The organism is Paraburkholderia tuberum STM678, assembly GCF_902833905.1.
GTDB classification, from domain to species: domain Bacteria; phylum Pseudomonadota; class Gammaproteobacteria; order Burkholderiales; family Burkholderiaceae; genus Paraburkholderia; species Paraburkholderia tuberum.
Genome location: NZ_CADFGP010000028.1, coordinates 57,210 through 103,625 on the forward strand (window position 1 = coordinate 57,210; position 46,416 = coordinate 103,625).

The window sequence follows — 46,416 nt, forward strand, 5'->3', positions numbered from 1 at the left end:
CTGGCGGGCACGCGGCCGGCTCCAGGGGAGTTGGCGCCGCGAGAGGCTGGCCCCCAGTCCGTCGCTGAGCCCGAGGTGTCCGCGAATACGCCCGCTGCCGCGCGCGGCGACGTCGCCGATTTGATCCAGTTGATCCACGACGCGAACCTCAGCGAACTGCGCACGACCTACAACGGCAGCTACGGTGCGAGCCTGTTCTTCCATCCGCCGCGGATGACGTACTACGTCGCGTTGTTTCAGAACAAGCATTTCTGGCGCGTGATCAGGAGCGATTCGGCAGAGCGCGCGGAAGCGATCTACGCCGGTTTCGCGCAGCAGACGCAGCAACTCGCGGACGCCGAGATTCATCGCACGCGGTTGCAGGCGCAGAATGCATATCTGCAGGGCAGCATCGCGATATCGCAGCAGCAGGCGCAACGGCTGCAGACCGATCTCGACGTCGCCCGCACGCAGCAGGCGAAGGTCGACGACCGGCAGCGGCAGACGCGCGACGAGGCGCTCGCGCTGCGCGCGGAGCGCGACAACGCGCAGGCGCAATTGCGTCAGCTTCAGAGCGCGATCACGCGCTTGCAGCAGCAGACGGAAGCGGGTTTGCCTGCGTCGAAGTAACGGCAGCGCTCATTGCGCGAATTGTTCCGGGATTTCGGTGACGCGACGCTGCGATATGTGGTTCATCCACTCGGTGCTATTTGCCGGCAGATTGTTCGACACGGTGGAGCGCGGCAGCGGCGCGACGTCGCGCAAAGACATCATGGCGAACGTCGTTACATCAGCGTATCCGTCTTCGCCGAACCGGGTACGAACGCGCGCTTCATGCGATGGGTCATTCGCGGCATGCCGATTTACCGGAAGCGGATGCGTTTGCACGCGAAGCGCACGACGCGGAGGCGATGAGCGAATCGCGTCACGCGGCGTGGGCGCATGTCGCGTGGCGGTGCGCTGAGGCAAAGCCGCGATGCGCGCGGGTGCGGCGGCGGCCACGTCGGCAGGTAATGGCGGAAGCACAGGAGCCGGTGTGACGGCCTCCGCAATCACCGGTGCCTCGGGACTCGCAACCAGATGCTGCGCACGACGCTTTTCTACCGGCGCCGGCGCATCACGACGGGGCTTCAGAGCTTGCGCCGATTTCAGCATGTCGGAGGCCATATGCCGCGGCGCCAGAGGCTGATCGACGATCCACCACGCCAGCACTGCGACGCAGCCGATTACGCCGGCACTCGCCGCGACCGTTCGCCGATGCCGCACAGTGCGCCGCTGCGCGATTCGCGGCGAGCGGGCCTTGAGCGCGATTCGCATTGGACCCTGAGGCACCTTCCGTTGCATAGCGGGATGCGCCGCCGTCGCGGTATTCGACGGTTCCCCGGCAGGCTGCGTGGCGTCCGCGACGGGCGTCTCTGCCGGCCGCTTCATGTCAGTTAGCACGCCGGTCAGCACGCCGTCGATCGACACCCACTGCCCATACGACAGCAACTGCTGATCTCTGACGCACACGGTGCGCAGCAGCGCGGCATACAGCGAATCGAGCCCGGTTCGCCAGGACAGCAACGCCCAGTCGCGGCCGAACGGTTCGGGCAGGTGGTCGAGCGTACGGAAAGGGGGAAGCGCGAATGCGCCTTCAATCAGGATGAGTGGCGTGCTGGTCATCGGTTTCTTCCGGTATCTCGGACAGGCTCACCGGTGTGGCAGTGACGGAATCTGTAGGGGGCCGATGAAGCCATCGGCAACAGAAAATCATGCCTCGAAACTACGTCGTCCACCGTTCAGATGACTCCGAAAACAGGAATACCGCCGGCGCGCGCCGTCCCCGCGACGCCACGCGCATCACGCACACTCAACCACGGCGTTCAAGCCTTCAACCGGTACACGTAGCGCAACGCGGTGATATCCACGCCGCCCATCTGATCGGGCTCCGCGCCGACCAACTGCCAGCCGTGTCGCTCGTAAAAGCCGATCGCCGCCGTATTGCCCTCGAGCACGTATAGGTACAGCTGTGCCTCGCCTTGCGCGCGCGTCCAGTCTACGGCTGCGTGCATCAGTGTTTTGCCGACGCCGATGCCCTGATAACCGGGCAGCGCATGCAGGTTGTCGAGCAGCACGCCCCACGCGGACTCGGGCTGGCGCTCGACACATACGAAGCCGGCCGGCTCGCCGGCCAGCTCGGCGATCAGCACGATGCGGCGCTCGCCGCCCGGCGCGCCGAGACGTGCTTCCCAATAGGCGGCGCGTTCGCGCGTGACTTCGCCGTCGAGGAACGCGTCGGGCAACAGACCGCGATAGGTCGCCTGCCAACTGGCGCTGTGGATCGACGCAATCAGCGCGGCGTCCTCGAGCGTGGCGGGGCGCAGGGAAAGAGCAGGGGTGGTTCGCATCGGCGTAATCGACTGAATGGCCTCGCGCGGACAGTCTACCGCTGCCCGCGGGTGTCGCGCGTAAGCAAACTGTATGCGTTTCGCGTCGACCCTATCAGCAGTAACATTACGTGGCATCGGCCCGACATCGAGCTCAGCGTTTACCCTCATATCGAATGAGCGCCGTGAGCAGCAAAATGCGGCGCCCCCGGGCGCACTTGCTTATACCTGTGCGTTCGCCTGCAGCATCCGCTTGCCAAGCAGTGGATCGTTTCAACTGCCCGCTCGTCACCGTCCGCGTCGATCCGTCCGACAGGGCGGCGGGCCTATCCGAGAGTGTCATGTCTACAGCGACCCACGCCGCTTCCACCACCGAAGAATCCAAGGTCAAGACAGTGTTCCGCGTTGTCAGCGGCAACTTTCTTGAAATGTACGACTTCATGGTCTATGGCTACTACGCTTCCGCGATCGCCAAGACCTACTTTCCTGGCGGCAGCGATTTCGCGTCGCTGATGCTGTCGCTGTCCGTGTTCGGCGCGGGCTTCCTGATGCGTCCGCTCGGCGCGATCGTGCTCGGCGCCTACATCGACCATCACGGTCGTCGCAAAGGCCTGATCCTCACACTGAGCCTGATGGCGCTCGGCACGCTGACGGTCGCGACGATACCGGGCTACGCGACCATCGGGCTCGTGGCGCCCGTGCTGGTGCTGCTCGGCCGGCTGCTGCAAGGCTTCTCCGCCGGCGCTGAGCTCGGCGGCGTGTCGGTGTATCTGTCGGAGATCGCGACGAAGGGCAACAAGGGCTTCTATTGCTCGTGGCAATCGGGCAGCCAGCAGGTCGCGGTGGTATTCGCCGCGCTGATCGGCGTGGGGCTCAACAAGATTCTGCCCGCCGAGCAGATGTTCGCGTGGGGCTGGCGCGTGCCGTTCCTGATCGGCTGTCTGATCGTGCCGTTCCTGTTCATCATCCGCCGCTCGCTGCAGGAAACCGAGGAGTTCACGGCGCGCAAGCATCGTCCGAGCGTGGGCGAGATCCTGAAGTCGATGCTCGCGAACTATCCGATCGTGCTGGGCGGCATGGGCATGGTCATCATGACGACCGTGTCGTTCTACATGATCACCGCTTACACGCCGACCTTCGGCAAGGAAGTGCTGAAGCTGTCGGCGATCGACGCGCTCGTCGTCACCGTCTGCGTCGGTATCTCGAATCTGATCTGGCTGCCGTTGTCCGGCGCGTTGTCGGACCGCGTCGGCCGCCGTCCGGTGCTGCTCGCGTTCACGATCCTGACGATCCTCACCGCGTATCCGGCGCTGCAATGGCTCGTCGCCGAACCGTCGTTCGCGCGTCTGCTCGCCGTGCAGCTGTGGTTGTCGTTCCTGTACGGCTGCTACAACGGCGCGATGGTCGTCGCGCTGACCGAAGTGATGCCGGTCGAAGTGCGAACCGCTGGCTTCTCGCTCGCGTACAGTCTCGCGACGACGATCGGCGGCTTCACGCCGGCCATCGCCACGCTGCTGATCCATGTGACCAGCAACAAGGCGGCGCCGGGCCTGGTCCTCGGCGTGGCGGCAATCTGCGGTCTGCTCGCGACGCTGTTCCTGTATCGCACGCCGGAGTCACGCAGTCAGTATCGGGCGGCCTGACGGTTCACTTCGTGTTCTGAAAACAAAAGACCCCGCGCTAGCGGGGTCTTTTGTTTGCGACGCGTGGTCTGTGGCTACCCGTGCCGCAATTCGTCAGCGACCACCTCGACGACTTCATCCCACGCACCCGGCCGCGGCTGACGTACGAGCGTCGCGCCGGGATACCACGGGCTGCGCGTGTCGCCGTCGAACCAGCGCCAGTCGGCGGCGAACGGTAGCATCAGCCACAGCGGCTTGCGCAGCGCGCCCGCGAGGTGCGCGATCGACGTGTCGATCGACACCACCGCGTCGAGCCGCTCGACGATCGCCGCGGTATCCGCGAAGTCGCCGATGCGGTGGTCGAAGCGATGGATCGCGGCCGCGCGCGGATGCGCGTCGAGCGCCGCGTGGTCGTCCTCGGACAGATCGGGCTGCAACACGATCCAGTCGATGCCATCCAGTGCGAACAGCGGCTCCAGCGCGGCGAGCGGCATCGTGCGGGTTTCGTTGCGCTGGATGCGCCCCGACCATGCGAGCCCGATCTTGCGCTTCGCCTGACCGCCGAGCGAGCCGCGCCATTTGCGGCCATAGGCCGGCGGCACGCTCAGATAGGGCGTGCGCGCGTCAATCGTGTCGTAGCGCGTGCCGAGCGCCAGCGGCAGGCTCAAGAGCGGAATCTGCAGATCGGCGGCGGGGCGCGGCTGGCCCTGCGCGATCAGCGAGACGCGCCATGCCTGCGCGACGGGCGCGAAGAGCGGCACCAACTGCGGCTGCACTTCCAGCACGACGCGCGCGGCGCGAAGCGCTGCGCGCGGTACGAAGCGCACGAACTGCAGCGTGTCGCCGAAACCCTGTTCGGCATGGATCAGCAGCGTGTGTTTTTCGATCGACTCGCCGTGCCAGCGCGGCAACGTCTGGATCACCGGTTGCGCGACGGTTTGCAAGCGCCATTCGTATTCGGGCAGCCCGCGCTCGAAGTCGCGCATCGCGAGCCACGCGAGCGCACGGTTCATATGCGCGGACGCGAGATCCGGGCGCAGCCGCAACGCCTGATCGAGCGCGCGCACCGCGGCCGCGTGCGCGCCGAGCGCCTGGTGCGCGGTGCCGAGCGCAAGCCACGCGAGCGCGAATTGCGGATCGAGCCCGACCGCGCGCTCCAGATACGGCAGCGCCTGTTCGGCACGGCCGAGCGACGCGAGCGCGTTGCCCATGCCATAGATCGCCGGCGGCAGGTTCGGCTGCAGACGCAGCGCCGCTTCAAATGACGCGACTGCCCGCGCATGGCGGCCGGTCGCATCGAACGTATTCGCGAGATTGAAGTGCGCGGCGACGAAGCGCGGCTCGGCGGCGAGCGCGGCCTCGAAGCAGGGCACTGCCTCGTTCGGTCGATCGAGCGCGTTCAGCGACATGCCCATGTTGTTCAGCGCGCCCGCGTGACCGGGGCGCAGCTCGAGCGCGCGCCGGAACGACGCGATCGCGTCCGCGTGACGGCCGAGCGCGTGCAGCGCGTTGCCGAGATTGTTGTGCGACGACGCGTCGTTCGGCTGCAGGCGCAGCGAACGTTCGAACGCATCGGCGGCGTCTTCGTGACGGCCTTGCGACGCGTACGCGTTGCCGAGGTTGTAGTGCGCCATCGGGAAGGTCGGCGCGAGCGTCAGCGCGTTGCGGAACTGCTCGATCGCGGCGTCGATCTGGCCGAGCGCCTTCAGCGCATTGCCGAGGTTCAGCTGCAGCGCCGCGTCTTCGGGGCGCAGATCGACCGCGCGCCGCACCAGCGCCGCGGCTTCGGCGTGCTGGCCCTGCTGGTGACGCAGCACGCCGAGCAGATGCAGCGCGTCGACATGGCTGGGGTCGTGGTCGAGCGTGGCGCGGTAGCCGCGTTCGGCGTCGTCGAGGCGGCCGTCACGATGCGCCGCGAACGCGCGGTCAAATACAGGTTGCATGACGGGGAGGGCTTTTGGATCAATCAGACTGAGGGCGCATTTTCCCATACTTGCGCAAGCGGCCCGGATTTGCGCGGAGCGTGAGTTCATGGGCAACGACGGATGGAACCCCCGCGCAACCCGTCTTGCCGACGCGCGATTGATGCAGCGCACCCGTGTGCGCAAGAGTGGCGGCGTACACTAGAACGCATTGTTGCCTCCGGAGTTCCGCATGGACGCTGCCGCCTACGACGCGTCGCCGGTGCTGATCGTCGGGGCCGGTCCCACCGGACTTGCCGCAGCGATGAGTCTCGCGCGCGCCCACGTCCCCGTGCGCCTGATCGACAAGGCGCCGCAGCCGAACCCTTACTCGCGCGCGATCGGCATTCAGGCACGTACGCTCGAACTGCTCGAGCAGCATCGGCTGGTCGAACCGTTTCTCGAGCTCGGCCATCGCGCGCGCGTGGCGAATCTGTTTTCGAACGGCATGCGGCTTGCGCAGCTCGATTTCGACCCGTTGCACACGCGCTATCCCTATCTGCTATTTCTCGACCAGTCGGTGACCGAGCGGCTCCTGACCGAGCATCTGGCGACGCTCGGCGTGAAGGTCGAGCGCGGCGTCGAGCTCGTGGCGTTCATGCAAGGCTCCGCGAGCGTTCAGGCGACCTTGCGCCGCGCGGACGGCCGCACGGAAGCCATGCGCCCGTCATATCTGATTGCGGCCGATGGCGCGCACAGTTCGATTCGCCATCGCCTCGACCTGAGCTTCGAGGGCAAGACCTTCGACCAGACCTTTCTGCTCGCCGACCTGCATGCCGAAACCGACTGGCCCGACGACGAGTTCCATATCTTCGCGTCGGGCGACGGTCTCGTCGCGCTGTTTCCGATGGGCCACGGCCGCCATCGTCTGATCGCCGATCATGCGGTCGAGCCGTCGGACAGCGCCGCGCCGCCGGCCCCCGCGATGCTCGGCGAGCCGCCGCTGGAGCGGGCGCCGGCGCCGTCGCTCGAACAATGCAAGGCGCTGATCGCGCGACGCGTGCGCGAGCGCGTCGACGTGTCGGATCTGGCGTGGTCGGCGTACTTCCACGTGAACAGCCGGATGGTCGACCGGCTGCGCGTGGGCCGTATCTTCCTCGCCGGCGATGCCGCGCACGTACACAGCCCCGCGGCCGCACAAGGCATGAACACCGGCATCCAGGAAGCGCTCAATCTCGGCTGGAAGCTCGCGCGCGTGATCGGCGGCGCGGCGCCGGATCGTCTGCTCGACACGTATCACGCCGAGCGACATCCGATCGAGCGCGAGGTGCTGCGGCAGACCGGTTTCATCACGCAGATGGCCGAGGCCGATCACGGACCGATGAAGCTGTTGCGCGAGCGCGTGATGCCGGTGCTGGCCACGTTCGGTCCGCTGCGCGATGCCGCACGCGCGACGATCAGCGAGCTGTCGATCCAGTACCGGCGCAGTCCGCTGACGCTCGAACGCGTGCTCGACGGCGGCCCGCGCGCGGGCGAGCGCGCACCCGATGCGCTCGTGCACGTCGTCGACGGTCCGCTCGGGCGCGCGCCGGGCGTCGGCTGCATTTTCGATCTGCACGATCCGGCGTTCTTCTCGTTGTTTCTGCTGTTGCCGCCGCTGCCCGTCGATGGCACGCCGCTCGATCCCGCCGCGAAACATGCACCGCCGCCGGACCCCGAAGTAGAAAAGCTCGCCGCCGAGGTCGAGCGGCTGCTGCCGAACGCGGTGCGGATCTGGCGCGTCACCGATACGAGCGGCGACGGCGGCCCGGCGTTGTCCGAATCGTATGGGCGCACGCGGCCGTCGTTTTATCTGGTGCGGCCCGACGGCTACATCAGCGCGCGCGGACGCACCGGCTCGGACCTGCACGGTCTCGTACGGCACTGCGAAGCGTGGTTTACGGTTGGGGGAGAGATATCGGAACAGGCGACGTTGTGATCGGCGCCGCCGGTTGCGTGGCATGGGCACGCACGCGGCAGCGGATCGCGCCGCCGCGCCTGGTTGATTGGGGAAACCGCCCGAGCCTAAGCCGCCGGCGCCTGGGCCAGCGCCGGCGTCAACTTTTGGCGATACCTGACGATCGCCTCGCGCGTGAAGTCCGATAGCGCGATGTCATACGTGTCCGGCGCTTCGTCGAGCGTCGCGAGCAGCGCGCGCCGCATGCGCGGCTCCCAGAAGCGGCGGATGTGTTCGGCGACGCCGGTCAGCGCTTCCTCGTGGTCAGGCATCGACTCGAAGAAGTCGCCGATCCGGTTCGCCATGTCGATCAGATTCCGATTGTCCATGGCTCGCCTCACTTGCCCGCGGTGACGGCCGCGGCCGCATTGGCCGGCTCGCGCTGCTTCAGCAGTTCGAGCTGTTCGCTATTGAAGCGCGAATAGTCCTTCTGCCATTGCGACGGCTGCTCGACCGGCATCACCTGCACCGCGGTCACCTTGTATTCGGGGCAGTTGGTCGCCCAGTCGGAGCTGTCGGTCGTGATCACGTTCGCGCCCGACTCGGGGAAGTGGAACGTCGTATAAACGACGCCCGGCTGCATCCGCTCCGTCACCTTCGCGCGCAACACGGTCTGCCCCGCGCGCGATTCGATGCCGACCCAGTCGCCGGTTTTGATGCCGCGTTCCTCGGCATCGTGCGGATGCAGTTCGAGCCGGTCTTCGTCATGCCAGCGCGAATTCTCGGTGCGGCGCGTCTGCGCGCCGACGTTGTACTGCGACAGAATGCGCCCGGTCGTCAGCAGCAACGGATACTTGCGCGTGACCTTCTCCGGCGATGCGATGAACTTCGTGATCACGAACCTGCCCTTGCCGCGCACGAAGGTGTCGACGTGCATCGTCGGCGTGCCGTCGGGTGCGTCCTCGTTGCATGGCCACTGGATGCTGCCCATTTCGTCGATCTTCTGGTACGACACGCCGTGGAAGGTCGGTGTGAGCCGCGCGATTTCGTCCATGATCTCGGACGGATGCGTGTAGTCCATCTCGTAGCCGAGCGCGCGCGACAGCAGCAGCGTGACTTCCCAGTCCGCGTAGCCGCCGAGCGGCGGCATCACCTTGCGCACGCGCGAGATGCGGCGCTCGGCATTGGTGAACGTGCCGTCCTTTTCGAGGAACGACGAGCCGGGCAGCAGCACGTGCGCGTATTTGGCGGTCTCGTTCAGGAAGATGTCCTGCACGACGATGCATTCCATCGACGACAGCGCCGCCGCCACATGATGCGTGTTCGGGTCCGACTGCACGATGTCCTCGCCCTGGCAGTAGAGGCCCATGAAGCTGCCGTCCAGCGCGGCGTCGAACATGTTGGGAATGCGCAGGCCCGGTTCCGGTTGCAGCGTGACGTTCCAGGCGTTTTCGAACTGAGTGCGAACGAGCGGATCGCTGATGTGGCGATAGCCCGGCAGCTCGTGCGGGAACGAGCCCATGTCGCACGAGCCTTGCACGTTGTTCTGGCCGCGCAGCGGATTCACGCCGACACCTTCGCGGCCGATGTTGCCGGTCGCCATCGCCAGGTTCGCGATGCCGATCACCATCGTCGAGCCTTGCGCGTGTTCGGTGACGCCCAGTCCGTAGTAGATCGCGGCGTTGCCGGCGCTCGCGTAGATGCGCGCGGCTTCGCGTACCTGTTGCGCGGGCACGCCGGTCGCCGCTTCGGTCGCTTCCGGCGAGTTCTCCGGCAGCGCGACGAAATCGCGCCACTGTTCGAACGCGCGGGTTTCGCAGCGCTCGGCCACAAACGCTTCGTCGAGCAGGCCTTCGGTGACGATCACGTGCGCGAGCGCGTTGACGATCGCGACGTTGGTGCCGGGCCGCAATTGCAGGTGATGCGACGCCTTCACGTGCGGGGTATCGACGATGTCGATCCGGCGCGGATCGACGACGATCAGCTTCGCACCCTCGCGCACGCGTCGCTTCAGACGCGAGGCGAACACCGGGTGGCCATCGGTCGGATTTGCGCCGATCACCATGATGACGTCGGCCTTATCGACCGATGCGAACGTCTGGGTGCCCGCCGATTCGCCGAGCGTCGTCTTCAGACCATAGCCGGTCGGCGAGTGGCAGACGCGCGCGCAGGTGTCGACGTTGTTGTTACCGAACGCGGCGCGCACGAGCTTCTGCACGAGGTAGGTTTCCTCGTTCGTACAGCGCGACGACGTGATGCCGCCGATCGAATCGCGCCCATGCTTCGCCTGGATGCGACGGAATTCGGATGCCGCGTACGAGATCGCTTCGTCCCAGCTGACTTCGCGCCACGGGTCGGTGATCTTCGCGCGGATCATCGGCTTTTTGATGCGGTCCTTGTGCGTCGCGTAGCCCCACGCGAAGCGGCCCTTCACGCATGCATGACCTTCGTTGGCCTGGCCGTTCTTGTGCGGCACCATCCGCACGACCTGGTTGCCCTTCATCTCTGCCTTGAACGAGCAGCCGACGCCGCAATACGCACAGGTGGTGACGACCGAGTGCTCGGGCTGGCCGAGCATCACGACGGTCTTTTCCTGCAAGGTCGCGGTCGGGCACGCGGCCACGCAGGCGCCGCACGACACGCACTCCGATTCCATGAACGGCTGGTTCTCGCTGGCCGCGACGCGAGATTCGAAGCCGCGTCCGGTGATCGTCAGCGCGTACGTACCCTGGGTTTCCTCGCACGCGCGCACGCAGCGATTGCAGACGATGCACTTCGCCGGGTCGTACGTGAAGTACGGATTCGATTCGTCCTTCTGGTCCTTCAGATGATTCGCGCCGTCGAAGCCGTAGCGCACTTCGCGCAGGCCGGTCACGCCCGCCATGTCCTGCAGTTCGCAGTCGCCGTTGGCGGGGCAGGTCAGGCAATCGAGCGGATGGTCGGAGATGTACAGCTCCATCACGTTGCGACGCAGCGACTGCAGACGGTCGGTCTGCGTGCGCACCTTCATGCCGGCTTCGACCGGCGTCGTGCACGAGGCCGGATAGCCGCGCCGTCCTTCGATTTCGACGAGACACAGGCGGCATGAGCCGAACGGTTCGAGCGAATCGGTCGCGCACAGCTTCGGCACGTTGACGCCAGCTTCAGCCGCCGCGCGCATCACCGACGTGCCCGCCGGTACGGTCACCGCCTGGCCGTCGATGTCGAGCGTCACGTCGACGTCCGAGTGGCGGGCGGGGGTGCCGTAGTCGGTGTCGTCGGCGAACGCGTTGGCGGAGCGTGCCTGGGCTTGCGACTTGCACGCGCAGTTGCCTGAGCCGCAGCCGCCCCCCAGGGGGACTTCCTTCGGGGCGCCGGCAGGGGAGTTGAACTGGTCGGACATGGTGAACTCCTGGAGTCAGGCCGCGGCCGCTTTGGTGGCGTGGTCGGCAGTGGGATCGGCGGCGAGACCGAAGTCTTCAGGGAAATGATCGAGCGCGGACAGCACCGGATAGGGCGTCATGCCGCCCATCGCGCACAGCGAGCCGGCTACCATCGTGTCGCACAGATCGCGCAGCAATTGCACCTGACGCGTCGACGTGTCGCCGTTGCGAATCCGCGCGATCACCTCGACGCCGCGCGTCGAGCCGATCCGGCACGGTGTGCATTTGCCGCACGATTCGAGCGCGCAGAAGTGCATCGCGTATTGCGCGAGCTCGGCAAGATTCGAGGTGTCGTCATGCACGACGAGACCGCCGTGGCCGATCACCGCGCCGATCGCCGCATACGCCTCGTAGTCCATCGGAATGTCCCACTGGCTTGGCGGCAGATAGGTGCCGAGCGGACCGCCGACCTGCACCGCGCGCGCCGGCCGGCCGCTCGCGGTGCCGCCGCCGAAGTCGTCGAGCAGTTGGCGCAAGGTCACGCCGAACGCGAGTTCGACGAGGCCGCCTCGCTTGATGTTGCCGGCCAGTTGGAACGGCAGCGTGCCACGCGAGCGGCCCATGCCGAAGTCTTTATAGAACGCGGCGCCGCGCGCGAAGATGATCGGCACGGTGGCGAGCGTGATCGCGTTGTTGATCACGGTGGGCTGGCCATAGAGACCCACGAGTGCGGGCACCGGCGGCTTTGCGCGGACGATGCCGCGCTTGCCTTCGAGCGATTCCAGCATCGCGGTTTCCTCGCCGCACACATACGAGCCCGCGCCTTTCGCGACGAACAGCTCGAAACGCTGCCCGCTCGAGAGCACGCTGTCGCCGAGCCAGCCGGCTGTGCGCGCACGGGCGATGGCAGCTTCGAGCGTCGCGATCGAGTGCGGGTATTCGCTGCGCACATAGATGTAGCCGACGGTCGCGCCGGTCACGACGCCGGCGATGATCATGCCTTCGATGAGCACGTACGGATCGCTTTCCATCACGAGACGATCGGAGAAGGTGCCGGAATCGCCTTCGTCGGCATTGCAGACGACGTACTTCTGCGCGGCTTTCGCGCCGCGCACCGTGCGCCACTTGATGCCGGCCGGGAAGGCTGCGCCGCCGCGGCCGCGCAGACCGGATTCGATCAGCGCTTCGCAGGCGGCATCGCCGTCGGTTTGCAGGGCGTTGCGTAGGCCTTCAAGGCCGCCGTGCGCGACGTAATCGTCGATGGACAGCGGGTCGGTGATGCCGATCCGCGCGAAGGTCAGGCGCTGCTGCTTCTTCAGATACGGAATCTCGTCGATCACGCCGACGCGCCGCGCATGCTCGCCGCCGTCGACGAAGCCCGCGTCGAACAACGCGGCGACGTCTTCCACGTCGACATTCGCATAGCCGATGCGGCCTTCGGGCGTCGCAACTTCGACGAGCGGTTCGAGCCACAGCAACCCGCGCGAACCGTTGCGGATCAGTTCGATCGCAATGCCGCGGCGCGCGGCTTCGCTGGCGATGGCTTCGGCCAGCGCATCGGCGCCGAGCGCGAGCGCCGACGAATCTCGCGGAACATAGATGCGCGTCATGCCGGCACCTCCACGCATTTGCGGGCAGCGGCGAACAGCGCGTCGAATTTTTGCGGCGACACGCGCGCGTGCAGCGTGCCGTTGAGCATCATCGCCGGCGACAGCGCGCATTGGCCGAGGCAGTACACCGATTCGAGTTCCACCGTTGCGCCGTCATCGTGACCGGCGTCGAAGCGGCATCCGGTGTGCGCCTCGATGTGCTGGGCAAGCGCCTCGGTGCCCATGCTGCGGCACGCTTCGGCGCGGCAAAGCTGCACCGTGACGGGCGCTGCAGGCGAGGTGCGAAAGTGATGGTAGTAAGTGATGACGCCGTGCACTTCCGCTCGCGACAGGTTCAGCGCGCGGGCGAGCGGTCCGACCGCCGCGGGTGGCACAAAGCCGAGTTCGTCCTGGATCGCGTGCAGGATCGTGATGAGTGTGCGGCCCGGCTGCGCGTGACGTTGCACGAGCTGATCCGGCGCCGTGGCGAGAGAATCGTCCAAAGGGGGGCTCCTCCGAAGCGATATATGCACTTGTTATTCATAATGCATGCACGTATGCTTCGCTTATTCGATATGGTATAGCCGAAAGATAGGCGGGCCGACCGGCGCGCGCAATAGGAAACGGTCAAGCATATATGGTCAGGATCGAATGTCAGGTCGAGCTGGTGGTGAAGGGCGCGGATGGCCGCGAGGCCAGCCTGTCTGACGTGGTGCCGCTGCTCGCGCTCGTCGATGAATCTGGCAGCATTGCGCAGGCCGCGGCGCTTAAGGGTTTGTCCTATCGGCACGCATGGGGCTTGCTGCGCAGCATCGAGGAGCGGTTTGGTGGTCCTCTGATCGCGAAAGAGCGTGGGCGCGGCTCGGTGTTGTCCGACCTCGGTCACGCGGTGCTGCGCGGGCAGCGGCTCTGCGGCGAGCGGCTCGACGGCAATTTGCAGGCGCTCGCGAGCGAAGTGGCGAGCGATCTGAACCGCTGGCTTGCGCCCCCCGCCGATGACGTGCGCATCCACGCGTCGCACGGTTACGCGGTGGCCGCGCTTGTCACGGCGCTGGTCGCCAACGATCTGCCGGTCGAGATCAAGTACCGCGACAGCGCCGAGGCGGTTAGTGCGCTCGCGCGCGGCGAGTGCGATCTGGCGGGCTTTCATCTGCCGCTCGGCGAGTTCCGCGCGGTGTGCGCCGATACCTACCGGCGCTGGTTCGATCCGCAACGCCATGTGCTCGTGCATCTGACCCGACGCAAGCAGGGTCTGTTCATCGGCAAGGGCAATCCGAAGCGGATCGGCGGGCTCGCCGATCTGGCGCGCGACGACATCCGTTTCGTCAACCGCCAGCCGGGCTCGGGTACGCGGATGGTGCTCGATCTCGCGCTGCGACAGGTCGGTGTGGACCCGGACCGCGTCAACGGCTATGCGTCGACCGAGCTGACGCACTCGGCGATCGCTGCGTTCGTCGCGAGCGGCATGGCGGACATAGGCTTCGGCGTCGAACCGGCCGCGCATCATTTCGGGCTCGACTTCATTCCGATCGTCGACGAGGACTATTACTTCGCGTGCGATCGCGCGCACCTCTGTCGCGCGCCGCTCGCGACGGTGATCAACCTGTTGCGCGGCAGCGCGTTTCATCAACGCGTCGAGCAGCTCGCCGGCTACGATCCGTGCGACTGCGGCAGGCTCGTCGATCTGGACGAGGGGCTCGGCGGCGCGCTCGCGTAACGGCGGAGTAAGAGCCTGTAACCAGAAAAGCGGTGGCGCTCGGCGTGCGCGGCTGCGTAGCGCGCCGGTTTCGGCTACTCTCTTGGCTTCGTATCCGCCTTTACCGCGCGCCAAGCCGCGCTGAACCGACATGAAAGCTCTTCTCCATGCATGTGCCGCCGCTGCCGCGGCTGGTGTGCTCTGTGCCACCGTCTCCGTCGCTTACGCGCAAAATTCGCCTGGCGTGCCGGGTGGCATCCTGACCGACGAATTCCGCATTAACGAGCATCCGCAGATGCCGTTCGCCGCGTCCGCCCCGTCGGACAAGTATCAGCACGGCCGACGTTCGCAGGCGCGCAAGCGCGGCGATATGGGCGATCCGAATGGCTGCAATCTGCAGTGCCCGAAAGACGAATAAGAATTGGCTCGGGCTTCGCTCGAGCTTCGAGGTTTGACGCAACGCCGGCCCTTGGGTCGGCGTTGTGCTTTGTGGCGGGGGCGATGGCGGCCCAGTTGCCGGCCGGAGTGGCTTCTTATGGCCTGGCGATGTGCCAGATTTCCTTGAAGCCGTCCCCCTTTGCATCGCCCGCCTGCTTGTCGGTCGGCGCCGCCGTGGCCGCCGGCCAGTTGCTCATGCAGCCGCCGGTGCAGGCGCTGACGCCGGGCGTGGTGTCCTTGTCGAACGTGTAGAGCGTCATGCCGTCGGCGGTGACGAAGCGGCCGTCGGACAGTTTGGGCGGAAGGCACCGGCGTGTAGCACGGCGAGTGCGAGCGGGGCCAGCAGAGCGATGGTCTTGCGCATGACGCAGGCTCCTGTTTTGGCGGCGTGGTTGACGAGTGACGACTCGCTTCGAGCTACGAGTCTAGGCAGCGGCCGCGGATTTACCGGGGCGTGTTGGCGTCCCCGCTGAGTGAAGGGGAGACGTGTGGCCGGCCCGCAAAGCGTCGCGGACGGTGCCGAAAATAAAAAACCCCGGCAGCGTTACGCTACCGGGGTTTTTTGGGGCCGTTCATCGCGAACGTTCCAGGTATTTGGTGGAGGCGGCGGGAATCGAACCCGCGTCCAGAAGTCCTCTACGACCAGTTCTACATGTTTAGTTCTGTCTTTTGATTTAACCGCAGCGACGCGGACGAACACGCTGCGCTACGGCGATTCACTAAATTTTCGACCCGGACGTCGTGACGCCGCCAAGGCTTAACTGACGTATATGACCTCTGTCGGTATTGCTACCGGTCTTGCGACACTAGCCCGTCAGTGAACTAGGCAGAGGACGGCGGCCCTTAGGCTGCCAGTGCGAACGTATCGTCGTTTGCAGTTACGTTTTTCCCATTGATTAACGAGGTGACGGGTCCTCGACATGCCCTAGCCGCTTCGCAACCCCTGTCGAAACCAGGTCGCCCCCGCGGTTCGTTGCTCACATATGTGAGCCAAAGGAGATTTTACAATAGATCGAGGGCCGCGTCGTGCGTCTTTGGTGGCTGCTGAATGGTGCAACATGGCTAACAGGAGTGCGGGACGGGCCCTTCAGCCGATCTGTCTGACTTTGTCAGCCGATGTCGCGCAGCAGGGTTTGCAACTCGGCCGTCGATTCTACGACGTGTTGCGCGTGCCACCGGGTCGGCGGAATGTCGTTGCCGCAATAGCCGTACGCCGCGGCGACGGTCTTCATGCCGGCGGCAAAACCGGCCTGCACGTCGCGCAGATCGTCGCCGATATAGACGACGCGCTCCGGCGCGATGTCCAGCTCACGCGCCGCGTGCAGCAACGGCGCGGGGTGCGGCTTCGAATGCGGGGTCGTGTCGCCGCTCACCACGCAGCCGGCGCGCTCCTCGAGCCCGAGTTGCGCGACGAGCGGCTCGGTGAGCCGCGCGACCTTGTTCGTGACGATGCCCCAGCGCACGCCGCGCGCGTCGAGTTCGTCGAGCACTTCCGCGATACCCGGAAAGAGCGTCGTCTCGATGCACAGATCTGCTTCGTAGTTCGCGAGAAACTCCTCGCGCATCGATGCGAATTCGTGATGATCGGGCCCGATGCCGAACGCCCCGCAGATCAGTCCGCGCGCTCCGGCTGAAGCCAGCGGGCGCAGCTTCTCGAGCGGCACCATCTTGAGCCCCCGGTCGTGGCGCATCTTGTTGACGGCGGCCGCGAGGTCGGGCGCCGTGTCGGCAAGCGTGCCGTCGAGGTCGAAAAGCACGGCGAGGCAAAAGCCGAGCGTGTCGTCGTTGTCTTCGCGTTGCGGCAGGGGAGTCGGGTCGCTCATTGTTCGTTTTGGATACGGCGGATCGGGGCGGTTCGGGTAATTCAGGCGTCGCGGCGACAGGCGAGCATATAGTTGACGCTCGTGTCGGACGACAGCGCGAAAAGCTTGCTGAGCGGGTTGTACACGATGCCCTTGATGTCCGCCGTGCGCAGTTCGGCGGCGCGCACGAAGCCGGCGAGCTCCGACGGGCGGATGAAGCGCGCGTAGTCGTGCGTTCCCATCGGCAGCATTCGCGCGATGTATTCGGCGCCGATCACCGCGAACAGATACGACTTGACATTGCGGTTCAGCGTGGAGAAAAACACCCAGCCGCCCGGCTTCACGAGATTCTTGCAGGCCTCGACGATCGCGGCCGGCCTGGGCACGTGCTCGAGCATTTCCATGCAGGTGACCACGTCATAGGTGCCCGGTTCGCGTGCGGCCAGCGCCTCAGCCGCGATTTCTTCGTAATCGACGGTTACACCGCTTTCAAGACTGTGAAGATCGGCGACACCGAGTGCCTGCGTCGACAGATCGATGCCCTTCACATGAGCGCCCAAACCTGCCATCGATTCCGACAGGATGCCGCCGCCGCAGCCGATATCGAGCACATTTTTGCCGGCGAGATGGGCGTGGGCGTCGATCCAGCTTAGACGAATCGGATTCAGTTCGTGCAGCGGCTTGAATTCGGCGTTCGGGTCCCACCAACGATGCGCGAGGTCGCTGAATTTCTGTAGTTCGTGAGGATCGGCGTTGGTCATGGTGAAGGCTGCCTCGATGAAAGCGGTGAGCGGACGCTCGAGGATAAACCCTGAGTATATAGGGCGAGAGAAAGAGCGGCAAAAGCGCGTCGGGTAGCGGGCGCTGATGCAAGCTGCGAGCCGCTGGTAGCTGAGCGGGACCCTCCTGCGTCGCGCATCACGCCAGGCCGCGGTACCCGCGCATAAAAAAAGCCCCGCCGAAGCGGGGCTTTCGATACTGCGGTAATTTTCCAGCTTACTGCTTCGGCGTACCGACAACTTCGACTTCCACGCGGCGGTCCGGTGCGAGGCAGGCGATGAGTTGCTTGCGGTTCTTCTGGTTGCAACCGGTGGTAACCGGGTTGCGCGGACCCTTGCCTTCCGTATAGATACGGTTGGCTTCGACGCCCTTGCTGACCAGGAAGGCCTTCACAGCTTGAGCACGACGCAGCGACAGACGGTCGTTGTAGGCGACGGAACCGATACGGTCGGTGTGGCCCGTAGCGACGACGACTTCGAGGTTGATGCCCTGGATCTTCGATGCCAGTTCGCTCAGACGTTCCTTGCCGGCCGGCTTCAGGATTGCCTTGTCGAAGTCGAACAGCGCATCAGCTTGATACGTAATCTTTTCGCTGGAGATAGCCGGAGGCGGAGGGACCGGTGCCGGCGGGGTCGGAGCCTGAGCAACCAGAGCGCCGTCGCACTTGGCGTTAGCCGTTGCGGGCGTCCAGAATGCATCGCGCCAGCAAAGCTCGTTCGTGCCGTTCATCCACACGTATTCGCCAGTACCATTCACCCAGTTGTCGTTGGTAGCTTGTCGCGACGCCGGCACCGACTGCGCCATGGCGGATGCAGCCATAACTGCGGTAGCTGCAATGAACGCGAGCTTTGAAAGTTTATTCATATTTCTCCTCTCGAAATTGAGATTACCGCAGGTTTACTGCGAGCCTGTTGACGAAGACCAGTCATACATTGCTCGAAGTATAACATTGGTGCGGAACAAAAACCGTTTGTGTAGACTTCGAGCAGTGTCTGACTCTTTGTGCGTTGGCATTTTGCCATATCGTTCCCTTCCGACGAAAAAAAAATCCGCCCCCGATCAAATCCCCCTCCAATTGTGGTGCATGCGCAACAAATGTTTTCGTCTGAGCGGTCCGCCGGCTCTGGCTGAGCGGCGAATTGGTCCCATGCAGGAATCGAGCCTGACGAGACTGAAATTGTGCGATCGGCGAGGTGTTGGCGGGTGGCCCTCTAATATGTATACGTACCTTCGTCGGGCGTGGATTCGTGGCATGTTAGAATCGCGTGATGCGTTGCGCCTGCAATGCTTACGCGAAGAAGCGGCGAAACCCCGCCTTCGCACGTAAAAGATACGGATAATGGATCAATTCGCCAAAGAGACTCTGCCAATCTCCCTTGAGGAGGAAATGCGCCGTTCGTATCTCGATTACGCGATGAGCGTGATCGTAGGGCGAGCGCTTCCCGATGTCCGCGATGGCCTGAAGCCGGTGCACCGGCGCGTGCTGTTCGCGATGCACGAGCTGAACAACGACTGGAACCGCGCCTACAAGAAGTCGGCGCGTATCGTCGGCGACGTCATCGGTAAATACCATCCGCACGGCGACACCGCTGTCTACGACACGATCGTACGGATGGCGCAGGACTTCTCGCTGCGCTACATGCTCGTCGACGGCCAGGGGAACTTCGGTTCCGTCGACGGCGACAATGCCGCGGCGATGCGTTACACCGAAATCCGCATGGCGAAGATCGGCCACGAACTGCTGGCCGACATTGACAAGGAAACGGTCGACTTCGCGCCGAACTACGACGGCAGCGAGAACGAGCCGGCCATCCTGCCCGCGCGCATCCCTAATCTGCTGATCAATGGTTCGTCCGGCATCGCGGTCGGCATGGCGACCAATATCCCGCCGCACAACCTCAATGAAGTCGTCGACGCGTGTCAGCATCTGCTGAAGAACCCGGAAGCGACGATCGACGAGCTGATCGAGATCATCCCCGCGCCCGACTTCCCGACCGCCGGCATCATCTACGGCGTGGCCGGCGTGCGCGACGGCTATCGCACCGGCCGCGGCCGCGTCGTGATGCGCGCGCTGACGCACTTCGAGGAAATCGACCGTGGCCAGCGCATGGCGATCATTGTCGACGAGCTGCCCTATCAGGTGAACAAGCGCTCGCTGCTCGAGCGCATCGCCGAGCTCGTCAACGAGAAGAAGCTCGAAGGCATTTCCGACATCCGCGACGAATCCGACAAGAGCGGGATGCGCGTCGTGATCGAGCTGAAGCGCGGCGAAGTGCCCGAGGTCGTGCTGAACAATCTGTACAAGGCGACCCAGCTTCAGGACACGTTCGGTATGAACATGGTCGCGCTCGTCGACGGCCAGCCGAAGCTCCTGAATGTGAAGGAAATGCTGACGTGCTTCCTGTCGCATCGCCGGGAAGTGCTGACGCGGCGCACCGTCTACGAACTGCGCAAGGCGCGCGAACGTGGTCACGTGCTCGAAGGTCTCGCGGTTGCGCTCGCGAACATCGACGAATTCATCGCGCTCATCAAGGCCGCGCCGACACCGCCGATCGCCAAGCAGGAGCTGATGTCGCGCGCGTGGGATTCGTCGCTCGTGCGCGAAATGCTGTCACGCGCCGAGTCGGAAAACGCGTCGGCGGGCGGTCGCGAAGCTTATCGTCCGGAGGGACTGAACCCGTCGTTCGGCATGCAGACCGACGGCCTTTACCGTCTGTCCGATACGCAGGCGCAGGAAATCCTGCAGATGCGCCTGCAGCGACTGACCGGTCTCGAGCAAGACAAGATCATCGGCGAATACCGCGACGTGATGGCGCAGATCGCTGACCTGCTGGACATTCTGGCTCGCCCGGAACGCATTTCGGCGATCATCGTCGACGAACTCACGTCCATCAAGGCCGAATTCGGCGATGCGCGTCGCTCGAAGATCGAGTTGAACGCGACCGAGCTGAACACCGAAGACCTGATCACGCCGCAGGAAATGGTCGTGACGATGTCGCACGCGGGCTACGTGAAATCGCAACCGTTGTCCGAATATCGAGCCCAGAAGCGCGGTGGTCGTGGCAAGCAGGCCACTTCCATGAAGGAAGACGACTGGATCGACACGCTGTTCATTGCCAATACGCACGACCACATCCTGTGCTTCTCGAACCGCGGCCGTGTGTACTGGGTCAAGGTCTACGAAGTGCCGCAGGGTTCGCGCAATTCGCGCGGCCGGCCGATCGTCAATATGTTCCCGCTGCAAGAAGGCGAAAAGATCACGGTCGTGCTGCCGGTCAAGGAGTTCTCGGCCGACAAGTTCGTGTTCATGGCGACCGCGTTGGGAACGGTAAAAAAGACGCCGCTGGAAGCATTTAGCCGGCCGTTGCGCAAGGGTATTATTGCGGTCGGTCTCGATGAGGGCGATTACCTGATCGGCGCCGCGATCACCGACGGCCAGCACGACGTGATGCTGTTCTCGGATTCGGGCAAGGCAGTGCGCTTCGACGAAAACGACGTGCGTCCAATGGGCCGCGAGGCGCGCGGCGTGCGCGGCATGCAACTCGAGGACGGCCAGAACGTGATCGCGTTGCTGGTGGCCGACGACGAGCAGCAGTCGGTGCTCACCGCAACCGAGAACGGCTACGGCAAGCGCACCCCAATCACCGAGTACACGCGTCACGGCCGCGGCACGAAGGGCATGATCGCAATCCAGACGTCGGAGCGTAACGGCAAGGTCGTTGCCGCGACGCTGGTGGACCCGGAAGCGCAGATCATGCTGATTACCACGACGGGCGTGCTGATTCGCACGCGCGTGTCGGAAATTCGCGAAATGGGACGCGCAACGCAAGGTGTTACACTCATCAGCCTTGACGAAGGGACCAAGCTGTCCGGTCTGCAACAGGTAGCGGAGGCCGAGGGCGAGTCGGAAAGCGATTCCGACGGCTCCGCTGAAGGTGATAACGGCGGTGAGGGCGGCGGCGCGGCTTGATCCGTGCCAGCGGCTTTCAGTCTCAGTTAATACGTTGAAGCTACGCTGCGGGTCACCGCGTATCGGGCCGGTACGCTTTCCCGTGTGGCGTGCAGTTCAAGTTAATTTCTCTTAGGGAGTAGTGATGCAAAAACGATTCAAACAACTGATGTTGCTGGCTGCCATCGTGCCGACCTTCGCCATGGCTCAAGCGCTGCAGAACCAGGCGCCTGCGGCTCCGGCTGCCGCAGCAGCACCGGTTGATCCGGCCAAGCAAGCTGCCATCAAGGAGCTGCTCGACGCCATCGATGCGCAGAAGCTGGTTGGCGCAATCGGCAACAGCGCGCAGATGCAGGCCAAGCAGCTCGTTCCGGCAATCCTGTCGGACGCGCTGACCGAGAACAAGACGATGACGGACAAGCAGAAGCAGGCCGCCGTGCCGACGCTGCAAAAGAACGCGGTGCCGAAGCTGGTGGACAGCGCGGGCCAGGTGTTCGCGACCGACTCTTTCCGTCAGGACGCGATGCAATCTCAGTACGACGCGTACGCAAAGTACTACAGCACGTCGGAAATCAAGGATCTGACCACGTTCTACAAGAGCCCGACCGGTCGCAAGTTCATCCAGGTGCAAGACCAGGTTGGCCGCGACGTCGTGAACGGTCTGATGCAGAAGTACATGCCGGAATCGATCAAGGCAACGCGTGAGCAGGCCGACAAGGAAGTCGCATCGGTCAAGCCGGCTGCCAAGTAAATTCCGCTCGCAGGCTGCGCTGATCAGCCGGCCTGTCGTCGCGCCCACTGGGCCACCCGGCGTGGCGGGTTGGCGGCGACAATGCGATAATGGTCGTTTGCGCACTGGCGCAGACGACCATTTTCTTTTTCGGCGAGCCATTTCGCAGTTCTTTTCGCCGATTCCCGCGCGACTTCGTTATTTCGCGCCCGCTTCCAGGACCTCACATGCGCGTCTTTAATTTCTCCGCCGGCCCGGCGGCCATGCCCGAAGAAGTGCTGCGCCAGGCAGCCGACGAGATGCTGAATTGGCGAGGCAGTGGTATGAGCGTGATGGAAATGAGCCATCGCGGCAAGGAATTCATGTTGATCCACGAGGAAGCGCTGACCGATCTGCGCGAGTTGCTGCAGGTGCCGGCAAGCCACCGTATCCTGTTTCTGCAGGGCGGCGGACTCGGCGAAAACGCGATCGTGCCGATGAACCTGCTCGGCTCGAAACCGCGCGCGGATTTCGTCATCACCGGCGCGTGGTCGGAGAAATCGTTCAAGGAAGCGCAGAAATACGGCAGCGTGCATCTCGCCGCGACCGGCAAGACAGCCGAGGGCTTCACCCGCGCGCCGGCGCGCTCGGAATGGCAGCTGTCGGACGATCCGGCTTACGTGCACTTGTGCACCAACGAGACCATTCACGGCGTCGAAACCTTCGAGATTCCCGACCTCGGCGATACTCCGCTCGTCGCGGACGCGTCGTCGCATATCCTGTCGCGCCCGATGGACATCGCCAAATACGGCGTGCTATTCGGCGGTGCGCAGAAGAACATCGGCATGGCCGGCGTGACGGTCGTGATCGTGCGTGAGGACATGCTCGATCGCGCGATGCCGATCTGCCCGTCGGCGTTCGAATGGAAGACCGTCGCCGAGAACAATTCGATGTACAACACTCCGCCCACCTACGCGATCTATATTGCCGGGCTCGTGTTCAAGTGGTTGAAGAAGCAGGGCGGCCTCCTGGCGATGGAGGCACGCAACCTCGAAAAATCGAAGCTGCTGTACGACACGATCGACTCGAGCAGCTTCTATCTGAACAAGGTCGAGCGTGGCTCGCGCTCCCGGATGAACGTACCGTTCTTCCTCGCCGACGAGTCGCGCAACGAAGATTTCCTGTCCGGCGCGAAAGCGCGGGGATTGGTGCAGCTAAAGGGCCACAAGTCCGTCGGCGGCATGCGGGCGTCGATTTATAACGCCGTCCCGCTCGAAGGCGTCAAAGCGCTTGTCGAATACATGAAGGAATTCGAACAGCGCAGTGCCTGAGTCACACTGACCGGCAGGCGTGCGCATCTTTTCCAGCAGTTACCCGGCAAAGCCGTTTTACGCATGGACGACGAACTCAATACACGACTCAAACCTCTGCGCGATCGCATCGACGCGCTCGACGCGCAGTTGATCGCGCTCCTGAACCAGCGCGCGTCGGTCGCGCTCGAAGTCGGGGAGGTCAAGAAGCATTTCAACGCACCGGTGTTCCGACCCGAGCGCGAGATGCAGGTGATCGCGCGCCTGCAGGAGATGAGCGCGGGGCCGCTTGCGGACGAACACATCGGCGCGATCTGGCGCGAGATCATGGCCGCAAGCCGCGCGCTCGAAAAGACCATCAAGGCCGCGTACCTCGGGCCCGTCGGCACCTATAGCGAACAGGCGATGCATGAGTACTTCGGTCAGTCGATCGAAGGGCTGCCGTGCCCGTCGATCGATGAAGTGTTCCGCTCGGTCGAGGCGGGCGCCGCCGACTACGGCGTCGTGCCGGTCGAGAATTCGACCGAAGGCGCGGTGTCGCGCACGCTGGATCTGCTGCTGCAAACGCAGCTGACCATCGGCGGCGAACTCGCATTGCCGATTCATCACAACCTGCTCACGCAAAACGGGCTCGCCGGCGTCACGCGCGTGTGCGCGCACGCCCAGGCGCTCGCGCAGTGCCAGCGCTGGCTGTCGACCAACGCGCCGCATCTCGAGCGCCAGGCGGTGTCGAGCAACGCGGAAGCTGCACGGATGGCAGCCGAAGATCCGACCGTCGCGGCCATCGCCGGCGACCGCGCCGCGATCCACTACGGCCTGCAGGTCACCAACGCGCTGATCCAGGACGATCCGCACAACCGCACACGCTTCGTGATGATCGGCAAGCAGCCGACCGGTCCGAGCGGCTACGACCAGACCTCGCTGATTGTGTCGGTCGTGAACGAACCGGGTGCGATGGTCAAGCTGCTCGAGCCGTTGGCGCGCCACGGCGTGTCGATGACGCGTTTCGAATCGCGCCCGGCGCGCGTCGGCACGTGGGAGTACTACTTCTATATCGATGTCGAAGGCCATCGCGACGACCCGGCCGTGGCCGCCGCGCTCGCCGGGCTCGGCGAGAAGGCCGCGTTCCTGAAAATACTCGGCTCGTATCCGCGCGCCCGGTAAGGGCTGGCAGGGCAGTCCGGGCGGCGCCAAGTGCACTGCCCGAACGCATATTTCACTATCCATCGTCGTTCGGAGATTTTCATGACAGCGTCTTTCGGCCCTTCCTATGTGCGTGCGATCGCGCCGTACATCGCCGGCAAGCCGATTTCGGAAGTGGCCCGCGAGTTTGGTCTCGACGAGGCGAGCATCGTGAAGCTGGCATCGAACGAGAATCCGCTCGGCATGCCGGAATCCGCGCAGCGCGCGATGGCGCAGGCGATCGCCGACCTCGGCCGCTATCCGGACTCGAACGGTTTCGAACTGAAGGCGGCGCTCGCCGCGCGCTACGGCGTGCCGGCCGAGTGGATCACGCTCGGCAACGGCAGCAATGACATCCTCGAACTCGCCGCGCACGCGTTCGTCGAGAAGGGCCAGGCGGTAGTGTTCTCGGAGTATTCGTTCGCGGTCTATGCGCTCGCAACGCAAGGCGTCGGCGCGCGCGCGATCGTCGTGCCGGCCGTGCACTATGGTCACGACCTCGACGCGATGCTTGCCGCGATCGACGACGACACGCGTCTCGTGTTCGTCGCCAATCCGAACAATCCGACCGGTACGTTCGTCGACGGTCCTACGCTCGAGGCGTTTCTCGGCAAAGTGCCGCGCCATGTGGTCGTCGTGCTCGACGAGGCGTACACCGAGTATCTGTCGGCGGACAAGCGCTATAACTCGATCGACTGGGTGCGCCGCTATCCGAACCTGCTGGTGTCGCGCACTTTCTCGAAGGCGTTCGGCCTGGCGGGCCTGCGTATCGGCTTCGCGATCGCGCAGCGCGGCTTGACCGATCTGCTGAATCGACTGCGTCAGCCGTTTAACGTCAATACGCTCGCGCAGGCTGCGGCGATTGCGGCACTGAACGACAGCGCATTTCTGGAACAGAGCGCGGCGCTGAACGCGCAGGGCTATAAGCTTCTGACCGAGGCGTTCGACAAGCTCGGTCTCGAATACGTGCCGTCCGAAGGTAACTTCGTGCTCGTGCGCGTCGGCGGTGACGACGAAGCCGGCGCCCGGGTGAATCTCGCGCTGCTGAAACAGGCTGTGATCGTGCGACCGGTCGGCAACTACGGTTTGCCGCAATGGCTACGCATCACGATCGGCCTGCCGGAGGAAAACGGAGCGTTCCTCGCGGCGCTCGAAAAGACGCTTGCCGAGCCTGCCGCTGCGTAAGCATTGCTCCTTGATCCCGCGCGTCGGCCGGCAGGAGCGGCGCGCTTATTGTCCGTATTGTGTGAGCGACGTGGCCGCGTTTTCTTTTAACAAGCTGGTGATTTTCGGTGTCGGCCTGATCGGCGGATCGCTCGCGCGCGCGTTGCGCGAACGCGGCGAGGCCGGCGGGGCACGCACGGTGGTTGGGGTGGGACGGACGTCCGCGTCGAGCGAGCGCGCGTTGGCGCTCGGGGTGATCGACGGCGCTGCGGCGCTCACCGACGACGCCGCGCTGCGCGACGCGCTAGCGGGCGCGGACTTCGTGCTGCTCGCGGCGCCGGTCGCGCAGACACAGCCGCTACTCGAACGCATGGCGCTGCATCTCGACGCCAACACGATCGTCACCGATGCGGGCAGCACCAAGTCCGACGTGGTTGCCGCCGCGCGCGCGGCGCTCGGTGCACGGATCGGCCAGTTCGTGCCGGGCCATCCGATCGCCGGCCGTGAGTCGAGCGGCGTCGACGCCGCGCTGCCCGATCTGTATGTGAACCGCAACGTCGTGCTGTGCCCGCTGCCGGAGAACGCGCCGGAAGCGGTCAAGCGCGTCGCGGCGATGTGGCGCGCCACCGGCGCCTTGGTGCGGGACATGACGCCGCAGCAGCACGACCGCGTGTTCGCGTCGGTCAGTCATCTACCGCACGTGCTGTCGTTCGCGCTCGTCGAACAAATCCTCAGTTCGCCCGACGCCGCTTTGAAGTTCTCGTTCGCGGCGGGCGGATTCCGCGACTTCACGCGCATCGCCGCGTCGAGTCCGGAGATGTGGCGCGACGTCTGCGTCGCCAATCGCGCGGCGCTGCTCGACGAACTCGACGCGTATACCGCGGTGCTCGCGCGCCTGCGCACGGCGATCGAGGCCGGCGACGGCGTCGCGCTCGAAGCGGTGTTCGCGCGCTCGCGCGTCGCGCGCAGTCAGTGGCAGGAGCAGCGCGCGGCTGGCGTGGCCTCCAGCGACGCGTCCAAATAACCGGAAACTGGACACATCATGGAATTCCTCGATCTCGGACCTTTTTCCCGTGCGTCCGGCACGATTCGTCTGCCCGGCTCGAAGAGCATCTCGAACCGCGTGCTGCTGCTCGCCGCGCTCGCCGAAGGCGAGACGACGATCACGAACCTGCTCGATTCCGATGACACCCGCGTGATGCTCGCCGCGCTCGAAAAGCTTGGCGTACGTCTGAAGCGCGACGGTGACACCTGCGTCGTGACCGGCACGCGCGGCGCGTTCACCGCGCGAACGGCCGACCTGTTCCTCGGCAACGCGGGTACGGCGGTGCGTCCGCTGACCGCGGCCCTCTCCGTGAACGGCGGCGACTACCGGATCCACGGCGTGCCGCGCATGCACGAGCGGCCGATCGGCGATCTCGTCGACGGCCTGCGCCAGATCGGCGCGAAGATCGACTACGAACAGAACGAAGGCTATCCGCCGCTACGCATCCGTCCCGCCCAGACCACGGCCGACGCGCCGATCCGCGTGCGCGGCGACGTGTCGAGCCAGTTTCTGACCTCGCTGCTGATGACGCTGCCGCTCTTGCGCACCGCGAGCGGCGTCACCACCGTGCAGGTCGACGGCGAGCTGATCTCGAAGCCGTACATCGAGATCACGATCAAGCTGATGGCGCGCTTCGGCATCGACGTCGAGCGTCACGGCTGGCACCAGTTCGTGGTGCCAGCCGGGCAGCGTTATCAGTCGCCAGGCACGATCATGGTGGAGGGGGATGCGTCGTCGGCGTCGTATTTCCTCGCCGCGGGAGCGCTCGGCGGCGGCCCGCTGAGAGTGGAAGGGGTGGGCCGCTCGAGCATCCAGGGCGACGTCGGCTTTGCCGATGCGCTGATCAAGATGGGCGCGAACCTGCAGATGGGCGAGGACTGGATCGAAGTGCGCGGCGTCGGCAACGACCATGGCAAGCTCGATCCGATCGACATGGACTTCAACCTGATCCCCGACGCGGCGATGACGATCGCGGTCGCCGCGCTGTTCGCGGACGGCACCACCACGCTGCGCAACATCGCAAGCTGGCGCGTCAAGGAAACCGACCGCATCGCCGCGATGGCGACCGAGCTGCGCAAGGTCGGCGCGAAGGTGCAGGAGGGCGAGGATTTCCTCGTCGTCACGCCGCCCGAAAAGCTCATCCCGAATGCCGCGATCGACACCTACGACGACCACCGTATGGCGATGTGCTTCTCGCTCGTGAGCTTGGGCGGTGTGCCGATCCGCATCAACGACCCGAGGTGCGTCGGCAAGACGTTCCCCGATTATTTCGAGCGCTTCACGGCGCTCGCGCAACCCTGATGCAATCCAGATTCGCGTGCGAATCGCCCGATGTGCGACATTTTTAGATGAAACCGATCCGTCCCTTTCACCAGACGCCCGTCATTACGATCGACGGCCCCAGCGCCTCCGGCAAAGGCACTGTGGCCGCGATGGTGGCCGCCAACCTCGGCTTTCACCTGCTCGACAGCGGCGCGCTCTACCGGCTCGCGGCACTCGCGAGCCTGCGCTACGGCATCGCGGCGGACGACGTCGACGCACTTGTCAAACTGATCGACGACCTGCATATCACGTTTCGTGAGGGGCTCGCGCAGCTCGACGGCGTCGATGTATCGACCGAAATTCGTGCCGAGGAAGTGGGCAGCCGCGCCTCGGCGATCGCCGTTCACGCGCCGGTGCGAACCGCGCTGGTGGCGCGTCAGCGGGCGTTTCGCAAGCAGCCGGGGCTCGTCGCCGACGGGCGCGACATGGGCACCGTGATCTTTCAGGATGCCGTGCTGAAGGTGTTCATGACGGCGAGCGTCGAGGCCCGCGCGACGCGCCGGCATAAGCAATTGATCCAAAAAGGATTTTCTGCTAATATAGATGACTTGCTCCGGGATTTGCGTGAGCGCGACGAGCGTGACAGTCAGCGCGCGGCCGCGCCGCTCAAGCCCGCGGCGGATGCAAAACTGCTTGATACCTCCGCATTGTCGGTCGACCAGGCGGTCGAGCAGGTGGTGCAATGGTATGAAGCGCTGGTCCCGCATGCGTAACTGAAACGGTCATGCGGTAGTGGCCAGACAGCGGCAGTCCTGTTGTTGGTAGGTGCTTCGCGATGGTCGCGAAGCGTTGTTTTTTTAACCCTTTAACCCCGCGTGGCGTTCGCGTATTTGCCGCAGTTGCTGACCAGTCCGGTGAGCCAGGCGTTGCGAAGACCATGCAAACTCTGATTTTTATGTCCGACCTGCAAACCTCTACCCCGAATACCGAATCTTTTGCGGCTCTGTTCGAAGAGTCGCTGACCAAGCAGGACATGCGCGCTGGCGAAGTGATCTCCGCGGAAGTCGTGCGTGTCGACCACAACTTCGTGGTCGTGAACGCTGGTCTGAAGTCCGAAGCCTACATCCCGCTCGAAGAGTTCCTGAACGACGCGGGCGAGGTAGAAGTGCAGGCGGGCGACTTCGTTTCCGTCGCGATCGACGCGCTGGAAAACGGCTATGGCGACACCATCCTGTCGCGTGACAAGGCGAAGCGTCTGGCTTCGTGGCTGTCGCTGGAAAAGGCGCTGGACAACAACGAACTCGTAACCGGCACGATCACGGGCAAGGTCAAGGGCGGTATGACCGTGATGGTCAACGGCATCCGCGCGTTCCTGCCGGGTTCGCTGGTTGATACGCGTCCGGTCAAGGACACCACCCCGTACGAAGGCAAGACGCTCGAATTCCGCGTCATCAAGCTCGACCGCAAGCGTAACAACGTCGTGCTGTCGCGCCGCGCTGTCATCGAGGCAACGCAAGGCGAAGAGCGCGCGAAGCTGCTCGAAACGCTGAAGGAAGGCGCGATCGTCGAAGGCGTGGTCAAGAACATCACCGACTACGGCGCGTTCGTGGACCTCGGCGGTATCGACGGCCTGCTGCACATCACGGACATCGCATGGCGTCGTGTGCGTCACCCGAGCGAAGTTCTGTCGGTTGGCCAGGAAGTCACCGCGAAGATCCTCAAGTTCGACCAGGAAAAGAACCGCGTTTCGCTCGGTATCAAGCAATTGGGCGACGATCCGTGGGAAGGCATCTCGCGCCGTTATCCGTCGGGCACGCGTCTGTTCGGTAAGGTCACCAACATCACCGACTACGGCGCATTCGTCGAAGTGGAATCGGGCATCGAAGGCCTCGTCCACGTGTCGGAAATGGACTGGACCAACAAGAACGTTGCTCCGTCGAAGGTTGTCCAATTGGGCGACGAAGTCGAAGTCATGGTTCTCGAAATCGACGAAGACCGCCGTCGTATCAGCCTCGGCATGAAGCAGTGCAAGCCGAACCCGTGGGACGACTTCAGCCGCAACTTCAAGAAGGGCGACAAGATCAGCGGCGCCATCAAGTCGATCACCGACTTCGGCGTGTTCATCGGTCTGCCGGGCGGCATCGACGGTCTGGTTCACCTGTCGGATCTGTCGTGGAGCGAAACCGGCGAGGAAGCCGTTCGCAAGTACAAGAAGGGCGACGAAGTGGAAGCGATCGTTCTCGGCATCGACGTCGAGAAGGAACGTATTTCGCTGGGTATCAAGCAGCTCGAAGGCGACCCGTTCAGCAACTACGTTGCAATGAACGACAAGGGTTCGGTCGTCGACGGTACTGTCAAGTCGGTGGACGCGAAGGGTGCTGTGGTCCAGCTGTCGGGTGAAGTCGAAGGCTACCTGCGTGCTTCGGAAATCGCCCAGGACCGCGTGGAAGACGCTCGCAACGTGCTGAAGGAAGGCGACAAGGTCAACGCGATGATCATCAACATCGATCGCAAGTCGCGTGGCATCAACCTGTCGATCAAGGCGAAGGATTCGGCTGAGCAGCAGGAAGCCATCCGCGGTCTCGCTGCTTCGGATTCGAGCGCGGCCGCTACCGGCACGACGAACCTCGGCGCGCTGCTGAAGGCCAAGCTCGACGGCCAGAACCAGTAAGCCTGAGAGGTCTGCTGCAGTATGACCAAATCGGAATTGGTCGCCCAGCTGGCTACGCGGTTTCCGCAACTTGTTCTCAAGGATGCGGATTTCGCGGTGAAGACGATGCTCGATGCGATGTCGGAGGCACTTGCCAAAGGTCATCGCATCGAAATTCGAGGCTTCGGCAGCTTCGGGCTCAACCGCCGTCCCTCCCGCGTTGGACGCAATCCGAAGTCGGGCGAGAAGGTGCTGGTACCTGAGAAGTACGTACCGCACTTCAAGCCGGGCAAGGAATTGCGCGAGCGGGTGGACCGTCGCGCGGGCGAGCCGCTGAAGGCCGAAGAGCCGGATGACGACCTTTAATGACTCCGCTGTGCGTCTTGCAGCGTGGCATAGCTAGCGTCAGCGGCCAAAGCCAGTCGGCAAAAGACCAGGAAAAGCGCCTTCGGGCGCTTTTTTTTCGACCATCGTTTGAGAAGAGGGCGCCTTCCGGTGCGGCCTTTGCATTTCGCGAATCACCCGTAAGTGCGCCATCCCGCCACTTGCTGCCCAGCCCCGAGGTCATCCATTACAATACGGGTCACTTCGGCGCGGGCTACACCGTGGCGCGACGCGTCATCGAGCCGGCGTCACCCCGCAACTGCCGTCAAGAGATCTATTCATGAAATTTATCGTCTGGCTGATCCGTGTGCTGGTGTTCGTGCTGCTGCTGGTGCTGGCGCTCTCCAACACGCAACCCGCTACGCTGAATTTCCTCGCCGGCTACGTCTGGTCGGCGCCTCTGATTCTGATCGGTCTCGCGTTTTTCGTGATCGGTTTGCTTGCGGGGCTCGTGTCGGCGGTGCCGGCCGTCGTACGTCTGCGCATGGAGAATGGCCGGCTCAGGCGCGAGTTGCGCGTGGCGCGCGAAACGCCAGCCGTCGTCGAGCAGCCGCCGCTGCCGCCGCTGATCTGAACTCCGTTGCGCCGCGCGCTCTGAGCGCGGCTTTTCGTTTTCGCTTTCCCGCACATTTGCATTAATCGCATGGATCTAGACTTCTGGTGGCTGCTGGTCATACCCGTCGCATTCGCGTTCGGCTGGATGGCGGCGCGCTACGACCTCAAGACGCTGCTGTCCGAAAGCGCGAACCTGCCGCGGTCCTATTTTCGCGGCCTGAACTTCCTGCTCAACGAGCAGCCCGACCAGGCGATCGACGCATTCATCGAGGTCGTCAAGCTCGACCCTGAAACGGTCGAATTGCATTTCGCGCTCGGCAATCTGTTCCGCCGGCGCGGCGAAACGGATCGAGCGATCCGCGTGCATCAAAATCTGCTGAGCCGCGCGGACCTGCCTGTCAGTGAGCGCGATCACGCGCTGTACGAACTCGGCCAGGACTTCCTGAAAGCGGGTCTGCTCGACCGTGCCGAGGAAACCTTCCGCTCGCTGCAGGCGGGCGATTACGCACTCGGCGCTCAACGCGCGCTGTTGACGATCTACGAGATCGAGAAGGACTGGGTCAAGTCGATCGATACCGCGCGTCACCTCGAAACGATGGGCGCACCGTCGCTCGACAAGGAAATCGCGCAGTTCCATTGCGAACTTGCTCAGGAAGCGCTGCAGCAGAAGAAACCGGACGAAGCGCGTCATCAGCTCGGTCTCGCGCTGAAGGCGAACCCGACCAACGTGCGGGCGACGATCCTGTTCGGCGACGTCGACGCGGCCGGCGGTGCGTCCGAAGCGGCGATCGGTCAATGGCGCGGCGTCGAGGAGCAGAACCCCGCGTATCTGCCGCTCGTCGCAGAGAAAATCATGAAGGCGTATGAAGCGCTCGGTCGCGCGCAGGAGGGCGCCGATCTGCTGACCACGTGGGTCGACCGTCATCCGAGCAACGATCTGCTCGACGTCGCGTATCAGCACGTCGCGTCGCTGCGCGGCGTCGATGCCGCGCATGCGCTCGCGCGCACGCAGATGCAGAAGTCGCCGAATCTGGCCGGCATGACGCGTCTGCTCGAAGCGCAGCAGGCCGTCGCCGAAGAGCCGCGGCGCAGCGAGCTCGAACTGATGCACACACTGATCCGCCAGCGCACCAAGAATCTGCCACGCTATACGTGCCAGAATTGTGGTTTCCGGGCGCGGCTTTTCTACTGGCAGTGCCCCGGATGCAGCGGTTGGGAAACCTATGCACCGCGCCGCGTCGAGCCGATTACCGCGCCGAGTTGACGCCGCACGGGCGGCTTTGGCCGCGTCGGCGTTCATTGCGACGCGACCGCTCCGCGAATTTCGCAACGAGTTTATCGCCGGCCTCATGAGCGGCATTCATTACCGGAACCTTCCACCGGAAAGCGTATGAAAATCACCATTATCGGCACCGGCTATGTGGGCCTTGTCACCGGCGCGTGTCTCGCCGAGATCGGCAATGACGTCTTCTGTCTCGACGTCGATCAGCGCAAGATCGACATCCTCAACAAAGGCGGCGTGCCGATTCACGAACCGGGCTTGCAGGAGATGATCGCCCGCACGCGCGCGGCTGGCCGCATCACGTTCTCGACCGATGTCGCCGCGAGCGTCGCGCACGGCGACGTGCAGTTCATCGCGGTCGGCACGCCGCCCGACGAAGACGGCTCCGCCGATCTGCAATATGTGCTCGAGGCCGCGCGCAACATCGGCCGCACGATGAATGGTTTCAAGGTGATCGTCGACAAATCGACGGTGCCGGTCGGCACCGCGCAGCGCGTGCGCGCGGTGATCAATGAAGAGCTCGCGAAACGCGGGCTCGCCGGCAGCGCGCAGCATCGCTTCTCGGTCGTGTCGAATCCGGAGTTCCTGAAGGAAGGTGCGGCCGTCGACGACTTCATGCGCCCCGACCGTATCGTGATCGGTATCGACGAAGACGAACCGGGCGTGCGGGCGCGCGAAATGATGAAGCGTCTGTACGCGCCGTTCAACCGCAATCACGAACGCACGCTGTACATGGACGTTCGCTCGGCCGAGTTCACCAAGTACGCGGCCAACGCGATGCTCGCGACGCGCATCTCGTTCATGAACGAGATGTCGAATCTCGCGGACAAGGTCGGCGCCGACATCGAAGCGGTGCGCCGCGGCATCGGTTCCGATCCGCGCATCGGCTATCACTTCCTGTATGCGGGCTGCGGCTATGGCGGCTCGTGCTTCCCGAAGGACGTGCAGGCGTTGATTCGCACCGCGAGCGAGAGCGGCCACAACCTGCGGATTCTCGAGGCGGTCGAGGAAGTGAACTACCAGCAGAAGGACGTGCTCGTGAACAAGATCACCGCGAAGCTCGGCGAGGATTTGAGCGGCCGCGCGTTCGCGGTGTGGGGTCTCGCGTTCAAGCCGAATACCGACGACATGCGCGAGGCGCCGAGCCGTCGCGTGATCGGCGAGTTGCTTGCGCGCGGCGCGAACGTGCGTGCGTACGACCCGGTCGCCGTGACCGAGGCGCGTCGCGTATTCGCGATGGATCTGCACGCTGCGCCGGAGCAGCTGGCGCGTCTCACGTTCACGAGCACTCAGGACGAAACGCTGATCGGCGCCGACGCGCTCGTGATCGTGACCGAATGGAAGGAGTTCAAGAGTCCTGATTTCGTGCATCTGAAATCGGTGCTGAAGACACCGCTGATTTTCGACGGCCGCAACCTGTACGAACCGGACGCGATGACCGAGCTCGGTATCGACTACCACGCCATTGGACGCCCCTATGCCCAACCCTCTGAACTTCCGGTCGATGCCTGAGGCCATGCCCGCGGCGCCCGCGTCCACGACGGCGCAGAAGCTCACGGTCGTGCCGCGCGCGCAGCTCAACGCGGCGCGCGTGCTGGTGGTCGGCGACGTGATGCTCGACCGATACTGGTTCGGCGACGTCAACCGCATTTCTCCGGAGGCGCCCGTGCCGGTCGTGCACGTGCAGCGCCAGGAAGATCGGCTGGGCGGCGCGGCGAACGTCGCGCGCAACGCGGTCGCGCTCAGCGCGCAGGCGGGTCTTTTGTGCGTGGTCGGTCATGACGAGCCCGGCGAGCGCATCGTGCAGCTGCTCGGCGAAAGCGGCGTCACGCCGCATCTGGAACGCGATCCGGCCTTGCTGACGACGATCAAGCTGCGCGTGCTGTCGCGTCAGCAGCAATTGCTGCGCGTCGATTTCGAAAACTCGCCGGCACACGAGGTGCTGCTCGCGGGCCTCGCGCGTTTCGACGAGCTGCTGCCATCGTACGACGTGATCCTGATGTCCGACTACGCGAAGGGCGGCCTCACGCACGTCACGCAAATGATCGCGAAGGCGCACGCGGCCGGCAAACCGGTGCTCGTCGATCCGAAGGGCGACGACTGGGAGCGCTATCGCGGCGCGACGCTGATCACGCCGAATCGCGCGGAATTGCGCGAGGTCGTCGGACAGTGGAAGTCCGAGGAAGATCTGATCGCGCGCGTCACGAAGCTGCGCGCCGAGCTCCAGTTCAAGGCGCTGCTGCTGACGCGCTCGGAGGAGGGCATGACGCTGTTCTCCGACGATGGCATCCTGCACGCGTCGGCCGTTGCGCGCGAAGTGTATGATGTGTCGGGCGCGGGCGACACCGTGATCGCGACACTCGCCGCGATGCTCGGCGCGGGTCTTTCGCTCGTCGACGCGGTCGGACTCGCGAATCGCGCGGCCGGCATCGTGGTCGGCAAACTGGGCACCGCCACCGTCGACTACGACGAACTCTTTTCCTGATGCAGCCCGCGGGGCGCCGTCGTCCGACGGACCAGCGGACCCCGCGCGGCGTTGACTGAACGAAGCTCACTACCGCAGGATCACCATGACCGTCATCGTCACCGGCGCGGCCGGTTTTATCGGCAGCAATCTCGTGAAGGCGCTCAACGAGCGCGGCGAACAGCGCATCATCGCCGTCGATAACCTCACGCGTGCGGACAAGTTCAGGAATCTGGTCGACTGCGAAATCGACGACTATCTCGACAAAACCGAATTCGTCGAGCGCTTCAGGCGCGGCGACTTCGGCAAGGTGCGCGCGATATTCCACGAAGGCGCCTGCTCGGACACGATGGAAACCGACGGCCGCTACATGATGGACAACAACTACCGCTATAGCCGCGACGTGCTGGACATCTGCCTCGCGCAGAACGTCCAGTTCCTGTACGCGTCGTCGGCGGCTACATATGGAGGCTCGAGCCGCTTCGTCGAGGAGCGCGAGGTCGAGCAGCCGCTGAACGTGTACGGCTATTCGAAGTTCCTGTTCGATCAGGTGATTCGCCGCGTGCTGCCCACGGCGAAGAGCCAGATCGTGGGCTTCCGTTATTTCAACGTCTACGGTCCGCGCGAAACGCACAAGGCGCGCATGGCGTCGGTCGCGTTTCACAACTTCAACCAGTTCCGCGCCGAGGGCAAGGTCAAGCTGTTCGGCGAGTACAACGGCTACGCGGCCGGCGAGCAGACGCGCGATTTCATCTCGGTCGAAGACGTCGTCAAGGTCAACCTGTTCTTCTTCGATCGTCCGGAGAAGTCAGGCATTTTCAATCTCGGCACCGGCCGCGCGCAGCCGTTCAACGATATCGCGAGCACCGTGGTCAACACGCTGCGCGCGCTGAACAACGAGCCGGCGCTGTCGCTCGCGGATCAGGTGCAACGCGGGCTGATCGAATACATTCCGTTCCCCGACGCGCTGCGCGGCAAGTATCAGTGCTTCACGCAGGCCGATCAGTCGAAACTGCGCACGGCCGGCTACGACGCGCCGTTTCTGAGCGTGCAGGAAGGTGTCGATCGTTACGTGCGTTGGCTGTTCGGCCAGGTGTGATTCGTACGTCATCCTCTTTAAACTGGAATCTCCTGGCCGGTGATGGTCGCCGGCCAGTGGCAACAGGGAGATTCCAATATGTTTCGAAAAGTACTGGTTACCGCGGCGATGCTCGCCGCTTTCGGCCACGCATATGCGGCGGTCGACGTCAACACGGCTAACGAAGACGCGCTGCGCGGCATCAAGGGCATCGGTCCGGCAAAAGCCAAAGCGATTGTCGAGGAACGTAATGCGCACGGCCCGTTCAAGGACGCGGCGGATTTCGGCAAGCGCGTCAAGGGCATGGGCGGGCACACCATCGAGCGCCTGCAGGCGGAGGGTCTCGCTGTCGGACCGGCTGGCGCGGCTGCTAGCACGCAGGTTGCGGCAGCTGCGGCGGGCAAGGAGCCGGCCGCTACGGCCGCGTCCGCCGCCACGCAGAAGGGCGCCGCCGCAGTGGCGGTGAAGAAGTAAGCGGCCGCGAGCCTTGCGCGTGCCATGCTGACGAGCGGCTTGCGGCGCGCACGGTTCGCGAACGTTCCATTGCATCGATTGGTACACACGTTTTCCCGCGGCTCGCAGCCGCGGGCTTTTTGCGTAGCAACACCCTGCATCCATGCATCCATGCGGGCAGAAGGGCCGCAGGGCAGCGCCGGAGATCGTGGTTTAGAATCGATGCATTGAAGACACTCTTTCGCGCATCGATCGCTAGACCCCATATGGCATACCAAACGATTGAAGACACGGTCGGCAATACGCCGCTCGTACAACTCGTCCGGCTTCCCGACGACGAGATCCGTAGCCGCAACAATGTGATCCTCGCGAAGCTCGAGGGCAACAATCCTGCGGGGTCGGTGAAAGACCGGCCGGCGTTGTCCATGATCAAGAAGGCCGAAGCGCGCGGACGCATCAAGCCGGGCGACACGCTGATCGAATCGACGAGCGGCAACACCGGCATCGCGCTCGCGATGGCCGCCGCAGTCCGCGGCTACAAGATGGTGCTGATCATGCCGGAAGATCTGTCAGTCGAGCGCCGCCAGAGCATGGCCGCTTACGGCGCGGAAATCATTCTGACGCCTGTCAAAGGCGGCATGGAGTACGCGCGCGATCTCGCCGAGCAGATGCAGCGCGAAGGCAAGGGCATCATCCTCGATCAGTTCGCGAACCCGGACAATCCGGCCTCGCACATCGAAGGCACGGGCCCGGAAATCTGGCGCGACACGGAAGGGCGCATCACGCACTTCGTGTCGTCGATGGGCACGACCGGCACGATCATGGGCGTGTCGACGTATCTGAAAACGCAGAACCAGCAGATCGAAATCATCGGCGCGCAGCCGGAAGAGGGCTCGCGTATTCCGGGTATTCGCAAATGGCCGGAAGCGTATCTGCCGAAAATCTTCGACCGCAGCCGCGTCGACCGCGTGGAGAACGTCAGCCAATCCGCGGCCGAGGCGATGGCGCGCCGCCTGGCGTCGGTCGAAGGCATCTTCGCGGGCATTTCGTCGGGTGGCGCGTGCGAAGTCGCGCTGCGCATCGCGCGTCAGGTCGAGAACGCGACGATCGTGTTCATCGTCTGCGATCGCGGCGACCGTTACCTGTCCACGGGGGTATTTCCCGCGTAAGCGGGTCGCTGGGCGCCTTCGCGGGCACACGAGCTAATGAAAAGCGCCGGTCGAGCCGGCGCTTTTTTTGCGTCTTTCAACGCGAGGCACCCGCGGCGACTCGCGGCGTGACTCACTGCGAATCAGAGTTCGACTGATCCGCCTGGCCTTGCGACGCGCTGCCGTTGTTGGCCGCTTTTGCGGCATTCGCCGCGTCGATTGCTTGCATCTGCGCCTTGACCTTCTGACCCAGCTGATACACCGCGAGCGCATAGAAGAAGCTGCGGTTGTAGCGCGTGAGCACGTAGAAATTCTTCAGGCCGAGCACGAACTCGGTGCCGCGTCCCGGCGTCGGCAGATCGACCACCGTGACCGGGGTGCCCGCTTCGGAAGCAATGTCGACGTTCGGCTCGTTCAGCACGAGGCCGGCACGCAGCAACTGGTCGAGCGGCCAGTGCGGCTCCGGCTGCCCATTGGCCGCGGCCTGCGCGACACCGAGGCTGCCCGCGTCCGAGCCGATTCGCCATACCACCGGCCGGCCGCTTTCCCAGCCGTTCTGGCGCAGATAATTCGCGACGCTGCCGATCGCATCCGCATCGCTCGTGCGCAGATCGATGCGCTTGTTGCCTTCGTAGTCGACCGCGTATTGGACGATGCTGCTCGGCAGGAACTGCGGAATGCCGATCGCGCCGGTGTACGAGCCGAGCACCGTGTTCGGGTCGATCTGCGCGTCGCGCGTCCACACCAGGTAGTCTTCGAGATTCTTGCGGAAGGTCGCCTGGCGGTCCGCGCGATTCGCGGTGTTCGGATAATCGAAGCTCAGCGTGGTCAGCGCATCGAGCACGCGGAAATTACCCATGTAGCGACCGTAGATCGTCTCGACGCCGATGATGCCGACGATCATCTCCGGCGGCACGCCGAACTCCTGATACGCGCGCTGCAGCGTGGCCCGGTTCTCGCGCCAGAACTGCACGCCGGCATTGACGCGCACCGGGTCGAGGAAGCGCGCCTGATACGAGCGCCAGTTCTTGACCGACGGCGTCGGTGACGGGGTGACCAGCTTCACCGCGGTCGCCGAGTAGCTGACGCCGGTGAACAGCGCGTGCAGCGACGCTTCGTCGAAATCGTAGCGTGCGACCATCTCGTTGATGAACGCATCGACGTTCGCGTTGTGCGCATAGCGCTGCGGAATGATCTCTTCCTCGAACGTCTGTCCTTGCGGTACCGGCTGCTGCGGCTGGCTCTGCGCGAGTTGCACCGGTGCTTTCCTCGTGGCGCTTTGCGCGCTCGCGGGACTTGCTGCGGTGAACATGCACGATGCGACGATCAGTGAGGCGGCGTGGGTGCCGAGGCGAAGACGGTTGCGTGGGGATCCTGCGGACAGAGCAAGCTTGACGGTCATGGTGAGCAGTGAGCGCGATGCGTGAAAGGCTGGAAGCAGTCGGAAAGCTGCAGGAACGAAACGGCGAATAACGGGTCGGGGAAGTATATCCGACGACTTCCGCAAAACCGTGCTGAATCGGCGACAGCGGCGTCGTGTGGTAACTTGACGAATGGAGGCGCGCGGGGGCGCGCGCCGCTCGACGGAGACACGCCGCGCGCGCAGTTCATGCGTCGCGCCGTAGAAGAGACGCACAACACGAACTATGGCAACAGGCTTCTATTCCCACCCCGACTGTCTGCTGCACGACATGGGGCAGTGGCACCCCGAGTGTCCCGCGCGCCTGCAGGCGATCGAGGATCAACTGATCGCAAGCCGCATCGACGCGCTGATCGAGCGCGAATCGCCGCCGCTCGTCGACGAGGCCGCGCTGCTGCGAGTGCACACGCAGGCGCATGTCGACTACATCCGCGGTCGCTCGCCCGTCGAGGGCGTCGCCGAGATCGATCCCGACACGACGATGAATCCGCACACGTGGCAGGCCGCGCTGCGCGCGGCGGGCGCGGCGGTCGCCGCCACCGACGCGGTGATCGAAGGCCGCTACGACAACGCGTTCTGCAGCGTGCGGCCGCCGGGCCATCACGCGGAACCGGCGCGTGCGATGGGCTTCTGCTTTTTCAACAACATCGCGATCGCCGCGCGCCACGCGCTCGACGTGCATGGTCTCGCGCGCGTCGCCATCATCGACTTCGACGTGCACCACGGCAACGGCACCGAGGCCGCGTTCTCGGGCGACCCGCGCGTGCTGATGTGCAGCATCTTCCAGCACCCGTTCTATCCGTTCACGGGCGCCGACAACCAGGCGTCCAACATGTGCAACGTGCCGATGCCGGCGCGTTCGAACGGCATGGCCGTGCGCGAAGCGGTCGATATGCTGTGGTTGCCGCGCCTGCACGAATTCAGGCCGGAGATGCTGTTCATCTCGGCGGGCTTCGACGCGCATCGCGAGGACGACCTCGGCAACATGGGCCTCGTCGAAGACGATTACGCGTGGATCACCGACCAGATGCGCGAGATCGCGCGGCGTTATGCGCGTGGGCGCATCGTCAGTTGTCTCGAGGGCGGCTACAACCTGTCGGCGCTCGGGCGCAGCGTGGTCGCGCACGTGCGGTCGCTGGCGGAGATCTGAGGTTGCCCGACTGCACGCGGCGACAGTGGCTCGAAAGCCAGCGAGCGAAAATCGACATTCACGTACCGAGGAGCGAGCCATGAACGCCAGTCCCGCCAGCACCGGCGACGCGTCGCTGGTCACGATCGAACACGACGCATATCGCGTAGCGGGCGTCGTGCGCGTGACGATGAATCGGCCCGATGCGTTCAACGCGCTGTCCGAAGCGTTGCTCGACGGACTGCAGCAGACGCTGACCGGGATCGCGAAGACCGATGCCCGTGTGGTCGTGATCGCCGGCGCTGGCCGCGCGTTCTGCGCGGGGCACGACCTGAAGGAAATGCGCGCGGCGCCATCGCTTGCTTATTACCAGCAGCTGTTCGCGCGCTGCACGAAGCTGATGCTGACGATCCAGCGCATGCCGCAGCCGGTGATCGCGCGCGTGCATGGCATCGCGACCGCCGCCGGCTGCCAGCTGGTCGCAATGTGCGATCTCGCGGTCGCCGCCGATACCGCGCGCTTCGCCGTATCGGGCGTGAACCTCGGATTGTTCTGCGCGACACCGTCGGTGCCGCTGTCGCGCAACCTGTCGCGCAAGGCCGCGCTCGAAATGCTGCTGACCGGCGATTTCATCGACGCCGCCGAAGCGCGCAAGCAGGGGCTCGTGAACCGCGTCGCCCCAGCCGATGCGCTCGACGACGAAGTCGCGCGGCTCGCCGCGAGCATCTGCGCGAAGCCGGTCGAAGCTGTCAGCGCGGGCAAGGGCCTGTTCTACCGGCAGCTCGAAATGGGTATCGAAGCCGCGTACCAGCTCGCGGGGCAGACGATGGCCTGCAACATGATGGACGACTCGGCGCTCGAAGGCGTGCAGGCTTTCATCGACAAACGCGCGCCGAAGTGGAAGCGCTAGTCGACGGCCAGCAAGCGCCGCGTCTTGTCAACTCGGTCCCACCGCCCGCCTTTCGATCCACTCGACCAACGCCTCGATCACCCGATCGCGATCGAGGTCGTTCATCGTCTCGTGGTAGCTACCCTCGTGCAGCGTGAGCGTCTTGTCCGGCGAGCCCGCGTGCTCGCCGAACGCGCGGCTGCCGTCGGGCTCGGTCACTTTGTCGTCGGTGCCATGAAACACGAGCAGCGGCATGCGCAGCCTCGCGCGTCCGCGTTCGATGCGCGCCATCGCGAGCAGCAGCTCGGCGCCCGTGCGCGCCGGAATCGCGTCGTGATGGACGAGCGGATCGTTGAGGTTGGCTTTGACCACCGGCTGAAGGCGCGAGAGCAGCGCAGGGTCGATCTTCATCGCCGGGAAGGTTGGGTAGACGCGGCTGATCACCTGGCTTAGCGCGAGCATCCACTTCGGCACGTCGCGGCCCGGCGCGAGCGCGGGGCTCGACAGGATCAGGCCGGCAAGGCGCCGCCCGCTCGCGTCGAGGCGCTCTATCGCATACAGCGCCGCCACCGCGCCACCCATGCTGTGGCCCATCAGGAATAACGGCGCACAGCTTTGCGCGGCGGCGTCGAGCAGCGCCTGCGCATCGAGCAGGTAGTCGTCGAAGCGTTTCACATAGGCGCGCTTCCCGGGCGCGTGGCCGTGGCCGCGCAGATCGATCGCGACGAGTTCGATGCCCGCCGCGTTGAGCCGGCCCGCAACGGCGGCGTAACGGCCGGCGTGTTCGGCGAGGCCGTGCAGCAGCGCGACCGTCGCGCGTATGGGCCCGTTCGGCCGCCAGCGATACAGCGGCAATTCGATGCCATCGCCAGTCGTCACCGACCCGCGCTGCGGCGCATCTTTATTGAGACTGCCGGCGCTCGCGCGCACGGTGTGGCTCGGAGAAGTCTGCATGGCGGCGGCCTGTGCTGAAGGAAGGTGGCCCGATCATAGTCGTAGCGGCGCGAAGCGCGTGAGCTTCGTGCATAAGGCGCGGCTCTAATGCCCTCAGGTTATTAAAAAATCGAAATTGATTATTAAAGGGCATGTCGTCGCTACGGTAGAATGACGACCTCAAATCCCAATAAAAGAAACGGCGGCCGCCTGTCGGGAGCACGATGCTCGCCGGCAGCCTCCGCCGTTTTCGTTTGTCCATGATCGAAATACGCAATGTTTCCCAGCGGTTTGCCGGGCCCCGGGGGTGGGTCGAGGCGCTGCACAACGTCAATCTGACGATTCCGGCGGGCGAGGTGTTCGGGATCATCGGCCGCAGCGGCGCGGGCAAGAGCACGCTCGTGCGCACCATCAACCTGCTGACGCGCCCATCCGAGGGCAACATCCTCGTCAACGGCCGCGATCTGACGACGCTGCCCGCCGCGCAACTGCGCGACGCGCGTCGCGAGATCGGCATGATCTTCCAGCACTTCAATCTGTTGTCGTCGCGCACCGTGTACGAGAACGTCGCGCTGCCGCTCGAACTGGCCGGCCTGAAGCGCGACGAGATCGAGGCGAACGTGCTGCCGCTGCTCGAGCTCGTCGGTCTGTCGGCGCAGAAGGACCGCTATCCGGCGCAGATCAGCGGCGGGCAGAAGCAGCGCGTGGGCATCGCGCGTGCGCTCGCGAGCAAGCCGAAGGTGCTGCTGTCGGACGAGGCGACCTCTGCGCTCGACCCCGAAACCACCCGCGCGATCCTCGATTTGCTCAAGCGCATCAACCGCGAACTGAACCTGACGATCGTGCTGATCACTCACCAGATGGACGTGATCAAGCAGGTCTGCGATCGCGTCGCGGTGCTCGACGCGGGCCGCGTCGTCGAAGAGGGCAAGGTGATCGACGTGTTCCTGCAGCCGCACCACGAAGTCACGCGCGCGCTGATCGGCGACGTGATCGCGCAGGAGCTGCCGCCCGCCATGAAGGCGCGCGTCGCGCAGCGGTTGAAGACCGGCAGCGGCCATCTGCTGCGCCTCGCGTTCACCGGTTCGGGCGTCGATCAGCCGATCCTGTCGGAGACGATTCGCCGCTACGAGCTCGACTTCAACATCCTGCACGGCCAGATCGACGAAATCCAGGGGCAGGCGTTCGGCTCGCTCGCGGTACTCGCGGGCGGCGATCCGGCCAAGGTCGCGCAGGCGATCACGTTTCTGCGCGAGCAGGGTGTCGTAGTGGAGGAGCTCTCGCATGTTGAGTGAAATGTTCGATATGTTCGTCCAGTCGTTCTGGGAGACGCTCATCATGGTGGGCATCTCCGGACTGATTGGCGCTGTGGTCGGCGTGCCGCTCGGTGTGCTGCTGTATTTGACCAACCGCCAGAGCGTGCTCGAAAACGTCGCGTTGAATCGCGTGATGGGCGTGATCGTCAACGCGGTGCGCTCGACGCCGTTCATCATCCTGCTGGTCGCGGTGATTCCGTTTACGCGACTTGTCGTCGGTTCGTCAATCGGCACCGCGGCCGCGATCGTGCCGCTGACGATCGCCGCGGCGCCGTTCATCGCGCGTCTGGTCGAAACGGCGCTGCGCGAGGTCGATCGCGGGCTCATCGAGGCGGCCCAGGCGATGGGCGCGACCACCAGCCAGATCGTCTTCAAGGTGCTGTTGCCGGAATCGCTGCCGGGGGTGGTCGCCGGGTTGACGATCACGTTCGTGTCGCTGGTCGGCTATTCGGCGATGGCCGGCGCGATCGGCGGCGGCGGTCTTGGCGACCTCGGCATCCGCTACGGCTATCAGCGCTTCCTGCCAGAAGTGATGCTCGCGGTCGTGCTGATACTGATCGTGTTCGTGCAACTGGTGCAGTCGTTTGGGGATTGGCTCGTGCGTCGTCTGAGCCACAAATAAACAAGGGCGTTCGGAAGCCCGCTAATAAAGATTCGGAAAAGGTCCATCATGCAACGTCGCTTCATTCTCAAGCTGGCCGCCGCATTCGGCGCGGCAACGCTCTTCGCCACCACCGCGGCGCATGCCGAAGACACGATCAAGGTTGGTGTCACCGGCGGCCCGCACGCGCAGATCATGGACGTCGTGAAGACGGTCGCCGCGAAGAACGGCCTGAACATCAGGATCGTCGAATTCTCCGACTACGTGCAGCCGAACGCGGCGCTCGCGGGCGGCGATCTGGACGCGAACAGCTACCAGCACGACCCGTACTTGCAGGCGCAGGTGAAGGATCGCGGCTACAAGCTGATCCGTATCGCCGATACGGTCACGTACCCGATGGGTATCTACTCGAAGAAGGTGAAGTCGCTCGCCGAACTGCAGCCGGGCGCGAAGATCGCCGTGCCGAACGACCCGACCAACGGCGGCCGCGCGCTGCTGTTGCTGCAGAAGCAGGGCTTGCTGAAGCTGCGCGCCGAGGCGGGCCTGAAGGCGACGCCGCTCGACATCGTCGACAATCCGAAGAAACTGAAGATCGTCGAGCTTGACGCGGCGCAGATTCCGCGTTCGCTGGACGATGTCGTTGCCGCCGCGATCAACACCAACTTCGCGATGGAAGCGGGCCTCAAGCCAACGCAGGACGCTATCGCGATCGAGGACCGGAAAGGTCCCTACGTGAACGTGATCGCGATTCGCGAAGCGGACAAGAACAAGCCGTGGGTCGCGAAGCTCGTCGCGGCGTACCACTCGCCCGAAGTGAAGCAGTTCGTCGACAGCAAATTCGGCGGCTCGGTGATCACCTCCTGGTGATGCAACGCCCGCGGACCTCGCAGAACACGACGGCAATGCGAAATTAGAGGTCTGAGTCGGAACCCGGGGTTGTCTCCCGGGTTTTTTGGAGATTAAAATAGAACGATCGTTCGGTATTGCCGTCACGCCGCTGAGGAGCGATATCCTCCCGCAAAGCGCCCGCGACACGGCTGTCATGAGGGCAGTCGCTATAATGTTCATCGGGTTGACGTATTCGTAACTTTGGAGCGTGTGCATGAAAATTCTGGTGCCAGTGAAAAGAGTGGTCGACTACAACGTGAAGGTCCGCGTGAAATCGGACGGTACGGGCGTCGATATCGCGAACGTGAAAATGTCGATGAACCCGTTCGACGAAATCGCGGTTGAAGAAGCGGTGCGTCTGAAGGAAGCGGGCGTCGCGACCGAAGTGATCGCCGTGTCGGCCGGTGTTGCGCAGGCACAGGAAACGCTGCGCACCGCGCTCGCCATCGGCGCGGATCGCGCGATCCTGATCGAATCGAACGAAGACCTGCAGCCGCTCGCCGTCGCGAAGCTGCTCAAGGCGCTCGTCGACAAGGAGCAGCCGCAACTGGTGATCCTCGGCAAACAGGCCATCGACGACGACTCCAATCAGACCGGCCAGATGCTCGCCGCGCTCGCGAATCTGCCGCAGGCGACGTTCGCGTCGAAGCTTGTCGTGGCGGACGGCAAGGCGACGGTGTCGCGTGAAGTGGACGGCGGCGCGGAAACGCTGTCGCTGACGCTGCCCGCCGTGGTGACGACCGATCTGCGCCTGAACGAGCCGCGCTACGTGACGCTGCCGAACATCATGAAGGCGAAGAAAAAGCCGCTGGAAACGGTCAAGCCCGAAGACCTCGGCGTCGATGTCACGCCGCGTCTGAAGACGCTGAAAGTCGCCGAGCCGCCCAGGCGCTCCGCCGGTGTGAAGGTGCCGGACGTGAAGACGCTGGTCGAGAAGCTGAAGACCGAAGCGAAGGTGCTTTAAGTAGAACGGCAACTATGTTGCATGGGACTGGAGTAAGCGCTAAAGCGCTAACTCCAGTCGACACGGAGACAGAGCAAATGACGAACCTGGTAATTGCAGAACACGACAATGCGTCGATCAAGGCCGCGACGCTGAACACGATCGCAGCGGCACAGAAGATCGGCGG

The 46,416-nt window shown here is 64.4% G+C and carries 41 protein-coding genes and 1 other RNA gene (1 of these 42 cut by a window edge); 28 read left to right on the forward strand and 14 right to left on the reverse strand.

The genetic code is table 11. The features are described from left to right. Window positions 1-609 carry the 3' portion of a DUF2968 domain-containing protein gene (locus HWY30_RS23495; RefSeq protein WP_167368603.1) on the forward strand. Its footprint begins 105 nt before the window's first position, so only the last 609 of its 714 coding nucleotides appear in the window; the start codon falls outside the window, past its left edge; the stop codon is at window positions 607-609. 9 nt (window positions 610-618) lie between these two features. On the opposite strand, the gene HWY30_RS23500 is transcribed toward HWY30_RS23495, so the two are convergent. Then, a complete protein-coding gene (locus HWY30_RS23500; RefSeq protein ID WP_090801348.1) occupies window positions 619-1,644 on the reverse strand; it encodes a hypothetical protein in 1,026 nt (341 codons plus the stop codon). A gap of 200 nt (window positions 1,645-1,844) precedes the next feature. After that, window positions 1,845-2,369, reverse strand: a complete 525-nt coding sequence (locus HWY30_RS23505) for a GNAT family N-acetyltransferase (protein ID WP_018421404.1) — start codon at window positions 2,367-2,369, stop codon at window positions 1,845-1,847. 320 nt (window positions 2,370-2,689) lie between these two features. Here HWY30_RS23505 and tcuC point away from each other — a divergent pair, with 320 nt between their 5' ends. Continuing rightward, window positions 2,690-3,991 carry an MFS transporter gene (gene tcuC, locus HWY30_RS23510; RefSeq protein WP_090805419.1) on the forward strand — a complete coding sequence of 434 codons (1,302 nt, stop codon included), beginning with the start codon at window positions 2,690-2,692 and terminating at the stop codon, window positions 3,989-3,991. 74 nt (window positions 3,992-4,065) lie between these two features. On the opposite strand, the gene HWY30_RS23515 is transcribed toward tcuC, so the two are convergent. Next, entirely contained in the window at window positions 4,066-5,913 is a 1,848-nt protein-coding gene (locus HWY30_RS23515) for a tetratricopeptide repeat protein (protein ID WP_090801346.1), read from the reverse strand. A gap of 211 nt (window positions 5,914-6,124) precedes the next feature. Here HWY30_RS23515 and HWY30_RS23520 point away from each other — a divergent pair, with 211 nt between their 5' ends. Continuing rightward, window positions 6,125-7,849: an FAD-dependent monooxygenase gene (locus HWY30_RS23520; RefSeq protein ID WP_090801344.1), complete on the forward strand. Its 1,725-nt coding sequence runs from the start codon at window positions 6,125-6,127 to the stop codon at window positions 7,847-7,849. An 86-nt stretch (window positions 7,850-7,935) separates the two neighbouring features. Here the strand turns inward: HWY30_RS23520 and HWY30_RS23525 are convergent, their stop codons facing one another. The 4 genes from HWY30_RS23525 to HWY30_RS23540 are packed head-to-tail and all read right to left on the reverse strand — an operon-like array spanning window position 7,936 to window position 13,261. Then, window positions 7,936-8,196, reverse strand: a complete 261-nt coding sequence (locus HWY30_RS23525) for a formate dehydrogenase subunit delta (protein WP_090801343.1) — start codon at window positions 8,194-8,196, stop codon at window positions 7,936-7,938. Window positions 8,197-8,204: 8 nt separating this feature from the next. Continuing rightward, a complete protein-coding gene (gene fdhF, locus HWY30_RS23530) occupies window positions 8,205-11,189 on the reverse strand; it encodes a formate dehydrogenase subunit alpha (RefSeq protein WP_090801341.1) in 2,985 nt (994 codons plus the stop codon). A gap of 15 nt (window positions 11,190-11,204) precedes the next feature. Next, window positions 11,205-12,779, reverse strand: coding sequence for a formate dehydrogenase beta subunit (locus HWY30_RS23535; RefSeq protein ID WP_090805417.1), 1,575 nt, complete (start codon window positions 12,777-12,779; stop codon window positions 11,205-11,207). Beyond that, window positions 12,776-13,261: an NAD(P)H-dependent oxidoreductase subunit E gene (locus HWY30_RS23540; RefSeq protein WP_090801339.1), complete on the reverse strand. Its 486-nt coding sequence runs from the start codon at window positions 13,259-13,261 to the stop codon at window positions 12,776-12,778. The genes HWY30_RS23535 and HWY30_RS23540 overlap by 4 nt, the downstream gene beginning before the upstream one ends. A 134-nt stretch (window positions 13,262-13,395) precedes the next feature. Between HWY30_RS23540 and HWY30_RS23545 the strand changes: the two genes are divergently transcribed. Then, window positions 13,396-14,475 carry a substrate-binding domain-containing protein gene (locus tag HWY30_RS23545; RefSeq protein WP_090801337.1) on the forward strand — a complete coding sequence of 360 codons (1,080 nt, stop codon included), beginning with the start codon at window positions 13,396-13,398 and terminating at the stop codon, window positions 14,473-14,475. Between the two features lie 130 nt (window positions 14,476-14,605). After that, on the forward strand, window positions 14,606-14,872 hold the full coding sequence (locus HWY30_RS23550; protein ID WP_018421395.1) for a hypothetical protein: 267 nt from the start codon (window positions 14,606-14,608) through the stop codon (window positions 14,870-14,872). Between the two features lie 115 nt (window positions 14,873-14,987). Here the strand turns inward: HWY30_RS23550 and HWY30_RS23555 are convergent, their stop codons facing one another. The 5 genes from HWY30_RS23555 to ompA form a co-directional block, all read right to left on the reverse strand. After that, a complete protein-coding gene (locus tag HWY30_RS23555) occupies window positions 14,988-15,185 on the reverse strand; it encodes a COG4315 family predicted lipoprotein (RefSeq protein WP_425199396.1) in 198 nt (65 codons plus the stop codon). 302 nt (window positions 15,186-15,487) lie between these two features. Further along, window positions 15,488-15,857: a transfer-messenger RNA gene (ssrA, locus tag HWY30_RS23560) on the reverse strand. 144 nt (window positions 15,858-16,001) lie between these two features. Further along, window positions 16,002-16,715: a phosphoglycolate phosphatase gene (gph, locus tag HWY30_RS23565; RefSeq protein WP_090801335.1), complete on the reverse strand. Its 714-nt coding sequence runs from the start codon at window positions 16,713-16,715 to the stop codon at window positions 16,002-16,004. A gap of 41 nt (window positions 16,716-16,756) precedes the next feature. Continuing rightward, complete coding sequence (ubiG, locus tag HWY30_RS23570; RefSeq protein ID WP_090801333.1) at window positions 16,757-17,455, reverse strand: bifunctional 2-polyprenyl-6-hydroxyphenol methylase/3-demethylubiquinol 3-O-methyltransferase UbiG; 699 nt, start codon at window positions 17,453-17,455, stop codon at window positions 16,757-16,759. 235 nt (window positions 17,456-17,690) lie between these two features. Continuing rightward, window positions 17,691-18,338 carry an outer membrane protein OmpA gene (ompA, locus tag HWY30_RS23575; protein WP_090801331.1) on the reverse strand — a complete coding sequence of 216 codons (648 nt, stop codon included), beginning with the start codon at window positions 18,336-18,338 and terminating at the stop codon, window positions 17,691-17,693. Window positions 18,339-18,813: 475 nt separating this feature from the next. On the opposite strand from ompA, the gene gyrA reads away from it, so the two are divergent. The 17 genes from gyrA (at window position 18,814) to cysM (ending at window position 38,131) form a co-directional block, all read left to right on the forward strand. Then, window positions 18,814-21,444, forward strand: coding sequence for a DNA gyrase subunit A (gyrA, locus tag HWY30_RS23580; RefSeq protein ID WP_090801329.1), 2,631 nt, complete (start codon window positions 18,814-18,816; stop codon window positions 21,442-21,444). A gap of 124 nt (window positions 21,445-21,568) precedes the next feature. Next, a complete protein-coding gene (locus HWY30_RS23585; RefSeq protein ID WP_090801328.1) occupies window positions 21,569-22,174 on the forward strand; it encodes a DUF2059 domain-containing protein in 606 nt (201 codons plus the stop codon). A gap of 206 nt (window positions 22,175-22,380) precedes the next feature. Beyond that, window positions 22,381-23,463, forward strand: coding sequence for a 3-phosphoserine/phosphohydroxythreonine transaminase (serC, locus tag HWY30_RS23590; protein WP_090801326.1), 1,083 nt, complete (start codon window positions 22,381-22,383; stop codon window positions 23,461-23,463). A 63-nt stretch (window positions 23,464-23,526) separates the two neighbouring features. Beyond that, window positions 23,527-24,606, forward strand: a complete 1,080-nt coding sequence (gene pheA, locus HWY30_RS23595) for a prephenate dehydratase (RefSeq protein WP_090801324.1) — start codon at window positions 23,527-23,529, stop codon at window positions 24,604-24,606. Between the two features lie 81 nt (window positions 24,607-24,687). Further along, a complete protein-coding gene (hisC, locus tag HWY30_RS23600; RefSeq protein ID WP_090801322.1) occupies window positions 24,688-25,809 on the forward strand; it encodes a histidinol-phosphate transaminase in 1,122 nt (373 codons plus the stop codon). 61 nt (window positions 25,810-25,870) lie between these two features. Further along, window positions 25,871-26,812: a prephenate dehydrogenase gene (locus HWY30_RS23605; protein WP_176078936.1), complete on the forward strand. Its 942-nt coding sequence runs from the start codon at window positions 25,871-25,873 to the stop codon at window positions 26,810-26,812. Between the two features lie 18 nt (window positions 26,813-26,830). Next, window positions 26,831-28,135, forward strand: coding sequence for a 3-phosphoshikimate 1-carboxyvinyltransferase (gene aroA, locus HWY30_RS23610; RefSeq protein ID WP_176078935.1), 1,305 nt, complete (start codon window positions 26,831-26,833; stop codon window positions 28,133-28,135). Between the two features lie 47 nt (window positions 28,136-28,182). After that, on the forward strand, window positions 28,183-28,869 hold the full coding sequence (cmk, locus tag HWY30_RS23615; protein ID WP_090801320.1) for a (d)CMP kinase: 687 nt from the start codon (window positions 28,183-28,185) through the stop codon (window positions 28,867-28,869). Between the two features lie 164 nt (window positions 28,870-29,033). Next, the gene (gene rpsA, locus HWY30_RS23620; protein ID WP_008921410.1) at window positions 29,034-30,767 is read left to right on the forward strand and encodes a 30S ribosomal protein S1; all 1,734 of its coding nucleotides are present in this window, start codon (window positions 29,034-29,036) and stop codon (window positions 30,765-30,767) included. A gap of 21 nt (window positions 30,768-30,788) precedes the next feature. Beyond that, window positions 30,789-31,112, forward strand: coding sequence for an integration host factor subunit beta (locus HWY30_RS23625; protein ID WP_006050255.1), 324 nt, complete (start codon window positions 30,789-30,791; stop codon window positions 31,110-31,112). A gap of 298 nt (window positions 31,113-31,410) precedes the next feature. After that, complete coding sequence (locus HWY30_RS23630) at window positions 31,411-31,704, forward strand: LapA family protein (protein ID WP_090801318.1); 294 nt, start codon at window positions 31,411-31,413, stop codon at window positions 31,702-31,704. A 69-nt stretch (window positions 31,705-31,773) separates the two neighbouring features. Further along, window positions 31,774-32,949 (forward strand): lipopolysaccharide assembly protein LapB, encoded by a 1,176-nt coding sequence (lapB, locus tag HWY30_RS23635; RefSeq protein ID WP_090801316.1) that lies wholly within the window; start codon window positions 31,774-31,776, stop codon window positions 32,947-32,949. Window positions 32,950-33,075: 126 nt separating this feature from the next. Next, window positions 33,076-34,479 (forward strand): UDP-glucose dehydrogenase family protein, encoded by a 1,404-nt coding sequence (locus tag HWY30_RS23640; RefSeq protein ID WP_090801314.1) that lies wholly within the window; start codon window positions 33,076-33,078, stop codon window positions 34,477-34,479. Continuing rightward, complete coding sequence (gene rfaE1, locus HWY30_RS23645; protein ID WP_090801312.1) at window positions 34,445-35,452, forward strand: D-glycero-beta-D-manno-heptose-7-phosphate kinase; 1,008 nt, start codon at window positions 34,445-34,447, stop codon at window positions 35,450-35,452. Before HWY30_RS23640 ends, rfaE1 begins: the two co-directional genes overlap by 35 nt. Before the next feature lie 85 nt (window positions 35,453-35,537). Next, complete coding sequence (rfaD, locus tag HWY30_RS23650; RefSeq protein WP_090801310.1) at window positions 35,538-36,530, forward strand: ADP-glyceromanno-heptose 6-epimerase; 993 nt, start codon at window positions 35,538-35,540, stop codon at window positions 36,528-36,530. A gap of 78 nt (window positions 36,531-36,608) precedes the next feature. Then, window positions 36,609-36,983 carry a ComEA family DNA-binding protein gene (locus HWY30_RS23655; RefSeq protein WP_090805416.1) on the forward strand — a complete coding sequence of 125 codons (375 nt, stop codon included), beginning with the start codon at window positions 36,609-36,611 and terminating at the stop codon, window positions 36,981-36,983. 245 nt (window positions 36,984-37,228) lie between these two features. Further along, on the forward strand, window positions 37,229-38,131 hold the full coding sequence (gene cysM / locus HWY30_RS23660; RefSeq protein WP_090801307.1) for a cysteine synthase CysM: 903 nt from the start codon (window positions 37,229-37,231) through the stop codon (window positions 38,129-38,131). A 112-nt stretch (window positions 38,132-38,243) separates the two neighbouring features. On the opposite strand, the gene mltB is transcribed toward cysM, so the two are convergent. After that, window positions 38,244-39,422: a lytic murein transglycosylase B gene (gene mltB, locus HWY30_RS23665; RefSeq protein WP_090805414.1), complete on the reverse strand. Its 1,179-nt coding sequence runs from the start codon at window positions 39,420-39,422 to the stop codon at window positions 38,244-38,246. A gap of 334 nt (window positions 39,423-39,756) precedes the next feature. Here mltB and HWY30_RS23670 point away from each other — a divergent pair, with 334 nt between their 5' ends. Then, the gene (locus tag HWY30_RS23670; RefSeq protein WP_090801305.1) at window positions 39,757-40,680 is read left to right on the forward strand and encodes a histone deacetylase family protein; all 924 of its coding nucleotides are present in this window, start codon (window positions 39,757-39,759) and stop codon (window positions 40,678-40,680) included. A 79-nt stretch (window positions 40,681-40,759) separates the two neighbouring features. Next, on the forward strand, window positions 40,760-41,569 hold the full coding sequence (locus HWY30_RS23675; protein WP_090801303.1) for an enoyl-CoA hydratase: 810 nt from the start codon (window positions 40,760-40,762) through the stop codon (window positions 41,567-41,569). 27 nt (window positions 41,570-41,596) lie between these two features. On the opposite strand, the gene HWY30_RS23680 is transcribed toward HWY30_RS23675, so the two are convergent. After that, the gene (locus HWY30_RS23680) at window positions 41,597-42,502 is read right to left on the reverse strand and encodes an alpha/beta hydrolase (RefSeq protein WP_090801301.1); all 906 of its coding nucleotides are present in this window, start codon (window positions 42,500-42,502) and stop codon (window positions 41,597-41,599) included. Between the two features lie 239 nt (window positions 42,503-42,741). Here HWY30_RS23680 and HWY30_RS23685 point away from each other — a divergent pair, with 239 nt between their 5' ends. From HWY30_RS23685 to HWY30_RS23700, 4 genes are all read left to right on the forward strand, one after another. Then, complete coding sequence (locus tag HWY30_RS23685) at window positions 42,742-43,776, forward strand: methionine ABC transporter ATP-binding protein (protein ID WP_090801299.1); 1,035 nt, start codon at window positions 42,742-42,744, stop codon at window positions 43,774-43,776. Next, the gene (locus HWY30_RS23690; protein ID WP_090801297.1) at window positions 43,766-44,419 is read left to right on the forward strand and encodes a methionine ABC transporter permease; all 654 of its coding nucleotides are present in this window, start codon (window positions 43,766-43,768) and stop codon (window positions 44,417-44,419) included. The genes HWY30_RS23685 and HWY30_RS23690 overlap by 11 nt, the downstream gene beginning before the upstream one ends. 48 nt (window positions 44,420-44,467) lie before the next feature. Next, complete coding sequence (locus HWY30_RS23695; RefSeq protein ID WP_090801296.1) at window positions 44,468-45,265, forward strand: MetQ/NlpA family ABC transporter substrate-binding protein; 798 nt, start codon at window positions 44,468-44,470, stop codon at window positions 45,263-45,265. A gap of 235 nt (window positions 45,266-45,500) precedes the next feature. Next, window positions 45,501-46,250: an electron transfer flavoprotein subunit beta/FixA family protein gene (locus HWY30_RS23700; RefSeq protein WP_090801294.1), complete on the forward strand. Its 750-nt coding sequence runs from the start codon at window positions 45,501-45,503 to the stop codon at window positions 46,248-46,250. Window positions 46,251-46,416 lie beyond the last annotated feature (166 nt).

Coding starts and splice junctions, on each gene's coding strand:
- HWY30_RS23500 (WP_090801348.1), bottom strand. CDS start 1,644: ATGACCAGCACGCCACTCATCCTGATTGAAGGCGCATTCGCGCTTCCC.
- HWY30_RS23505 (WP_018421404.1), bottom strand. CDS start 2,369: ATGCGAACCACCCCTGCTCTTTCCCTGCGCCCCGCCACGCTCGAGGAC.
- tcuC (WP_090805419.1), top strand. CDS start 2,690: ATGTCTACAGCGACCCACGCCGCTTCCACCACCGAAGAATCCAAGGTC.
- HWY30_RS23515 (WP_090801346.1), bottom strand. CDS start 5,913: ATGCAACCTGTATTTGACCGCGCGTTCGCGGCGCATCGTGACGGCCGC.
- HWY30_RS23520 (WP_090801344.1), top strand. CDS start 6,125: ATGGACGCTGCCGCCTACGACGCGTCGCCGGTGCTGATCGTCGGGGCC.
- HWY30_RS23525 (WP_090801343.1), bottom strand. CDS start 8,196: ATGGACAATCGGAATCTGATCGACATGGCGAACCGGATCGGCGACTTC.
- fdhF (WP_090801341.1), bottom strand. CDS start 11,189: ATGTCCGACCAGTTCAACTCCCCTGCCGGCGCCCCGAAGGAAGTCCCC.
- HWY30_RS23535 (WP_090805417.1), bottom strand. CDS start 12,779: ATGACGCGCATCTATGTTCCGCGAGATTCGTCGGCGCTCGCGCTCGGC.
- HWY30_RS23545 (WP_090801337.1), top strand. CDS start 13,396: ATGGTCAGGATCGAATGTCAGGTCGAGCTGGTGGTGAAGGGCGCGGAT.
- HWY30_RS23550 (WP_018421395.1), top strand. CDS start 14,606: ATGAAAGCTCTTCTCCATGCATGTGCCGCCGCTGCCGCGGCTGGTGTG.
- gph (WP_090801335.1), bottom strand. CDS start 16,715: ATGAGCGACCCGACTCCCCTGCCGCAACGCGAAGACAACGACGACACG.
- ubiG (WP_090801333.1), bottom strand. CDS start 17,455: ATGACCAACGCCGATCCTCACGAACTACAGAAATTCAGCGACCTCGCG.
- ompA (WP_090801331.1), bottom strand. CDS start 18,338: ATGAATAAACTTTCAAAGCTCGCGTTCATTGCAGCTACCGCAGTTATG.
- gyrA (WP_090801329.1), top strand. CDS start 18,814: ATGGATCAATTCGCCAAAGAGACTCTGCCAATCTCCCTTGAGGAGGAA.
- HWY30_RS23585 (WP_090801328.1), top strand. CDS start 21,569: ATGCAAAAACGATTCAAACAACTGATGTTGCTGGCTGCCATCGTGCCG.
- serC (WP_090801326.1), top strand. CDS start 22,381: ATGCGCGTCTTTAATTTCTCCGCCGGCCCGGCGGCCATGCCCGAAGAA.
- pheA (WP_090801324.1), top strand. CDS start 23,527: ATGGACGACGAACTCAATACACGACTCAAACCTCTGCGCGATCGCATC.
- hisC (WP_090801322.1), top strand. CDS start 24,688: ATGACAGCGTCTTTCGGCCCTTCCTATGTGCGTGCGATCGCGCCGTAC.
- aroA (WP_176078935.1), top strand. CDS start 26,831: ATGGAATTCCTCGATCTCGGACCTTTTTCCCGTGCGTCCGGCACGATT.
- cmk (WP_090801320.1), top strand. CDS start 28,183: ATGAAACCGATCCGTCCCTTTCACCAGACGCCCGTCATTACGATCGAC.
- rpsA (WP_008921410.1), top strand. CDS start 29,034: ATGCAAACTCTGATTTTTATGTCCGACCTGCAAACCTCTACCCCGAAT.
- HWY30_RS23625 (WP_006050255.1), top strand. CDS start 30,789: ATGACCAAATCGGAATTGGTCGCCCAGCTGGCTACGCGGTTTCCGCAA.
- HWY30_RS23630 (WP_090801318.1), top strand. CDS start 31,411: ATGAAATTTATCGTCTGGCTGATCCGTGTGCTGGTGTTCGTGCTGCTG.
- lapB (WP_090801316.1), top strand. CDS start 31,774: ATGGATCTAGACTTCTGGTGGCTGCTGGTCATACCCGTCGCATTCGCG.
- HWY30_RS23640 (WP_090801314.1), top strand. CDS start 33,076: ATGAAAATCACCATTATCGGCACCGGCTATGTGGGCCTTGTCACCGGC.
- rfaE1 (WP_090801312.1), top strand. CDS start 34,445: ATGCCCAACCCTCTGAACTTCCGGTCGATGCCTGAGGCCATGCCCGCG.
- rfaD (WP_090801310.1), top strand. CDS start 35,538: ATGACCGTCATCGTCACCGGCGCGGCCGGTTTTATCGGCAGCAATCTC.
- HWY30_RS23655 (WP_090805416.1), top strand. CDS start 36,609: ATGTTTCGAAAAGTACTGGTTACCGCGGCGATGCTCGCCGCTTTCGGC.
- cysM (WP_090801307.1), top strand. CDS start 37,229: ATGGCATACCAAACGATTGAAGACACGGTCGGCAATACGCCGCTCGTA.
- mltB (WP_090805414.1), bottom strand. CDS start 39,422: ATGTTCACCGCAGCAAGTCCCGCGAGCGCGCAAAGCGCCACGAGGAAA.
- HWY30_RS23670 (WP_090801305.1), top strand. CDS start 39,757: ATGGCAACAGGCTTCTATTCCCACCCCGACTGTCTGCTGCACGACATG.
- HWY30_RS23675 (WP_090801303.1), top strand. CDS start 40,760: ATGAACGCCAGTCCCGCCAGCACCGGCGACGCGTCGCTGGTCACGATC.
- HWY30_RS23680 (WP_090801301.1), bottom strand. CDS start 42,502: ATGCAGACTTCTCCGAGCCACACCGTGCGCGCGAGCGCCGGCAGTCTC.
- HWY30_RS23685 (WP_090801299.1), top strand. CDS start 42,742: ATGATCGAAATACGCAATGTTTCCCAGCGGTTTGCCGGGCCCCGGGGG.
- HWY30_RS23690 (WP_090801297.1), top strand. CDS start 43,766: ATGTTGAGTGAAATGTTCGATATGTTCGTCCAGTCGTTCTGGGAGACG.
- HWY30_RS23695 (WP_090801296.1), top strand. CDS start 44,468: ATGCAACGTCGCTTCATTCTCAAGCTGGCCGCCGCATTCGGCGCGGCA.
- HWY30_RS23700 (WP_090801294.1), top strand. CDS start 45,501: ATGAAAATTCTGGTGCCAGTGAAAAGAGTGGTCGACTACAACGTGAAG.